Origin of the sequence: Sphingobium sp. BHU LFT2, assembly GCF_018604485.1 — a bacterium.
GTDB lineage: Bacteria > Pseudomonadota > Alphaproteobacteria > Sphingomonadales > Sphingomonadaceae > Sphingobium > Sphingobium yanoikuyae_A.
On the sequence record NZ_JAFCGW010000015.1, the window covers coordinates 1 to 57671 of the forward strand.

The window sequence follows — 57671 nt, forward strand, 5'->3', positions numbered from 1 at the left end:
CGCGAAGGATGAACATGACAGCAGCGCTCCGCCGATGATCCAAACTGTGTCATCTCTATCTAGCGGGGGTGTGTCATTTCTAAATGGCGCTTACACATTGGCAGTGCGATAATATATCTTATGTTAAATCGATCCACTTGTGCACCTTAAGGATCCAAACGCCGACATCGGTGCCTCGACACCCAGACTTCATTTGCCCGATGCAACGAAACGCGGCTCGTTGAATGTGCACGACAGGAAGCCGCGGCCAGTGTCGATCGACTTCAGCGCGGCAAGTTCGCGGTAGCGGGCCTCGGCCTCTTCATCGCTGTCACCGACGATCGCGGCGATGCTCGGCAGGATGAACAACTGGTCGGCATCGCGACCAAAGCGCTTCGCCCGTGCCTTCATATCGGAATAATAGGCCTCCCCCGCCTCGATCGTCTCGGCCTGGGTGACGATCACCGCGGCCCGTCGCGCGGCGAAGCGCTTTTATAAGAACCAGAGAGGCAATTCAGGTCAACATAACGGACTGCAGCGGATTGCGCGCGATCGACCAAGCGCGATGTCTCGGAAGCTGGCACAAATATCCGGATATTTTCGGCTGCTGGTAGGCCCGGCAGCGACCGAATTCTATGGTTAAACTCATGATTTACGGGTATATTTTCTGCTGGCTTTTCCGTTTTACCCCCAATTTTACCCCCAAAATCTTGAGGCTAGCTTCAGGGGAAATATTTCCTTTCTTATCAAATCGTTACTGGCTTCGCTTGTCGTCCATACGCTTCATTGCAACCAACGCCTGCTGGGTTGCGAATTCGGCTGGGCGTCGCCATGGGATGTTCCGGGCATGTTCGAGTTTTGGAGACACCTGCCAAAGCCCCTGCACGATAGGCTATCTGCACCAAGCCACCAAGAATTTTCACTAACTTTTCCGCATGCGAGTTCAGCGTGAAAACACGGAATTGACGCGGATGGCAGCATTGCTCTATCTTGATTTTAAGCCGAAAATATGCTAACCGCAGGCGAACAGCGCGCGCAGATTCGTTCCTTTCTTTTTACGGCGATGACATCGGCGTTCATTGACCGGAAACCCTTGCGGACCTATCTGAAGAAACATGATGCAGGCAGGCCATTATGATGTTCTGGAACGGCAGCGCGAAAAACAGCGCATGCGTGACCAGGATGATCGCGATCTGCGCAATGGCGTAGTGTCGATGGATGAGCTTGCCCAGCAAAATGGATTCTTCGATAGCCTGCCTATTCGTAGCGCTCGCATCGGCCGCCGCGGATCCGTCGCTATTTGACGAACGGTCATCTACCGCCCCGCGCGGTTATCGACATAGCCAAAATTCTGGGTGACGATGAGCGCGCCTTTGTGGTGGGCGGCCAGGCGCTCAACCTGTGGGCTGAATATTATTCGGAACGAGCGGCAGAGCTGCTAGAATTTCGACCCTATACGTCGAAGGACATCGACTATTTCGGCCAACGAGCTGTCGCGGAAAAGCTGGCTGCGGGCCTGGGTGGGAGTATAGACGTCCCCTCCCCTGATGATACCACATTCCAGACCGCGGTCGTCCATGCGACGGTACAAGGCATCGATATCGACATCGATGGCGCGCCAACCTCTCGTGCCAGCATATCCGCACTGGTCAATTTCGTCAGTTGATCCGGGCGCCGTCGTTGAGAAACCTCGAGCCGCTTTAGTTTTCCCCCACGCCGCCGGGATTTTCCCGGCCTGCTCCCTCTCTACCGGACATATGACCACGACAAGGGTCTTCGGACCATTGCCCAGAAGGCGCGCAAGGGTCTCTCGTTCGTCTGGAGTCAGACGATCGCCCCCATAGACCGCCACCACCGCGGTCGATCCTGCGGGAAGAGGCCGTGCTGCTCGGGCGTGACCACCTGACCCAAGCGAAGGGGAATGGACTGGATTGCCAGTTCCTCCGATATGCTTCTGAGCTGCACGCCTGGGTCGGTGCCCAAAGGAACCAGCCTGACGACGGGCTTTTGCTTTTCGCTTTCATTCCAGGATGCCGTAAGGCGCGCACCCAGATCTGATGAGGCGGGAGCGACGTGCATGATGGACTTTCGCAGGAATGGGGTGGGGCAATGGGTCCCAGCCTTCCGCCAGGTCAAGCCGCTGTTTTCGCCCAAGCCGCGCCGCAGCCGCCAAGCGCCTTGATCATTTGAAGTTACGGCTTTTAACCAGCGCCCGATCTCGCGCCGTATCGATATGCAGATCGGGGATCAGGATATCGCGCAGTTGTGGCATCGCTCGCGGATCTGGTCGGCCGCCGTTATTGGCGCCGTCCCCATGCCCGTAGCTTATCCGAAATGGCGTTGCCCTTTCAATGAGGGAACTCAGAAGGGCTGACAGGTCGACAAGCTTCTTGACGATGACGTGGACCACCTCGCCCTCACGCTGTACCTGATCATAGAGGCCAAGCATGCGCGCGCCCATCACAATCCTGCGGTTCTGCTCGAACATGCTCGGCCAGACGATGAGGTCGCTATGCCGGTTTGGTCCTTGATCATGCTGAACATGACGCCCTTTGCCGATCCGGGGCGCTGACGCACCAGCACCAGCCCGGCCAGCCAGACGTAGCGACCGTCTTTCACGCTATCGAGGTTGCTGCACGGGACCATCTTTTGCCTCAGCAATTCCTCGCGCAGGAATGAGACCGGATGTTGCCGAAGGGTAAAGCCGACATGGCCATAATCTTCCACCACCTCCCTGCCCTCGCTCATGGGCCCGAGGTGGGATGATCTCCGCATCCAGGAGGAGGCAGGGACAAGCAAATTTCCATTGCGTCTTTGCGCAGGCACTGGGCGTCACGTCAGCCGAGAATGCATGCGCATATCGATCGGATGGCAGGGGTTCCATGAAGCACTTAACGCTGATCTCGCCTCACCGTTCACGATCGCGAGAAGAAGTGTCTGTTGTGGGAACGACTAACCCGCCGAACGGATTATTCAGCGATCAACAAGGACGTCTCGATGCCCCACAAAGCGCCAACGACCGAAGTCACATCGCTTGAAGGCCTGGCGCGGTATCGCTCCAAGCGCGACTTCAAAAAGACGTCCGAACCTTCGGCCAGCACTTCGACCACCAACGGAAACGGTTTCGTCGTCCAGAAGCATGATGCAACCCGCCTCCACTATGATTTTCGACTCGAACTTGACGGCACGCTGAAAAGCTGGGCCGTGACGCGAGGGCCAAGCCTGAATCCCGACGACAAGCGGCTCGCGGTTCGCACAGAGGACCATCCGCTCGATTATGCACGCTTTGAGGGCACGATACCCAAAGGCCAATATGGCGGCGGAACCGTCATGCTATGGGACAACGGAACCTGGGAGCCGGTCCCAGGCAAAGATCCGGTCAAGACGCTTGCCGAAGGTCACCTGCACTTTTTCCTACACGGCCACCGGATGAAGGGGGAGTGGCTGATGATCCGACTGAAGCCCCGCGGAAAGGAAAAGGGTGAGAATTGGCTGCTCCGGAAGATTGCAGATGACTATGCCGGCGGCTCCGACGATCTGGTCGGCACCCATCTTACCAGCATCACAAGCGGCCGTACCATGGCGGAAATCGCGACTGGTGCCGCCGCTAAGGCTGCAAAGGCTGCAAAAGCTACAAAGGCCATCGCGACCAATGCGGAAATGCCCGTTGCAAAGCCACGTAAGAGGACGGCTCGCGGGTCTCGTGGGTTGAACGCCCCCCCTCCCTTCCAGCCCGTACAGCTCGCGACCTTGGTCGATCACGTCCCCCCCGGTGACCGGTGGGTGCATGAGATGAAATTTGATGGCTATCGGACGCTGATCGCGGTCGGGGGCGGCGAAGGCCGTGCCTATACCCGGTCTGGCCTCGACTGGTCGGATCGCTTTGCGTCGATCATCGGCGACGCAGTGGACCTGAAGGCCGGCTCGGCCCTCATTGATGGTGAGGCGGTGGTCGTCGATGCCCAAGGCAAGACGAGCTTCCAGGCGCTGCAGGCAGCTCTCAAAGGAGATCCCGGGCAGATTCTCTATTATGCGTTCGATCTTCTCGCCCTCGATGGTGAGGACCTGACCAGCAAACCGCTTCTCGAACGCAAGGATCGGCTCGCGGCGCTCATCGGTGAAGGAACGGCCCATATCCGTTATTCGGACCATATCGTCGGGCGCGGCGAGGAGTTGTTCGATAGCTTCTGCGGGGCTGGGCTCGAAGGCGTGATCTCCAAGCGCACCGATGCCAGATATAGCGGGGCGCGCAGTGGCACCTGGCTCAAAACCAAATGCATTCGTCGTCAGGAGTTCATCATCGTCGGTTGGACGCCCTCTGACAAACAGCGCGGTTTTCGCTCCCTGCTCCTTGGCGTCAACGAAAACGGCAAGCTGCGCTACGCAGGCAAGGCCGGCACTGGCTTTACCGGCGACGAGATCGAGCGGCTCATGACCTTGATGGCGCCACTCGAAGTGAAGGCTCCGACCGTCGAAGCGCCACGCGCAGCGGTTCGCGGCGCCCACTGGATCAAGCCCAAGCTCGTCGCCGAGATAGCCTACATCGAATTCACGGACGAAGGTGTCCTTCGTCATCCAAGCTATCTTGGGCTGCGCCAGGATAAGAAGCCCGAAGCGGTTGTGATCGAGACAGAGCAACCGGTAGAGACGGTCGCTCTAAAAACGCCCGCGGCGTCAGGCGTGAAGATCAGCAATCGCGAACGGGTGATCTTCCCTGAAGGAAAGCTCACTAAAGGCCAGCTCGCCGACTATTATGAGATTGTGGCCCCCATCATGCTGCCTTGGGCTGGCAGCCGGCCAATCAGTCTCGTTCGCTGTCCGCAGGGTCGCTCCAAGAAGTGCTTCTTTCAGAAGCATGATGCCGGGAGCTTCGGCGAAGACGTGAAGCATGTCGCAATCCGGGAAAAGGACGGCCATGACGAACCCTATCTCTTCGTTGATTCCCCGGCCGGTCTCTTGACCTGCGTGCAAATGGGCACGATCGAATTTCATGGCTGGGGCGCGCGCATCGAGGATGTCGAGAAGGCCGACCGGCTCGTCTTCGATCTTGATCCCGATGAAGGCCTGGATTTCAAGGACGTGGTCTCCGCCGCGTTCCACGTTCAGGATCTTCTTGGGCAAATGGGTCTTGCCACGTTCCCGATGGTGACAGGCGGCAAAGGCGTTCATGTCATCGCGCCGCTGACGCCTCAGGCCGAATGGCCGCAGGTCAAGGATTTTGCGCACCGGTTCGCACTGGCCCTGGCGCAAAGCCAGCCCGATCGTTTTACGGCAGCGCTCGCCAAGGCGCGACGGTCAGACAAGATTTTCGTCGATTATCTGCGCAACCAGCGCGGGGCCACGGCTGTGATGCCCTATAGCGCCCGATCGCGCGAATTCGCGCCCGTGGCTGTCCCGCTCAGCTGGGAAGAGCTTCGCGATCTCGACACGCCTTCACACTGGCATATCGGCGACGGCGCCGCGTTAGTGAAACGCGCGGGCTCCAAAGATCTCAAAAACTGGGGTCGTGCCGATCAGGTGCTGCCCGATCTATGATCCGTCACGCTTCGGCAAGCACCCTGTAGACCGCCATCAGATGCCGCGAGGCGCTGGCACGCGCGCGAGGTGATGGGATCGTTTGCTCATTGGTTTCGTGCAGCATCGTCAGCATTTCGAGCACCTCGTCTCGTGGCGTGCCACCATCGAGCATGTGCGTCCCCATCAGCGTAAGGAAGTTGGCCCAAAGCGTGATCGCGCCCTCGGCGAAGGCGGCGTCGCTATCTTCGGGGCTCGACACGTCATTCGCTGGTCCCGCCACTGCTAGGCCCGCTTGCGCGCTGGCGCTTTCGCTGCCGTCTTCTTTGCAGGCGCCTTTTTGGCAGGCGCCTTAGCTCCGGTTTTCGAGCCACCACTCCGGCTGCCGCCGGCCTTTCCACCAGTGCCAAGCGAATTTTTGAGGGCTGCCATGAGATCGACGACATTGCTGCCGCGCGGATCGCCGGTTCCCTTATCCTCATCGTCAATATTGAGCGTCTTCCCCTTCTTTTTGCGCTCGATGAGATCTTTCAACGCATCGACGTAGCGGTCATGAAACTCGCTGGCGTCGAACTTGCCGGTTTTTTTGTCGATCAACGTCGTGGCGAGATCGAGCAATTCCTCGTCGGGATCGCTGTCGCCGATATCGCGGAAATAGCTCGCCGCTTTGTTGACTTCATCGGCGTAGCGCAGCGTTTCCATCACCATTCCGCGACCGCACGCCTTGACCGAGACGACATATTCGCGGCCCCGCATGGCGAGCTGCCCCAGCCCGATCTTGCGGCTGCGGCGAAGCGCCTCGCGCAACACGATAAAAGCCTCTTCGGCAAGATCGTCGGCTGGCACGACATAATAGGGTTTTTCAAAGTAGATCATGTCGACGTCCTGCGCATCGACGAACTGGGTAAGTTCAAGCGTCTTCTTGCTCTCCAGCTTGACCCCTTCGATCTCCTTCTCGTCGAGAAGGACATATTCACCCTTGGAATATTCGAAGCCCTTGACGATCTCGTCGAGATCAACTGGGCCAATGCCCGGCACGACCTTCTCGTATTTTATACGCTTGCCCGATGGCTCATGGATCTGATTGAAGGCGATTGTCGCGCCGCTCTTGGTTGCCGAATAGACTTCCACGGGGATCGAGACGAGGGCCAGACGTATCTGGCCCTTCCAATAGGGGCGTGCTGCCATCACAGACTTCCTCTTATGTTCTTGCCAGAAATACCCGGCGAGCGCCTACGTTCCATTCAGTGTCGTCGATCGCGTGAAACGATAGCTGGTCTGCACAAAGTCGAGACTGCGGAAGAAACCATGAGCGTTGCGAATGTCGATATCGCTCATCGCCTCGATCTCTTCGCAACCGGCATGTGCAAGTGCCCCCAGCGCTTCTGCAACGAGCTTGCGACCGATGCCTTTGCGCCGCTGCTTGGCGCTTACAATGAGAGTGGTTATCCGTCCGATTGCGCTACGGTGCATCACGGGCACAGTCACCCAGGCGATGCAGCCAACCAGGCCGCCTTGATCAGCGACCAGCAAACCACCTCCCGCCTTGCGGGCAGCCGCGATACCATCAGCAACGTCCTGCGCTGTTCGATCGACGCCGGGTAATTCTCCAAGCAAGCGAGCGATGGCAGTGACCTCCTCCTTCCTGTGTTTTCTGATCGTGAGCGTCGTCGGCGGTTGCGGCACAGGCTCGGCGGACTGTGCGCGCTTTTCCTTCGCGACTGGAGGACTGAACTTTTCAGACGGCTCGTCGGTCGTGGCGGCACTGCGCGGACGGTCGGCTTGCTCTTTTTTCCCCGTTCGGCGCGCCTTCCGACCGGCGGCGAGGTTCGAGCCGGCAGCTGCTGCTCCGGTCTCGCCCTTCCTCTTGCTGTCATCGGCGAGGGAAGCTGCCCTGGTCTTTCTCGGCGCGTCGGGCGTTGCCTTGGCGGAGGCTTTCCAGCTGTCGAGCGCGCCGGTGCGAAGATAGGCTTCAACTTCGTCCGGCAGAGCGGTCAGGCCATCTGGCCCGACACCCATAACCGGTTTGCCCGCAGCGTCGCTGAGCCCAAACCGCCCGAAATCTCCGACGCCAGGCTTGCGTCGGCGGGATTTCAGCAGCTTGAAACCGCGATGTTGCGCCATTTCGCGCAAAGCATCGCTGCGGTCCGGTTCCTCACTCACGGGGCCGTCAGGCCGCTATCGCGGTTCAGCTACTTTTGAGATGCTGTTCGACGGCATCCGCACTGTTACCCACAGCATCGACGGCGCGTTGCAGCGCTTCGCGCGACACGCCGAATTTCGCCGTCCAATAGTCGACTTCATAATCTTCGCCCATGGCGATCCGGGTCCGGTCCTGCGGTCCACGCACATCTTTATTATCTGCCATCTCGTCTCTCCTTCAGCATAGATAGAACGCGATATTGCGTGTCGCGTTGCAGATACGAGCCTGCATGCGCGACTTGGTCATATGCAAGGCAGTTCAGCTCCCGGGCATGAACCCATCCTCGCGATCGGTGGGGTCAGGATCGCTGACACGCTTGCAAATCTCCCGAAGTGCAGGTTGCAGGCCCTCCTCATATGTCGGATGGTAGAAGGGCATATCGAGCAGCTCGCTTGCGGTGAGCTTTTGTTGAATGGCGTGCGCCAGGAGGTGCGCGCCGTGCTCGACAGCCGGACCAATCATCACCGCCGAAAGAAGACGGCCTTTTTCAGCCTGCGCATAGATATGGACGCGACCAATGTTCGTTGCGAACATCTTGGCCCGTCCTTGATCGTCATAACTTGCGGTGCCGCACAAGACGGGATCCTCTTCGCCCGGGGGCGTGCCGACGATCGCCATATTCGGATCTGTGAACATGATGGAAAGAGGCGTCATCCGCATGGAAGGTTCCACATCGGGATAACGAGCCGCGTTGCGTCCCGCGATAGTCCCCTCCGCTTGCGCCTCGTGCAGCACAGGGCGTTCATGATCGGCATCGCCCGCCATGAAAATCGCCGCATGCCCACATTGCAGGCTTTCGGGGTCGATATCCGGTATGCCGTGTTCGTCGAAAGTCAGCCCGGTCCGATCAAGGTCGAGCCCAGTTAGATTGGGCGGTCTTCCCGCTGCGGCGAGCAGATAGTCGAAGCGCCCTTCGCCTTCGCTCGCACCCGACCAGCGCAAGCGGACCGCCTCACCATCGAGTTCGGCCTCGACCTTGACCCCGAGATGAATCGGAAATTCCCCCTCGAGCGCGGTTCGCAGGCTCTGCGCGACAGGGTCATCGTCGAGACCCGCCAACTTGTCGCCTTCATCAAACACCATCACATCGACCCCGAGGCGCGAAAGCGCCTGCGCAAGTTCCAGACCCAGCGGGGCGGCGCCGACCACGCCAACCGAGTGGGGCAGGTCAGGCAGGTCGAACAATGTCTCGTTGGTCAGCACGCGATCACCCAGCGCGCGCAGCGGATCGGGGATTGATGGCTTCGCGCCGGTGGCGATGACGACTGCTTTAGCCCGGACGATCGTTCCGTCGTCGAGCCGGAGCGTCGTAGGCCCGTCGAACGCGGCGCGCGCCTCCACTTTGTTGGCATTCGGGATCTCATTCATTGACTGCTTCACTGCAGCAATGAATTCGTCGCGCATTTCTCGCAGACGGCTCATCACCGCCGTTCCGCGCACCAGCGGCTCCGCATCGATACCGAATGTCGAGGCATGGCGAACAGCATGAGCCGCATTGCCGCCAGCGATCAGGAGCTTCGAGGGCATGCAGCCAACCGTCGTACAGGTGGTTCCGGCGAACGCCTGATCGATGAGCAGTGTGATCGCGCCATGTCGTCTCGCGCTACGCTCCGCCGCAAGGCCCGCCGTCCCCGCGCCAATGATAGCGACGTCGCATTCGCGCGCGGTCATGCTTCACCTCTGCGCAGGCTGCGCCATGCCTCGCGCACTTTGGCAATACCGAAGCGGGCTACCTGCGCCGGCTCGATATGAGGCATGGTCGGAAGCTCGTCCGGATCGACATGCGCATGAAGGATGGCTGGCCCGGGTGCTGAAAGAAAGCGGGCGATTGTCTCGTCCAGCATCGCCGGATCGCGAACCGTAAAGCCCTCTGCTCCGCAAGCCCGCGCAAAGGCCGCGAAATCGATGTTGGGAAACGTTGTACCGCTCGCCGCCGGCAGGCCGGCAGACTCCATCTCGATGTGGACGAGGCCCCAGGCGGCGTTGTCATAGACCACAATCTTGACCGGCAGGCGATGCTCGACACTCGTCATGAACTCGCCCAGTAGCATCGTCATGCCGCCGTCACCGATATGCGCGATGACCTGCCGGTTACGGTTCAGCAGCTGCGCGCCGTTTGCAAGGCCAAGCCCCGTGCCCACAGCCGCATTGTTGAACGAGCCGGTCCCAAGCTGGCGCCCGGTCTGACGCCACCAGTTTGCGGCCCAGAGCGTAACCTCGCCGGTGTCCGTCACAATGATGGCGTCGTCAGCGGCATGATCGCTTATCGCACGCGCAAGCGCGGGCGGGTGAAGTTTGCCCGGCGTGCGCGAGCGGTCCGCACGCTGGTCCAGCATGGCGTTCCATTCGGCGCGGGCCGATTGCGCCTTTGCCAGAAAGGAATTGTCCATTCGGGCAGGCAGATGCTCAAGCAGTTGCCTGAGCGCCGGACGCACCGAACCGATTATGCCCAGGCTCACCGGCGCGCGCCGGCCAAGGGCTAGCGCCCGCTCGTCAATCTGGATCACATGGCCGTGCTTGGGGAGAAACTCCGAATAGGGATAATCGGTGCCGAGCATGAGGAGCAGGTCGGCATCGTTGATCGCATCGACGCCCGCCTTCGACCCGATGAGGCCAACACCGCCGATCCAGTTCGGATGATCGAACGGAAGAATAGGCTTGCCGCGATAGGTGTGCATCAGCGGCGCCTTCAGCCGCTCTGCCAGTTGCTCGAGCTCCGATGCGGCACCTAGACAACCATGGCCACAGAAGATCGCCACGGTATCTGCCTCGCCGATCAGCCGGGCGGCTTCCTCTATATCTGCCAGGTCTGGCGCCACTTCGGGCCTTGGACGCAGTACCGGAAGGCTTGGCACCTCTTCCCTGATCGTGGCCGAAAATACATCCGGCGGCACGTTGATGTGCGCCACGCCGCGCTCTGCATAAGCGGCAGCGATTGCTTCGCGAATGACCCCGGGCGCTTGTTCGGGCGCTGCGATGACCTGGCTATAGACCGCCACGTCGCGGAACAGCAGGGCGACATCATCCTCCTGCAAATGGTCCGTGCCGCGTTTTGCGGCCGGCACGCCCCCTGTGATCGCGAGGACCGGCGCATGGTCTTTCCTCGCTTCATATAGGCCGGCGACGAGATGATTGCCCCCGGGCCCGGTGGTGCCGCAACAGACGCCGAGGCGCCCGGTCAGCTTTGCCTGGCCGGCGGCTGCCAGTGCCCCTCCCTCTTCGTGCCGAACGCCGATCCATTCGATCCGGTCATCGCCATCAAGCGCATGGGTGAAGGGATTAAGCGCGTCGCCGACTACCCCGAAGACATGCTCGACGCCGAGGCGTGCCAGTGTATCGACCAATAGTTCAGCGACGGTTCGCGACATGCACAAAAGCTCCTATCCAATATTCTTTGCGAACGCCTTGGCGGCCAATCCGCTCCGGAATCAATCTCCGCACCAGGAAATAAGCTGCGCTGTATTATCGCGAGCAACGTCAATGACATCTGACGTGGCGAAGCGCGTTATCTTTGCGCCGACGTCGAACCTTATCGGCTTTTCCGCATTCCTTAGGCTTAGCCAATGCGGGCGGGCGTTTCTCCGGTCTGCTCCACCGGAAAGGCCGCTCAATGCGATCAATAGTTGTGACTGGCGCGAGCGCGGGTATCGGCCTCGCTACTGCCGAGCGTTTCGCGAAGGGCGGCTGGCAGGTCGGCATCCTGGCCCGCGAGCCTGGCCGTCTTGAGCAAGCCAGGCGTCTTCTGATGTCGCACGGCGCGAAGGTGATTGCGTTGTCGGTCGATGTTGCTGATCCGGTCGCTGTCGATGCGGCAGCCGATCGCGTTGCGACCGAATTGGGTGGCATCGACGCCTGGGTCAACAATGCGATGTCGACAGTGGTTGCCCGCGCTGGCGAAATTACGCCGGAGGAATATCAGCGCGTCACCGCGACGACCTATCTGTCGCAGGTCTACGGAACATTGGCGGCGCTGCGGCATATGCGCAACGCAGGGCACGGGACGATCGTCCAGATCTCCTCGGGCCTTGCCATCCGCTCTGCCCCGCTCCAGGCCGCCTATTGCGGCGCCAAGGCTGCCGTCACCGGCTTTACCGATTCCCTGCGGTCAGAATTGATCGACGAAGCATCGCCGATCGTGCTGAGCGTCGTTTATCTTCCCGGCGTGAACACGCCGCAGCCCGGATGGTCGCGTAACCGCTCGGGCCACGAGCAGGTCATTCCCGACCCGCTGTTTGACCCCCGGCTTTGCGCCGAGGCGGTCTGGGCGACCGTTAAGAATCCACAGCGCGAAGTCTGGGTCGGACGCACAACCGCTAAAATGGCGCTGGGGCAGCGCATCGCCCCCGCTTTTTCCGACCGCAAGGCGGCCGAAATGGTCGCAGCACAGCAAGGCGCACCGATGGCCGCGCGGGACGGCAATCTCGACCAGAGCGTTGCGGGGCCCGCTTCGATTGATGGCGACGCCAAGGATCGGGTCATTGATACGCGCACCGAGTATTTTACGTCCCGCCATCGCGACCTCTTCAAGATAACCGCGACTGGCGGACTGATCGGCCTTGGCGTGCTCGCCGGCTTTGGCTTGTCGCGCGGCCTTGCGAGGGTCCTGCGTTGAGGGCGCTGCTGGATAGTTTGCTTGCAAAACCCAATGAGCCGGCACCTCTTTGTCAGCGCACCGACGGGTATCTGCCCCTGGAGCAATATGCGGCCCTTGGCGACGGGCGTTCTGTGGCCTTGTCCGGCATCGACGGCTCGATCGACTGGTGGTGTGTCCCCAACATGGACTCGCCCCCTCTCTTCGACCGTTTGCTCGACAGCGAGAATGGCGGTGTGTTCACCGTCGAACCTAACGAGCCCTACACGGTCGAGCGCCGATACCGCGAGGACAGCAATGTCCTCGAAACGATCTTCACGACGCAGCGCGGGCGCGCGAAGCTCACCGAATCCTTGAACAGCGGTCATGCTGGCCGCCTGCCATGGGCCGAGCTGGCGCGCCGCCTGGACGGGCTGGACGGAAACGTCACCTTCGCGCTGACGATGCGCCCTGGCCGGCGCGGCGATACTGTTAATCCGTATCACTCGAAGATCGGCGACCACACCGTCTTCCACGTCGATCGTGTCCTGGGCCTCTTCATCCAGAGCGACGAGATCAGTTGTAAATGGTCTGACGAAGGGATTACCGGCACGATCGTCATTGCCGCCGGCGAGCGGCAAACGGTTGCGATCATCGCGGGTGCCGATGAACCTCTCGTCGCCCCTGACATCGCGCAGGTCGACGAGCGCATCGATATCGCGGACAAGGAATGGCGCGACTGGTGCGGCTCGGTTTCCTATGACGGTTCCGATCGTGCGGCCTTTCTGCGCAGCGCCCTTGCGCTGAAGCTGCTACTCTACTCGCCCTCGGGCGCGATCGCGGCCGCCGCTACGACCTCGCTTCCCGAGGGCATCGGCGGAACCAAGAACTGGGACTATCGCTACGCCTGGATCCGCGACGCAGGCTACACGATCGAGGCATTCCTTGCTGCCAATGCAGAAGCAGAGGCCAAAGCGGCCTTCACCTGGCTCCTAAATCAGCTTCGTGCTCATGGGCCCCGTGTCTGCTATACGCTTGATGGCGAAGCAGTGCCGCAAGAGCGGCGCTGGCACATGCCGGGATATCGAGGGTCGACGCCCGTCGTCACGGGCAATCGCGCCTCCGGTCAACGCCAGCACGGCGTGTACGGCGACATCTTTGAGACGGCGAGCCGTTTTGTCGGCTGTGGCAACATCCTCGACAGCGCCAGTGCCGAACTCCTGTCCCACCTCGCTGACGAGTGCGCCGATAGCTGGCGCATGCCTGATGCGGGAATGTGGGAGCTGGAGGACGAACAGCATTACACGATGTCCAAGATCAGTTGCTGGCAGGCACTGGCGCGCGCGGTCGAGCTGGCCGACGGCGGACAGCTGCCGACCACCTGCCGCGAACGCTGGACACGCGAGCGTGACCGGATCTATCAATGGGTGGGGGAGCATTGCTGGTCGGAAGCCAGACAGTCCTTCACCATGTATCCCGGCAGCGACAAGCTCGATGCATCCGTTGCGCTGGCGGTGCGCTTTGGCTTCGACGGTCATGACCGCCTGCGCGCGACACTGACTGCAATCGACCGCGAGTTGGGCGCTGGCGAGTTTCACTATCGCTACACCGGCATGGACAAGGAGGAAGGGTGTTTCCTCGCCTGTTCGTTCTGGATGGCCGAGGCCTGGGCGCTTCTGGGTGAGCGCGATGAAGCGCGGACGCGCATGGAGCGGCTGAAAGCCGCACTGGCTCATGGACACGGCATCCTCTCTGAGATGATTGATCCCAAGTCCGGCGCGTTCCTGGGTAATATGCCGCAAGGCCTCAGCCATCTTGCACACATCATGGCCGCTGCGGTCCTAACGGATGAAGCAGCCTGCGATCAGAAACCCCCAACCCAAGGAGTTCGACAATGAGCGATCGTCTGACGATGCAGGATCCCCGCGAGCAATATCCCCAGCCGCCCTTTCCCCGGCAGCCCCAGCCGGCACCTGGCGAAGCCGGCAAGATGGACCCCGTGCCCGATCATGGCGAGACGAGCTATCAGGGGTCGCGCAAGCTCACTGGCCGCAAAGCGCTCGTCACGGGCGGCGACAGCGGCATCGGCCGCGCGGCCGCTATCGCCTATGCGCGTGAGGGTGCCGATGTCGCCATCTCCTATTTGCCGAGCGAGGCGGCCGACGCTGCGGAGGTGATCAAGCTCATCGAGGCGGAGGGTCGCAAGGCAATCGACCTGCCCGGCGATGTCACGGACGAGAGCTGGTGCCGCGACCTGGTCGCTCAGGCAGTCGAGAAGCTCGGCGGCCTCGACATCCTTGTCATCAATGCTGGAAGGCAGCAGTATCGCGAGGATATCTCGCAGGTGTCGTCGGAGGATTTCGACAAAACGCTCAAGACCAATCTCTACGCGATGCACTGGATCGCGCAGGCCGCGGTGCCTCACCTGCCTGCCGGTGCGTCCGTCATCACGACCGCGTCAATCCAGGCCTATGATCCGTCAGCCATCCTGCTGGACTATGCAACGACCAAGGCCGGGATCGTGGCATACACCAAGGCGCTGTCCAAGCAGCTCATGGAGAAGGGCATCCGGGCCAATGTCGTGGCGCCAGGTCCGTTCTGGACCGTCCTGCAATCCTCAGGCGGACAACCACAGGAAGCGGTGACGAAGTTCGGTGAACAGACCCCGTTTGGCCGTCCCGGCCAACCTGTCGAGATCGCCCCTGTCTACGTGCTGTTGGCCAGCCAGGAGGGCAGTTACATGACCGGCGAAGTGTTCGGCGTCACGGGCGGTGCAGGCGTCGCCTGATCGCCACTGCAAGGGCGCAGGCGCTTTCCTGCGCCCTTGTCCATCGACCGCCATGCTTCTGGGAGTATGGCAGTGTCACAAGCCAAAAACCTGCGTGAATGCGCCAGGCGACCGAGATTGCGCTGTCCAAGGTTCAGATCTCACCACGTCACCCTTGGGCTGCGTGATTGTGATGGAGGGCAAAATCATCGCCGGCGAGCGCAACCAGACCGAGGAATTGCCCTATTCCTTCGCGCATGCCGGGATGATGCGGTCAGATATTCGCGTTACGCCTATGTTTCTTGGTCGGGTCACAGCGGTTCCCGGTCGATGCTGACCGAATCTGCGCTCAGTGTCGATCGAGCAATTCGCGAACCTTGGCTGCGAGGGATTTGAGCGTGAACGGCTTTGTTAGCAAATCAACGCCCGGCTCGAGGCGTCCGTCCTTCAAGATCGCCTCGCGCGTGTAGCCCGAGGTGTAGAGGATCGGCAGGGCCGGCTTCACCCTTCGAACGGCCGCGGCAAGGTCGCTGCCGGACATCTGTGGCATCACCACATCGGTCAGCAGCAGACGCAGCTTCTCGCCCTGCCGATCAAGCAGCGCGAGTGCGGAGGCGCCGTCATGCGCCTCTACGACACGATAACCGAGTTCCCGGAGCGACCCGACAGTATAGGCGCGCACGTCGTCATCGTCCTCAACCACAAGGATCGTCTCGCTCGGCAATCCGTATTCGGTCGCCTCTCTTTCGGCCTCCACTTCCTTGACGGTCCCGGTGCCATCGCTCCGGGCAAGAAGGATGGTCACCGTCGTCCCTTGCCCTAGGCGCGACCGGATATCGACCGCGCCGCCCGATTGATGGGCGAACCCATAGACCATTGAGAGACCGAGCCCGGTGCCCTTGCCGACTTCCTTGGTGGTGAAGAACGGATCGAATACCTTAGCCAGCGTCTCGGCGTCCATGCCGATCCCGCTGTCGCGAACCGCTATGGCGACATAATCGCCGGCAGGCAGGTCTCCCTGTCCCGCAACCAGAACGTGATTAGACGCGCTAATCGTCAGATCGCCGCCTTCGGGCATCGCATCTCGTGCATTGACCGCGAGGTTAAGGATCGCGTTCTCAAGTTGATTGGGATCGGCCTCTACCGTCCAGACATCGTCAGGCGCCTCGATCGCGATAGCGATCGACTCGGAGATAGTGCGTGTCAGGAGATCGGACATGCCCGAAATCAGCCGCGGGACATCAACGGCCCGGGGGGAGAGCGGCTGTTGGCGCGAAAAGGCGAGCAGGCGCTGGGTCAGCGCGGCGGCGCGCTCGGCGCCTTTCATCGCATGGTCAAGCGAACGGCGAACCCGGCTGTCCGCTCCTGCGTCAAGCCTGCGCGCTGCTGCATCCACGCTGCCGATGATGATCGTCAGCAGATTGTTGAAGTCGTGAGCGATACCGCCAGTCAGCTGACCCACCGCCTCCATTTTCTGCGACTGGCGCAGCGCTTCCTCGGTCCTGAGGCGATCCTCGATCTCGCTCGCAACTCTTTGTTCGAGCGTGTCGTTGAGGCTGCGCAGCTCGGTTTCGAGGCCCTTCGCTACGCTGATGTCGTAAATCACGCCAAGCAGCCTGAACCCTTTGCCGTTTGCCTCGCGCAGGACTTCGCCGCGTCGCGCGACCCAGCGCTTTTGCGACCCATCAGCCGGGTAGATGCAGAACTCACCGTCGAGATTGAGCGGCAGGTCCGCCGCGTCACCTTCAGGAATAAGTGCCATGTCCCCTTCGCACAGCACCGAGTTGATGGTGCGCACCGGCAGCCGGTTCGTCGGATGAAGGCCGAGCAGTCGACAGAACTCGCTCGACACCGAAACGGTCGAGAAGCCGTCCTGATATTCGAACGTGCCAACACCGCCAGCACTTTGGGCGATGCGCAGCCGCTCTTCGGTGCGCTTTCTTTCGGTGATGTCGACCAGCAGACCAGTGAACCGGACCGGCTCGTCATTGGCGTCGAGGTGGCTCTGACCTCGCCCTTGCATCCACAGCACCGCACCGCCGGGTGTGACGATGCGGAATTCCTTGGAGAACAGTTCCGCTCCGGCGAGCAATCCGGCGACCGCGATGCGGATGCGAGCACGGTCTTCGGGATGGATCGCCTTAAAAAAGACTGACGTCGGCAGCGGTTTGCCCGCTGCATCATCGCCAAGGCCGTAAAGTTCGGCGAACCGGCTATCGACCGTCAGACTGTCGGACGCGATATCCCAGTCCCAGGAACCGCTGGCGCCCGCGGCAGCAAGCACAGCCCGCAATTGGTCCGACTTCGTCAAAGGCGCATCGTTAGCCATCCTCACCGACAACGCGGACGATGAACTCGTCCAGCAATTCCTTGAGAACGGTCAGCGAAGGGATATCCATCAGCATCGCGATATAACCGCGAATGTCGCGCTGCCGGACTGCGAAGTCGATATAAAGGAAAAGGACGAGCCCCTCAGTCTCATTGGTCTCGTCAACCTCGAACAGAAGAGCGCCATTACCGCGCAGCACCTCGGGGATCGTCATGATGAGCGAGCGCTTGAGCATGTTCGCCATGGTCGCGAGGCAGCCATTGAGGATCACATTGCCGGTCTCGGCAAGGGCCTCATGCTCCATCTCGAGCACTTCCTCGGAGGACAGCTCGCCACCGGTGACAGCGCGGACAAGCTCAAGGCTGTTTGTCTCTGGGAAGATCAAGAGCGCGCGACCGGAAAATGGCCCATTGAAGTCTTGGCGGACCGCGACGAGATCGGAGACCTCGCGTTCGGAAATGAGCCTGGCGGCGCGGCGTTGACTGACCACCTCGATCGACGGCACAGAGAGTAGCACTTGATCGCCGATCATCTTGCGCAGCGCCGACGCTGCCCGGCTGACGCCGATATTGACAATTTCGGTGAGGGCGTCGCGTTCCAGCTCGGTGAGCGCAATCAATTCAGGTGTCATACCTTCCCCGACCGAAGCTTGAGCGCAGCGCCGGACAGAAAGCCGGCGAGGCCCTCGCTGGTGACGGGCTTGGGAATGAATGCGGCGCCGATCTCTCTCGCGCGCGCGATGATCTCATCCTGGATATTGGCGGTGATGATCGCGATCGGCATGTCAGCTCTGGATGCGCGTATCTCGGTGGCGAGTTCTAGTCCGTCCTGTTCGGTCATATTGAAATCGATGAGCGCGACGTCGGCACCGTCCCTAGCGAGGATTTCCAGCGCCTGCGCGCCGCTACCCGCTTCGAGCTTCTGCCAATCGGGCTGCAGCTCGGCGAGCGCCTTTCCCGCAACAATGCGTGCGAGCTTGCTGTCATCCACGATTAACACGGTTACCGGCATTCACGACTCCGACTGGTTTCTCTGTAAGATCCGGCTCCGCTATAGAGAGTAACACCGCATCCCGGTATCGAATTATGCGTCCTTAATCTGGTTCAGGCTAGCGAGCGCCATGTTAGCTCGAAAGCCATCCACCTCTACGCCGGTGAGGGGACGGCCCGCCGCGTGCAGGAGCTGGACGACGGCGAGATGCGCACGGATGAGCCCCGAGACATTGATCCGATGGTTGGGAAACTGGCTGAGTGCCTCTAGTAACGGCTCAGCATCCTCGACCAAGGCATGGCCCGAGATCAGAATGTAGTCGCTCTCGACAGTGACACTCATGAGATCAGCTCCACCAGGTCGAGCACCAGCAATACGCTCCCGTCGGCCATCATGGTGGTGCCCGATATCGCCGGCAGGCGGGCGAGCAGACCGGCATCGGGCTTCACCATAGCATCGATGCGATCACCGAAGCGGCTGACCCGAAGCGCCGTATTGCCGTTGCCGGCGTTGACGATGATCAGGCGCGCCTGGTCTCCCTGCGCGTCGCCGAGGCCGAGCCTGCCGGCAAGGTCGAGCACCGGAACCGTCGCATCGCGCAAGATGCAGGCCTTGCCGTGCCCAACAGGTTGGATCGCGTTTGCGGCGACACGCGCCGTCTCCACAACTTGATCGAGACGCAGGCCGAGTTTCTGCCCGCCCGCCTCGACGACCAGCAGTGGCGTGGTCATCGCGTTGGCGGGAAGCAGCAGCGTGAAGCATGTGCCTTCGTCCACCGCGCTGTCGATCAGGATCGAGCCGCCGAGCCGGTTGATACTGGCTCGCACCGCATCCATCCCGACGCCGCGTCCTGACAGGCTGGTCGCGGTGGGCGCGGTCGAGAAGCCAGGTGCGAAAATGAGCTGGCGCGCATCGTCATCGGCGAGTGCCGCCGCGGCCTCGCGCGAAACCAAGCCTGTGGCTATCGCGACCTCCCTGATGCGAGCTGCGTCGATGCCTCGGCCATCGTCCTCCAGCGCGACCTCAATCATGTCACTGCGATGCGTGATCGACAGCCTGATGTGACCTTCGGCCGGCTTGCCTGCGGACAATCGCTCGGCCGTTGTCTCGATACCATGGTCGACAGCGTTGCGCACAAGGTGGAGCAGCGGCTCGAAAAGCTGATCGGCGATCTGCTTGTCGACCGGCGTCGTCTCGCCGGTGAGCGTCATCCGTATGGATTTATCCGAACTCCTCGCGGCTTCGCGTGCCAGACGCGGCAAGCGGCGAAGCGTGGATTCAAGCGATACCAGACGCACTTGCGCTACGCTGCGCTGAATGGCGCCGGCCGCCCTTTCTATTTCTTCACGTGCCGCGCGCAGCTCGGCGGCGAACATAGGATTAATCGCGCGCAGCCGCTCGGCGAGCGGTTCCAGCGCGCGGATGGCCACACCAAGTTCTCCGCTGCGGTCAGCAAGCTGGTCGAGCTTCTCCGTGTCCACCCGCACGGTCGCCGCCGTCTCTCGGGGATGAGCGGCTGATACATCGGTCATGGCCCGAGATGCTTGTCTGAGGACGGGAGCAATGTGGATCTGATCGGGAACTAACCGGAACGCGGTGCGCACGTTGGCTGGGTCGGCGGCGCTCAATCCCTCGATCGCGCTCATGCAACGGAATGGTTCGCACTCCGACAGCGCCGGCCACGTATCTCCGATTGGAAGCACGGCCAAGGCGAGAAGGCCGGGAACAGTGCTCGCCAAGGCGAGCGGGTCTTCGCCGCGGAAGAAACAATCGGGATCGGGCACGTAGCGAAACGCGGTCAGCGCCTGCTCACGATCGATCTCCGCAAAACGCGGTCGCGACAGTAATGTCGTAAGCCAGGCGACTTCGGTTCTGCCTTGATCGGTTTCAGAGCTAGCGGCCGGTACTGCGGATACCTGTTCTTCGCCCAGCATGACCAAGAGCCGCTCGGCGGTAGCGGGCGCGCCAACATCGAGACAGCCGGCTTGCTCCATCGCGTCGATCCAACGGTCGGTCTGATCAATCACGGCGACGAGGGCGGCGAGTATCGCCGTGTCGAGCTTGGCCTCCCCTTTCCGCGCCGCTTCCAATCGACTCTCTGCGGCGTGGAGCAGTCGCTCGGCCGGTGCCATGTCGAAGACGGCGACTGAGCCTTTGAGCGTATGGGTTGCGCGAAAGAGACCGTCTAGCGAAGCGCGATCTCCCGGAGCGCGTCCAAGGGCGAGAAGCGCGCGGTGCGCTTCCGCCACGAGATCGCGGCCTTCAATCAGAAACTGTTCGAGTAGTTCGTCCATCAGCTGCGACGATAGACGATCGCGTGAGGGAAACGAACTTGTTCGAACCGCTCATCGATCCGCGCCATGGATTCGCTGTGACCGAGCAACAGATAGCCGCCCGGTAGCAACGCGTCGTGGAGGTGGCTGGCCGCGCGCTCGCGTGACGCTTCATCGAAATAGATGAGCAGGTTGCGGCACAGCACGATATCGAACTTGCCTTGGCTCGCGACGGATAGCGGATCGTTAAGGTTGACCTGGGTGAAGAGTACGGACTCGCGCAGATCCTCGACGATCCGGCGGCGATGCCCCTCTTCCGGCTCGAAATAGCCCGCAAGCACCGCCTCGGGCAACCGCGAGAGTGCCCGCGCGCCATAGTGACCGTCGCGCGCGGCATCGAGGGCATGCGTATCGATGTCTGAGCCGACTATCTCGACATTATAGGCGTCTACCAGGGGCCAGTGTTCGAGCAGCCAGAGGGCGATCGAATAGGGTTCCTCGCCAGTCGAACAGGGCATCGACCAAATGCGCACCAGATCGCCCGGACGCTTACTGGCAACGACCACCGGCAGGATGTCGGCGACCAGCGCTGTAAGCTGATGATCCTCGCGATAGAAATATGTTTCGTTGATCGTCACCGCGTTGACGAGCAGCTGGCGCTCATGGGGATCGCGATCGAGCAGTAGGAGATAGCGTGTGACGTCGGTGATCGAGGTTCGCTTCATCCTCTCGGCGACGCGGCGCTCCAGATAATAGCGCTTCTTCTCGCCGAAGGTCATGCCTGTCGCTCGGTAGAGGAGCTCGGTCAGCCGGATGAGCGCCATGTCGGTCAGCACGCCGTCGGCGGACATGCCATCACCCGGCGCGCTCAAGGACGCGCCCAGAGGTTGAGCTGGGCGGAGAGCTGATCGAGCGGGAGAACGAGGTCCGCGCCCTGTTGGGCAACTAGCGCTCCGGGCATTCCCCAGACCACCGAGCTGTCCTTATCCTGCGCGAGCACATGACCGCCATCGCGTTGCAGCTGCGCCATCGACGAGGCGCCGTCATAGCCCATGCCGGTCATCAGCAGGCCCACGATCGCATCTGCCGGAAAGACGGCGCGCGCGCTTTCTACCAGACGGTCGGCGCTCGGGTGCCAGGTGCGCTCGGGCTGAATAGGTGCGGCCATCACGTGAGCCCGGCCGCCCCGGCGAGCAATGATGAGGTCGGTGTCCCCCCGACCGATATAGATGGTGCCCGGTTCAAGCGGGACGGGGCGGCTCACTTCGACCACGTTCAGCGAACAAGCCTTATCGAGACGCCTTGCCAGCGGCCCGGTGAAGCTTGCCGGCATGTGCTGAGCAATTACTATCGGCCACGGAAAATCTCCCGGCAGGGAAGGCAGCAGCGCATCGAGCGCAGGTGGCCCACCCGTCGAAATGCCGACCAGCACTACCTCAATCCCGGTGAGCTTTTCGGTGTCGAGATTGCTCCGCTTAGCCCGAGCGGGCTTCACCAAACCGGGTTTCGTCGCCCGCTCGGCGGAAGCCGGCTTGCGGCCCCCCTTGACCGTCGCATCTTGCGCGCGTTGGCGCACCCGCTCGGTCAGGCGGACGCTGCGCGACATGCGTGCGCTTGCAGCGCCGCGGACCTTTTCGACCAAGTCGGAAACGATGCCCTCGATCTCGAGCGAGATGGCGCCGCGCGGTTTGGTGATGAAATCGACCGCGCCGAGCGCGAGCGCCTCCAGGGTTTCATCGGCGCCGGCTGCGGTAAGTGAGGACAGCATGACGACCGGTGTCGGGCGCTCGACCATGATCCGGTCGAGGCAGGCAAGTCCGTCCATGCCGGGCATATGGATGTCGAGCGTGATCACGTCGGGCATGAAACGCCCGAGGCTCGCAAGCGCTTCCTCTGCATTTCGCGCGATCTCGATTTCGAAATCGCCCGCCTCCTCGAAAATTTCAGTGAGCAGGCGGCGCATGAGCGGGGAATCATCGACGATGAGTAAACGGGTCATGCTGCGGCCACGGCCCCGTGATCGGCGACAGCGCGGACGAGATCCTGTTCGGCCGACGACATCATCGCCGCAGGGTCGAGGAGCAGCAGTGTGTCACCGTCCTCGCCGATGGCCAACGCTTCACCGAAGACACCGCCGGCGAGCGCCTGCGGGAGCGGTGCGGGCGCCAGCGCAGCACGATCGACATGGAGGATCGTTGGCGCTTCATCGACCAGGAAGCCGACACGCTCGTCGTCGGCACGAACGATGACCAGCCGCCGGCGCGCGCTTGTGGTCGCACGCCCGGTGAGCCGTAGAACCTGGTCGATAATCACCAGCGGCGCACCGCCGATGTGCGCCAAGCCGGAGAGCCAATCGGGCGCATTGGGAAGTCGCGTCATCTCACCGGGCGCCAGCACCACCTGCTCGACCGTCGCCACCGGGAGCGCCAGGCGATGGTTGCCTATCACGAGCAGAAGAAGGGCGACCGCGTTGACCCGGTCGGCATCGCCTACCGCTGCCCTTTCGCTCTTGGCCGCAAGCTGGCGCGCCGATGCCTCGCCAAGCAGATGTTCAGCCGCCAGAACCGACACCAGACCGCCCCCGTTTTCGCGCCGGCAGATTGCCGCAATGCAAGACCCGCTTGCACCCAGCTGGAGCGATGGCGGAACGGGATCGATCCGGTCCGGCGCGATCCGCAACAGGCCCTCCAGCCGATCAACCAGCAGTCCGGATATATGCCCCCCGACCGTGACGATGACGACGCGGCGCGCGGGTCCGCCGAGCGCCCCCGATGGAACCGCGCCCGGGCCGAAACCGAGAAGCGCCGCGGGTGACAGGAGCCCGATCGTTCGATCGCGCCAGAGCATGGTCCCGATGACCGCGTCGTCGGCGCCGGGAAGCGTCGCGATAGCCTGCGGAACGCCGATAACCTCGACGACATGCTCGAGCGGGAGCGCCAGGTTCTGGTCGCCGAGCTGGAAGTGCAGCAGCACCAATCTTTCTTCCTGCTGGCGCGCTTGCGTCTGCCGTGGGCCTGCAGCGCGTTTCGCTGCCTCGCGGACCGGAAAAGCGTCCCCAATCCAGCTGTCGATCGGCAGCGCCCGCACACGGGCACTGCCTGCGGCGCGGCGCTCGACCTTTTCGACCACATCGACCGCGATGCCGATCCGGTCGGGTCCTTCGAGAACGAGCAGCTGGCGGGGTCGGCCGGCTTTTGCGCTTGCCTCTCGCGCCGGTCCCAAAATAGCGAGCGTCTCGCCCCTGACATTGCCGAGCCCGTGCAGCATCGGTGGTCCGAGCGGCACAGGAGTGATCCGCGGCAGCCTGACAATCTCGCGCACCCGCGCAGCGGCTATCCCATAACGCGCGTTGCCTGCCCGGACGATGAGCCGGGCGTCGTCGGCTATGGCCCGCCGAGCCAGACCGGTCATGTGGCGGCCTGCTCACCGGTCACATTGAGGGACGCGGCGAGCGATGCGATATCTTCGATCGCTGCTGCGAGGCTTTCGGCGCCCTGTGCCTGCTGCGCGGCAGCGGCACCCGCTTCGCGCGCCGCGTCCGACGCAAGCTCGGCTGCCTTGGCGATCTGGTCGCACCCGCTTTTCACCTCGCGCGCGGCCCGCTGGATGGCCTCCGCCCCCTCGAGGATCGCCCCATTGTCCTTGCGGGTCGCGCCGAGTTCCTCGGTCATCGCCGCGAAGCGGTCGAGCACGGCCCGATTTCGGACGGCCTCGGCTTCACCGGCGGCCGCGATCTGATCGAGGTCGCGGCGAATGACAGCAAGCTGGTCCTGAATGGCGCGGATGACATCCTTACCGTCATCGGCATTCGCGGCGAGTGCACGAGCGAGCTTGCGGATATCGCCGGTCACGGTTGCGAAACCATGTCCGGCCTCACCCGCGCGCGTCGCCTCGACCGCGCCGCTGACACCGAGCATGTTGGACTGGAGCGCGCCCAGCGCCAGCGCGTCGGTGATTTTTTCCGCCCGCCGGGCGGTATCGCCCAGAGCCGAGAGAAGATCGAGGACCGCGCGGGTTTCGCCGACTGCCGCGCCCATCCCGGCGACGAGGCCGTCGAGCTTCGCACTGCCGTCCGCGATCCCCCCGACAATCCCATCGAGCCGCTCGACCGCCTGTGTCGCGCGCTCCCGTGCCAAGCCCGCGCCGGCCTCGATCTGTCCCATCGCGGTCGTCGACTCGATCGTGGCCGCGCTTTGCAGCTGGGCACCACGGGCGATCTGTTCGATCGCGATCTGGATTTGGTTCGACGCGCCGGAAAGCTCCTGGACCGTGGCCGACAACTCCTCGGCGGCAGTGGCGACCTGCTCGATCGCGGTCGTATCACGAGCTCCGTCGCAGAGCACGCCACTCAGTTCGCCAAGCGCCTCGGCGGTCTGCTGGCTTTCTTCGAGCGATGCCGCTTGTTGTTCGATCGCCTGCTGGGCTTCGCTCGCGGCAGCGGACTGCTCCTCGGCAGCGCTCGCTACCTGCTCGGCGCCGCGCTCGGCTTCGGTCGCCGCCACCTCGGCTTGGGCGGCGGCTGCCGCGATATCCTGCGCCCCGCTCATCACGATGGCGAGATCCTCGCGCGCGCTCGCCAAGGCCGCAGAGATCATCCGGCCTGTCTGCGCCTCCTGTTCGGCAAGCGTGCTCGCCGCGCGGATGCGATCCGCAATGACGCTGATCTGCGTGACGATTCCTTGCGCGATTGCCTCGATGTCGATCGCGTTGGTCTCGGCGCCGTCGGCGAGTTCGCGCACCTCGTCGGCGATGATCGCGAACCCCTTGCCGCTGTCGCCCGCGCGAGTTGCCTCGATCGCGGCGTTGAGCGCCAGCATCCCGGTTTGTTCGGCGAGATCACCCACTGTTTCGCCAACCGCGCTGATGCGTCCTGCCGCGTCCTCGAGCCGCTCGATGATCGCGACCGAGCCAAGTTGCCGCTGGGCATTAAGGGTGATCGCCGCGACCGAGGCATCGATCTGGCCCGCGGTCTCGGCCAGCGATTCCTGCAGCCGCTCGGTCTGGCCCTGCGAAGCCGCGGCGCGAGCATTGGCCTCCCGAAAGTTGCTCCGTAGATGACCAATGAGGCCGACCGATTCCTGGGCGGCGCCCGCTGCTTCCTCGGCCCCACCGGACATCGTCTCGACATTGCGCTGCAGCTGTGCGGCAGCGGCAGCGGATTGGCCAAGGCCGCTCGCCAGTTCCTGGGTGGCCTGATCCAGCCGTTCGAGAGCACTCATGCCGCGTCGGGAGCGGGTCGATCTTACGCCTGCACGTTTGGCATCTGTGGCCGGTTTTTCCACCATTGCGCCGGCAACGGCCGAGGTCGGGCTTGCGGTGGGCGGCTTGCTGCGCCCGCGCTTTCCCAACGCGGATTTCTTGACCAGGGCCATAAACGATTCTTTCTTGTCTCGCGATACTTTACCCTGGGAATAAGCCAGTGAGGATCCTGACGCCATCATTGCTTGGGGTCAAAATGGTAAGCGACCAAAGATGACCGCAGCGAGGCACATCATCCTGCAGATGTAATCTCGAATATAAACGTCAACCACTGCAATTTTGCCGAGGGAAAGCAGAACCAGCAGCGCAATGATGCCGTCTCGCCCGGGATCTAGCTTTCAATCATCGTTCGGATCCTTGTTGCGAGCGCTTCCATGGCGAACGGCTTAGTGATCATCTCCATGCCATGCTCCAGGAAACCGGAGGCTAGCGCAGCATTTTCAGCATAGCCCGTCATGAAGAGAATCTTCAGTCCAGGGCGCAGTTCGCGCGCTGCATCCGCGACTTGTCGACCATTCAGTCCGGGCAGTCCGATGTCCGTGACCAGCAGGTCGATGCGCCGTTTGGATTGCAGGATTTCGAGACCGTTCGGGCCATCGACCGCCTCAAGTGCCTGGTAGCCAAGCTCCTTGAGTTCCTCGACGATCAGGCCCCTCACGATGGGCTCATCTTCGACGACCAACACCACCTCGCCAGCGTCCGCCATGTGCGCTTCGGTCAGCTCATGGACCGGTTCGTCCGTCTCTTCCGTGCCCCGGAACCGCGGCAGGTAAAGCTTGAACGTCGTTCCTTTGGCTACCTCGCTGTAGATTTTCGCATAGCCTTCCGATTGCTGAGCAAAGCCATAGATCATCGAGAGCCCCAACCCGGTTCCTTGACCGATTGGCTTTGTGGTGAAGAAGGGCTCGAACGCCTTGGCGATCGTGTCGGCATCCATGCCCACGCCGGTATCCGTCACGCAAATGCAGACATATTGGCCCGGCTTCACGCCCCGCTGGCGTGCCGCATAGGCGCTGTCGAGATGGGCATTGCACGTCTCGATCGTGAGTTTCCCGCCCTCGGGCATGGCATCTCTCGCGTTGATCGCCAGGTTGAGGATCGCGCTTTCGAGCTGGTTGGGATCGCATTTCGTGATCCACAGGCCGCCCGCGAGGGCGAGCTCGAGTTCGATACGCTCTCCAAGCGTCCGGCGAAGCAGATCGTCCATTGAGGAGACGAGCGTGTTCGCCCTGACAGGCTTTGGGTCGAGCGGCTGCCGGCGCGAAAATGCAAGGAGCCGGTGAGTAAGCCCCGCGGCCCTGTTCGCCGCGTTCGACGCGCCCGCGATATAGCGGTCGAGTTCGGTGAACCGTCCTTGGGTCACCCGCCTTTGGACGATTTCCAGACTGCCGGTGATGCCCTGAAGCAGATTGTTGAAATCATGGGCGATGCCGCCCGTCAGCTGACCCACCGCTTCCATCTTCTGCGACTGGCGCAGTGCCGCTTCGGCATCGGCCAGTGCAGCGGCGGCCTCGGTCTCGGCGGTCACGTCGCGGCCAAAGCCGTAAAAGGTGCCGCCTTCCGGCACCGTGGTCCACTTGATCAGGCGCTCATGGCCGTCCTTGGCCCGCAGCCGGGTCTGATATTCCAGCATGGGCTGCCCGGCGGACAGCGTGCGCACGCGCTCGCTCCAGAAGCTTTCGTCGTCGATCATGAAGTCGGTGCTACGCTTGCCGAGCGTTTCCCGACGGCTCCAGCCGAGCGCCTTGGTCCAAGATGGGTTGACGTCGGTGATCGTACCCTGGCTGTCGGTGACGACCTTCAAAATGGGTGACAAGCTCCAAGTCCGGTCGCGATCCTGCAAGAGTTGGCGCTCGTCGGTGATATCGCGGCCGACGGCGTGGATGCGATCGGCGTCGGGGACGGCCGTCCAGGCGAGGAGCCGATAGTCCCCGTTGCTGGTGCGATAGCGGTTCTCGAACGCCAATGTGGTCACGCCTTGCGAGAGCTTTTCCACCTCGGCGTAGGTGCTGGGTATGTCGTCGGGATGGATGAAATCCCCCAATTGCTTTCCCACCATCTCGTCTTCGGCCCATCCCAGGAGCCGCCGCGCAGACGGGTTGACGGCGGTGATGACGCCATCGAACGTGCAGACCAGCATGAGATCGCGCGAGATTGACCATAGACGGTCGCGATCGGCCGAACTCTGCGCCTGACTGAGCTTCTGCTCGTGAATATCGGTGTTCGTTCCGATCCATCTGATGATCTCGTCCGCATCATCGCGGATCGGCACTGCGCGCACCAGATGCCAACGATAGCTCCCGTCGGCAGCCCGGATACGAAATTCGGTTTCATAAGGCTGGCCCAATCCCAGTGCGGACTGCCATCGCTCGGCTGCCTCTGCGAGATCGTCGGGGTGAACGATCGACGTCCAGCCATCGCCTGTAAGGTCCGCCTCGGTGGCGCCGCTATATTTGAACGTCCGGTCATTAAACCAGTCGAGCTTTCCATCCGGCGGGGCGGTCCAGATATGGCTCGGCAGGGCCTGCGCGAAGGTTCGGAACTGGGCCTCACTGGCGCTGATGGCCGCTTCGGCCCGCATGCGGTCGGTGACATCGACACCCGATACGAAGATGCCGGTGACCTCTCCCTCTTCGTTCCTGAGCGGTTGATAGACAAAGTCCAGACGGCGCTCGTGCGAGTGGTTGTCTGCCGACCCCTGAAGCTGGAAGGAGGCCCCCGAAGCCTGGAAGACCTCTCCTGAAGCGTAAACCTGGTCGAGCAGCGCTAGGAAATCTTGCTCCTGCGCTTCCGGCAAGACGTCGCCGATCGGCTGGCCGATGACTTCCCGACCGCCCACGAGCGCCTGATAGGCCGGATTGGTCATCAGAAACCGATGCTCGGGTCCTTCGAGCAATGCCATGAAGCTGGGGCTATGCTCGGCCATCTGCAGGAGCTTGCGCCGTTCGTCGGCGATGCGCTCGTTCGCAAGCACGGCTTGCGTCGTCTCGAGGACGATGGCGATGACGCCCAGAACGGAGCCGTCATCGTCGAAAGCCGGGGAATATTCGATGTCGGTCCACAGGCGGCGGGGCGTGCCGTCGCGGATGAGCGTGAGTTCCTGATCCTTGTAGGACAGGGTTCCGCCGCCATGATAAACCTGGCGCATGACGTTGGCGTTGAAATCCGCGACCTCGTGCCAGCCCTCAAGGACATCGGATCCCAGCAGGCCCGGGTGTCGGTCACCGGCGAACGTGCGATAGGCGTCGTTATAGATCATCACGCCCTTGGGTCCCCAAAGCGTCACGATGGGTGCCTGCGAGCGCAGAACAAATGCCAGCGATGTGCGCATTGCGGCGGGCCACGCCGTGATCGGGCCGATACTTGTCGCTGACCAATCGAAGCCGGCGATGAGTGTGCCCATTTCGCCGGCGTTGACGAGGAATGCCCAAGGCTGTTGCTTGCTGCCGGCGTTCATTCGATCTGACTCGCGTCTCCTGCCTCGTTCATCACGACCTTATGCCGTTTGGTTGCCGTGCCGTTCGCAGCGCGCGCGCGAGCCCCTCTGCGGTATAGGGCTTTTGCAGCAGCTCGAAACCATGCGTCCCCTCGGCCGCAAGAACATGACTATAGCCGCTGGTGAGAACCACGGGCAGCTTCGGAAATCTCGAGCGAAGGGTTTCCGCAAGTTCGACGCCCGAGATGCCCGGCATGACGACATCGGTGAAGACAATATCGAAGCGCTCCGGCTCGGCCTCGACGAGGGCCAGGGCATCCTGAGCGCTCGATACCCAGATATTGCCGTAGCCAAGGTCGCTAACAAGTTGCGACGCGAATTCGCCGACGAGCTGGTTGTCTTCGACCAGCAGCACACAGCGCGCCTCGTCCGCGTGTAGATCGGTTGGCGGAGAGACATCGGTCAATTGGTTAAGTGGCTTAGCCTCGGCGTGCGGAAGATAGAGGATGAAGGTCGCTCCCGCACCGGCCTTGCTCTCGATATTGATTTCGCCCCCCGACTGCTTGGCGAAACCAAATACCTGGCTGAGGCCAAGCCCGGTGCCGTGGCCGACATCCTTTGTCGTGAAGAAGGGCTCGAAAATCCGCGGCAGGTCGGCCTCCGAGATACCTGCCCCCGTGTCAGTGACCATGACAGCGATGAACTTGCCTTGGACCGCTGCGTGGCCGCGGGTCGCCGGTATGCCGTCCCGCTCTTCGACGACAATCCGCAGTTGCCCTTCTCCGCCCATGGCGTCCCGGGCATTGACCGCCATGTTCAGCATCGCAGTGTCGAACTGGGTCGGATCGGCCTCCACTATGCAAGGCTCGCAGCGGATATCCAACTCCAGCTTTACACGCGAGCCCGACACGCTGCGCAGCATCTCCTCGTCCTTGCGCAGTCGCTCGGCGACATCGAAGGCCTCGGCTTGCAACGGCTGACGCCGGGCGAATGCCAGGAGCTGATTAGTCAGCTTGGCCGCACGCTGCGCCGTCTCGGCGATGGCATGCACATATCGCTCGCGCTTTTCTTCCGAGAGGTTGGGACGCTTCAGAAGATCGATACTGCCTAGGATGACGGTAAGAAGATTGTTGAAGTCGTGCGCCACGCCACCCGTCAGCTGGCCGATGGCTTCCATCTTCTGGCTTTGCCGTAAGGTTTCTTCGATGCGCTCGCGCTCGGCGACCTCGGCCTGTAGAATTTTGAAGGATTCGGCGAGCGCCTCGCCCTGGTCTGTCACCGCATGCTCAAGCGAGAGGTTCAGCTTCTCCAGTGTCGCACGCGCCTGAGCTTCATTCTCGACGTCGATGCATGTGGCGATCCATCGCAGAATGCGCCCGTCGTCGTCGGTCTGCGGCAAACCGCGGCACGAAAAGCAGCGGTAGGAACCATCCCGCCCCGCAACGGAGAAAGTATGGTTGAAGGCGGTGCCCGAGCTGACGGCTTCTGCCCAGGCTTCCTGCGTCCGCTCGCGATGGTCTGGATGGATTGTTTCGAGCCAGCGATCACCGAGCAGATCCTCGTCGGCTCGCCCCGTATATTCGCGATATCGCTCATTGATCTGGACAATGTGGCCGTCCGTGTCCGCCTGGAACACAAAGCCAGGCAGCGCGTCGGTCAGGGTGGCAAGGCTGCGTTCCGCTTCGCGCTCCCGCGTGCGATCGCGAACGATCTTTACGAACCCTGATCGGTCCTGAAGCGGCATCATGAGACCGGAGCCCCAGAACCGCGAGCCATCGGTGCGCATGTGGAAACGTTCATCGAGGGCGCGGCCTTCCTGCGCCGCGCGGCTCATCTCATCTTCTGGTGATCCTGCTGCCTGATCTTCGGGCGTGAAGAAGAGGCGGCCGTGCTGACCGATCGCTTGTGCGGGCGACCAACCCAGCAGGTTGACGGCGCCTGGGTTCCAGCTCGTAATGCGTCCGTCTACGTCGAGGGTGATGATGGCAAAATCTGTCGCGCTTTCGACAATGCACTGAGCAAGGTTGGAATCGATCATCGTTCGGTCTGGTTCACTCGATGTGGCGCAGGGGCTGGCTGCGCTGCGAGCGAACGGAGGCCCGCGCGAACAACTTCGCTTGCGTTGGAATAATATCCGGAGGCGACCTGTTCAGAGATGAACCGATCCAATTCTCGACTGAGCGAGATCGTGCGTACCTGGCGGCCCGACATGCATCCCCCGACATTGTGTGACAATGCAATACACCCCAGGTGCCCCCGGGTTCCTTAGCGTAGGGCTTATATCGCTTGGGAGCTCGTCGCGACGCTGTCCGCAAACGACCTCGTGCCCCTCATGGAGCCCGTCGATCATCACGGTACGGGTTAAATTCGAAACGAATGCATGCTTTCGATGAAGGCCGGCAAATAGCCGCCGGGCTGCCGTTTCAGAACTTTCGACTGATCCCGATCGCCAGACGTACATCCGGGGTGTCGGAATTTAGGCCAGCCACATATTGCACATCGAGCTGGGTCATCTCCTTGATCCGCCATGCTAGCGATAGGGCAGCACTGGCTAAGGTCGCCACGTCAGCAGGATCGCGATCTCGCATGATCTCGACCTCGGGCGACATTCTGATTTTGTCGGACAGGCTGATTTGAATTCCCGCAGCCGCGCCGTAAGCAAAGTGACGGCCTGATCGATCCTCATCGACCGCCGCCTCGGCGCGTGGCGACACAGCCAAAAGCAGCGTATCATTGAACTTGTAGCTGAGCGGCACGACGAGCCCTGCGCTCCAGTCCCCATCACCACCCTGATTGGTGCCGGTGGGCAGGGTGATATAGGGCAGCATTCCTGCAGCAAGGCCGTTGGCCTTTTCCTGCGGATGTTTCAGATTCTGCTTCAGGCCAATCGTCAAATCACCGATCCCATGGGCGCGTTCGAGAACGTTCGCTTGATAATCGCGGGTTACCGTGCGCACATAGGCGCTCCACGAAATCTGCACTTCGGTCTGCGCCGCCAGCCCATAACGCAGCTGGATGTCACCCAGCTTCAGTGTGTCCTTTCGCTCGTCGGGGTCCTTGTCCCGCTCCCAATCTGCCAGTCCAACTTCCAGTTGCAGATGACCGGGATCGACGGTGCAGGCCGCCGTGGTAAGGCCCGGCCGCTCGGTGCATAATTCCCGCAGTTCCGATGCCGATGGCGATCCGCTATCCTGAGCATAAGCGCCCTGTGGGGTGTAGAGCAGAAGCAGACCTAGGGCCGGGCAAAGTTTCCGCATGATGTCCCTGTTGTATCGTTGTGTTGACGAAACCGCACAGGCACTTGAACGTTCCACCAAGGATGATCGAGAAACCCCGCCTCAACGTAAATTGGCTTGTCCTCGGAGCCACTCTTTTGCTGCCAGCCTGCGAGGCTTTGCCAGTCGATCCAGAAAACACGTCACAGAAAATCGTGCGCGACAGACAGTTCACCGTGGGACTGGTCGCCGGTACCACCCAGCAGAGCATGGTCGAGCAACTGCTCGGCGAGGTTGCCAAGCGTACACATGCGCGGCCACGCGTTGTGAGCGGCGCTACGGAAATCCTCCTTCAGGAAGTTTCAAAGGGAAAGCTTGATCTCGTCATAGGCGAGTTCACGAAAAACAGCCCCTGGCAGACAGATGTAGCTTTCGGGCCACCCCTGCGCTCTTCGGGTTTGAAAAGCGATCCGCTCGAACTAAAGGCGGCGATGCGAAACGGCGAGAACCGCTGGATCATGCTTGTGGAACGTGCATCGCGCGCGGTTTCTGCGGAAGCGAGGAGCCAATGAGCAACAGTTTGCCGGACGAATTGCGCGATACGATGCGCGCCGCGATCAGGCTGGAATATTGGAACTTGTTCTGGACGTCGACCATCATTGTGGTGATGGGCCTCGTGCTCGGCCAGAGCCAGACCATGAAGACGGCCTGGGTCGAGGATACGCTGGGTGTCGTGCCGCCGATCATGTTCCTGATTGCCGCCCACATGGAATTGAAGGGCGGCAGGTCCAGGAAGTTCCCCTTCGGCTTCGAGCGAGTTAACGGCCTTGGATTCTTTGTCGCCGCCGTGGCGCTTACGGCCGTCGGCCTGCTTTTATTCTACAACGCAGTTGTCGCCCTCGTGACTGCCGAACATGCGACCGTCGGATCAATCGTGCTGTTCGGAGACGACTTCTGGCTCGGGTGGCTGATGATCGCAGCGCAGCTCTATTCCCTCATCCCGCCGATGCTGATCGGTCGTAAGGAATTACCGCTCGCTGAGAAGCTCAATGACAAGCTGCTGCACACCGATGCGCTGATGAACAAGGCAAATTGGCTGACGGGCGCGGCGGGCCTGGCCGGTATCATTGGCCTTGGGCTGGGTTGGTGGTGGGCTGACTCCGTAGCTGCGGCGGTCATTTCAATCGATGTGATCAGCGATGGGATGAAGGCGCTGCGCTCTTCGACAGCCGAACTGATCGACGGATCCCCACGTGCCCTCTCGAGCCCAGAGCTTTCCGAAGATGCCCTCAAGCTTGAAAACCGCCTGCGCGACGAATTTCCGCAGGCTACAATCCGCCTGCGGGAAACCGGTCGTTTGATCCGCGCCGAAGTTCATGGTGTGCACCCCCCGGCGGAATGTCGCCATCCTCGTGCTTATTGGCCGAAAGAAAAGGACCGTGCATGGCGGCTTGCGCAAGTCAGTTTCATCCCTCCGGTAGAGAATTAGCCGGTAAATCGCAGCGGGCCATCATGCCGCTATCGCCCGCCTGATCGACCACACCCACATTCGCTCGGGAACGGCGCGAGCTGGTCCGGCAGCCGCCGGCTCCTGAAGACAGCTATCTCTTACCCCGGCCCTGAATTCGACGATCGCTTGCCGACGATTTCGGGAAGTGCCGGACGGCACTGCGCCCATCCAAACGAGCCTAGTCAATCCAGCTTGCGGGCAAGCCGACCCACAGCGCCCGCCTCGGCGGCCAGGTTGCGATCATAGGGCAATGGGCTCTGTCTGATTGGATATTCCAAATTTCCCGCGAAGTTGAAAGTCCTGCAATTTCATTCAAGTTTAAGACGCTCCCACTCAGCAATTAAAGACTTGTACCGGCCATGGAACACCTCCTCTTCGTCACCTCTCAAAGGTGTCGTTTGCGGAGAGAAAAACACCCGACGAAGGGGATCGATAATGCGCATGTCGCTCGGATCCAGTTTTGTCAGAGCCTGCTGCATGGCCCATAAACCAAGCCTTCCCCCCTCATCCGGAAGTGCGGGATCCTCACTGAAGTAAGGGTAGACGACGCGCGTATATTTTCCCCTGACGCGTGCATGAAGAGCGTCGCGTATGCGGATTGTGCCGCCCACCCCTTCAATTCGCAGTTTGCCGTGAACGCTCTGGGGGATGATCTCAACCGGTTCGTTCGACCAACGCAACTTCGCGCTAAGTAGCTCGAGGACACCGTCCTTCAGAAGCGGATATAATCGCTTGTAGTTATTATTCGAAGCGACACGCAGATTGGTCATATCAGGGAGGTCACCATCGCCCGAAATATGCTTCTTAACGTCTGTCCAGAACGGCAAATAGAAATCCCCTCCCTGGCTACGCGTCCCTCCTGCCTCCTTTTTGCGATCAAGCCGAATATCATTCTTCAAGATGGACTGCCGCAGGGCTTGTCTTGCATAGAATAGCTGCAAGGCTTTCCGGAGGGGGATGTCGAGTACGGACATAAGAAATACTCTTCGTCAGTGCCAAATTTACTAGAACGGTGAATCTTCCAGCGACAATTTGTCAGCGCAGAAATCTATTCGGATCATTCGCAGCCGATCCCATCACCATCTCGATCCAGGTGACGGCCATAGCCGGGGTCGCCGGCACGAACCGGCGCAGCGCCCGCTGCTCGCGCTGCAGCGCAGTTCGGGTACGCCCCGCGAGTTGATGAGGACAGAGGCTGGGGCCGGGATGGTGCCGATGAAGAACGATGGCAATGATAGCCGCCGTTCTTCCGATCATTATGACAGCCCTCAGCATTCAAGCCCCCGGGATGCCCCGATGCTGCCGCACCCCACCCCGTGATGATGAGCCCAAGGGTAGCACGCAAAGGCCAATATCGAACAACCGGGGCCATGGGCCTACAGCTTCAGCGTGGCAGCAAGCTTCCTGAACTTGTCCACATCCTTGTCGAAATAATAGAGTTTTGGCGCTTCGTAGATCACCAGGTAGAGCTGGCCATTGACGATAGCGCCTATGCCCTCCCCTTTGCGTTGAACTTCATCGTCAGCCCGCGTGAAAGCGTAGGTGAAGCGAATACCCTTGTTGCCTGCAAGCATGGCCGGTTCCTGGTCCGCAATCTCCATCTGGTTCACGGAGAACTGGCTGCGATAGGTGGTTTCGAGCAAAGCCGGGATATCGGTGATCAGCATATTGGCTGTCACTTTGGGCAAAGGCCGGTTCTTCTTGTCGATTTCGCGAAGCAATGGCTCGCCGACTGGAACGCCACCGAAGAAACTCACCTTGTTCAGGGAATCCCCGTCGAGCGTCCACAGCTCGACATTCTTTCCATCCTTGCGACTGAGCTGGTTCCATTCGCCATCTGGCGTTGCCGAGAGCCTGGACTTTGCGATGCCGGCACGTGGCCCCGGCGAAATCAAGGCATTCGCCAATGCGGAAGAGGCGGTCAACATCAGCATGGCTGTGGCGATAATCAGGCGCATGACGTCAATTCCTCAATTCGCAAGAAGGGCTGTTATGGCTTTTGCGTCCGAGGCATCCGGACGCGCAGCGAGATAGGCGGAGAGAGCTATGCGCGCCTCATCACTCTGGCCGTTTCGCAACAGGGAAAGGCCCAGATTGCGGTCGAGCTCCGGAGCGGCATACCCAGCAAGCTTGGCCTGGCGGTAGAACTCGCTCGCCTGTTGGAGGTCACGCGGATTGGCGCGGGTGCGATAGAGTTCGCCGCGCGCAAACAGCAGATCACCGGTCCAGCCGGATCGTTCCGCAATATTGCCCAGAATATATTCGCTCCCCCCAAAATCATTGAGTTTCATCTGGGCGGCGAGAAAGCGGGAGATATAAGGAGCGATGGCATCATTATATTCCTTCGCGCGCGCGTCACCGCCGGGCGGGAGCTTGCCCGCTTCGGTGGCAAGGTAGGAGGCACGCGCCAGGGAGGCAGGATGCGTGTCGAAGAAGCCCGCCGAATATTTTGCTTTCACCTTCTGCTTGCGGCCAAGCGCACTGGCATCCGCCTCGGCCATCAGCGCCTGCCAGACTTCGGAGGCCGATTGTGCTGGATAGCCTGATTGCGCGAGATATTTCAGGCCTAAGAGATCAGCCTCCGTCTCCTGCGCGCGGTTGAATTGATAGATGGATCCCAGAAGCGAGAAATTCGTGTCGGCGACCGGTGTGTTACTGATCCCGCCCAGAACCGTGAGCCACGCCATTGCGTCGGTCGCGCCGCGGCGATTCTTGAAGCCGTAAAGAGAATGCCGCAGTTCAAAATGCGCAAACTCATGGCCCAGCACGGCAGCGAGTTCCGCCTCGTTGCGGGCTCGCAGCAATAGCCCGGAATGGACCTGCATGGCTCCGTTAGGCATCATCGAGGCGTTGAAGGTCGGGACTTCGACTGCGTAGACGCGAATGCCAGTGCAGCGATCACTGCCGACCTCCCTGCACAGGACGTTGCGCAGATAGGTTTCGAGACCGCCGTCCCGTATCCGCAAGGGACTGTCGCGAAGCTGGCGCTCGCCTTCATCGGCAAGCATCCACACGCCGCGCTCGTCAACGGTGGAAGGCTCATAGGCCGCCACATAGGGCGCAAGCGTGAAATCATCCTTGGCCACGGCCGGCCGGGAAAAGGCCAGCTCCGCCAAGAGAGCAAAAGCCATAGCATATCCACGCATATCAGGGCTGCGCAGTGGTGAGGGCGACAGGCTTCCCTGGAAAGCCTTCAAGCAATTGCCTGACCCGTTTCTGCGCGCCTTCGGGCGTACGGACATCGCCACCCATCTGCCGGTCGGCATTCAGCCACACCAGTTCTCCGGTCTTGAGGTCCACAAGGCCGGCATATCCCTGATGTACCCCCGATGTGACACCGATGCCGCCCAGCATGCCTACGATCTGCAACATCTTGCGGCCGGTCGAACCATATTCATCATGGGTTGAAATGAAGAGGGCATAGTCCGCGCCCTAAAGGGACTTGAGTTCAGCGATGCCAGGGCCGACGGCCCATTTAAAGCCCTTGTCCCGCTTCTTGGTCGGGAGACGATTGCCTGGAAAGAACTGATATTCGATCACAGAGTCCGCGACAGCGTTGAACAGCTGGGAATATTGCGTCACCAGCGGACCTTCTGCGCCGGCGTTTTCCTCATATGGCATGACCTGATTTCCCAATTGCGTCTGGGCCTCGCTCAGCGCCGTCCCTAGATGGCCGCGTGCCTGCGTGGTCCAGTCTGCATTGGGTTCATAAAGGCCGCCGGTCGACTGCTCGCCCACTCCAATCACAGGGCGCATGAGGATTATTTTCACTGTCCCGGGCTTGAGGGCGAAACCCTCCTTGTTGCCGGTTTTCTCCTGGCCGATCGCCGTTGCCGACATACAGCATGCAAGCGCCAGCAGACATGCTCGTGCAAAATTGTTGATCCGCACCTTTCCCCCGCTCCCCATCAAAGTCGCGAACCGCCGATTGGAACGTGCCCCTCACGTCCCAATCGCATAGCGATCTTAGAACTTCCGGAATGTGAGTGCGCGTGACGCCCATCACGGTTGTGTCGGCATAAGCGGCAAACTTCTTGCAGGTCCTAGATGAATTAGCCGACCGTCAGAACTCGAGAAGGAGCAAACGGAGGCGGAGTGTCTGGAAAGGCTCGGCCTTGCCAAGCGCCGGTCGTCGAAGTCCCTGCCCCGGTCCGATTTGCGTTTCCGTTCCCGGGATTAGAATATCGCTGTCGAAGTGCAACGATGGGCGCAACGCTACCGTCGTGCATCAAGATTCGAGTGTCGCTATCCCGCTATCATTTCTCCAAACCGGCCCAAGACAAGTATGCATTGGTTGAAATAAATAGGCGCCCTTGCTCGCCCGATAAAAAATGCGCGACGCACCTTGTATCGATTTCATGGATCGAGCTTAAGGCAGCATCTAAGGCGCTGATTGAAATGCGTTAGCGCTGCCCCTCTGATCTGCTCCAAGGAAGAAATGCACTAGAAGCGGATTTGCTGCCAGACGCCGACATAGTCGCTGCTCTTGCCGCCGCCGGCCTTGAACGCCTCGCTCGCAATCCAGCGGGTGAAGAAAAAGCGGTAGCTAAGATTTTTCGTGACGATCCAGTCGGCCTGGAAATTACAGCCGGTCCCCACATAGGACGACCCGACCGGCCGCACGCCGGGATAATTGGTCGGCCCGGCATAGGTCGCGTCCTTCTTGGTTTCGCGCCAGAAGAATTCCGGTCCCGCGACCAGCGTCAACGTCTTGGCCGGCTTGACGGTCAGGTTCGGATAGAGATCGACGATGTTGGAAAAGTTGAGATAGCCTGCATCACCGAACAAGGGCAGGCGCGGTGCAGGCGGCGCGAAGGTGCCCAGTGTGCCATTATTGGGCTTGCCGTCGCCGCTGAACGCATCGAAGCGGAGACCGACGCGCGGGCGCAGCGGCGTCGTTGGTGGCAGACTGTAGCCCAGATCACTGTTGAAGCCCCAGGCGCGGATGCGATCGCCGGCGAAATGGCCCGTCTGGAACGTCCCTTCCGCATCATAGTCCCAGGCGCCGCTTTTGCCGCCGATGCGCATGCCCCAGCTTTCACGATGTTCCTCGCCTGTAAGCAGGGCGAATTTCGCGACCTTGTTAAAGACGTCATAATGATAGACGTCGATCTGGGTGCCAGGCAGCAGCAACCCCTTCGCCGCGGAGATCGTCACACCGCTGAAATGGCGGTCAGGATTGGCCTTGTCGTCGAAGGCGCCGGCCAGCAACTGCATTGGCCGCACCGCGAACGCGTCGATCCGCAGGCGGTTCTTGAGGATGAAGGTGCCGCGCACGCCCTGATAGGTGAACCGCACATTGGTCCCATCACGCAAGCCCACCAGCTTGCCATTGCCCAGTGGCATTTCGAACCGGCCCGGTCGCAGCGTGAAAAGCGCCTGGTCGCCGAACGGCACGGTGATGTCCGCGAAGATTTGCTGGAACTCCAGCTTGTCGCGATTGGGCGGGGTCGCCGTTGTCGCGTCATATTCCTTGTTGTGGCCCAATTCGCTGAAGATGCGCAGATAGGGCGTCATGTGCAGGTCCGCGACGAGGCGGAGCCGCTGGCCCAGATTGTGGTTGGCGTCATTTGCGCTGGCGCCCAGATTCTGGTGCGTCCAGCTCTGATAATAATAGCGCATCTCGCCGCCGATGGAGAGCCGGATATCCGGATCGGCAATGGGCAGGTTGCGCAGGCGCTCCAGCGGATTTTCGCGACGATAGGCGGGATCGGACGCAATGTCCCAATTCTCGGTCCAGCGCAGGCTTTGCGGAACGCCCGATTTTGCCGGAACGCCGCCGGGCACTGGTTCCGGGACCGGCGGCGCCACCGGCTCCGGCGCGGGCCCCACCTGGGCGAGCGCAACGTAATGCGTTGCGACACAAAGCAGCGACGCCGCAGCCAGCAGCGGGCGGCGATCATGATAAGACATGGCAATAGTCTCCCGATCCCGACTGGCCGCAGCCGGGTCTTGATGGTTCCGAAGTCGATCAGCGGGTCAGGCGACGAGGTTCAGGCAATGGCGCTTTCGCGATAATTGAGCGTCAGCAGGATGATCCCGGCGATCAGCGTGCCGCAGGCCAGCATCAGGGCAACCGGCCCCAGCGACCAGCCGGCCGTGAACAGCAGGCCGGCGAGCACCGGCCCCAGCGCAGCGCCGGCGCGCCCTACCCCGATCACCAGCCCGGTCCCCCCCGCGCGCAGCCGTGCCGGGAAGGATTGGGCGATTACGGCATAAAGCCCCGCCGTCGCGCCATTGGTAAATATGCCCCCGACGCATGCCATGATCGACAATTCGGACAGCGTGCGCGGCCAGGCGCCGAAGACGCAGATCGCGACTGCGCCACCGAACATGGCGATCGCGACCAGGCGGCGCACGCTGAACCGCTGGCTGAGCAAACTGATGCCGAGCGATCCCAGCATACCGCCAACATTGGCCCATACCAGCACGCCGCCCGCCGCCGCCGCGGCGAAGCCCATGTCGACGATGATCTTGGGAATCCACTTCACGAAGAAGTAGAAGCTCAGCATGTGGCCGAAATAGACCAGGGTCAGCAGGATGGTGAGCGCGCGGACGTCCGGGTTGAAGAGTTGGGCGATGCCCGGTCCCGCCACTTGCGGATCGGGCGGGGGCAATTCCGCCAAGGGTGCGCGCCCCTGCCGCACCATGGTGCGGTTGATCCGTTCCAGCGCATTCGCCGGCCGCCTGTGCAACAGGAAGGCGATGGTTTCCGGCACCAGCCGCAACACCAGCGGAATGAAGCAGAGCGTCACGAGCGCGCCGAACTCGAAGACCGACTGCCACCGCCCGGTCCATGCCAGCAATAGCGAGGCGATGCTGCCGCCCAGGATCGCGCCGACCGGATAGCCCCCGGCCATAATCGCCACTGCCAGGTTGCGACGGCGGGCATTGGAACATTCCGCGACGATCGCGCCCGTGGCTGCCAGCATGCCGCCAATGCCTAGCCCGGTGAACAGGCGGAACAGCGAGAGCATCATGACATTACCGGCGATCGAAGCCAGCCCCATGCCGCTGCCCATGATGACGAGACAGGTCAGGATCGTGGGACGACGTCCAATCCGGTCGGCCAGATTGCCGAGCAGAAAGGCGCCGATACCCATGCCGATCAGTTCCATCGACAGCACGACGCCCAGCGCCGCCCGGGTAATGCCCCAGTCATGCGCGATGCCCGGCGAGGCAAAACTGATCGAAAGGACATCGAAACCGTCGAGCGCATTGAGCGCCGTCGCGGTCGCGACCGTGAGCATCTGACGATAGTGCATCGGCTCGCGCGCGATGATCGCGCGGGGGTCTTCCATATATTTTCTCCTCTCCGAGGCCGCGCTACCCGTTGGCCCCGAACTGTTTTGTTTTGAATTGCGATAGCCTTCAGTTGCCGACTGGCGCAGCGACCCCGTAGCTGACCTGCTGGTTGCGGGTCTTCTGGAACTCTTCGAGCGACTGCCCGCGCATTGCGGCATAGATCGCCGGATTGGGCACACCGCTCAACGCGGCCAGCTTTTCCAGCAGGAAGAAGATGGCGCCATAGTGAATAAGCCCGCGCCAATCGCGGTTGCGTATCAGGCAACGCTCCTCGTCGCTGAGATCGGCGGCAGCCAGAGCTCCATCCTCGTCGGCCCGGAAGGTCGCACGATGGCCCGCATCGATGAGCGAGTGGAGGAACTTGTTGACCTTCCAGCCGCGCGCACTGCGATCAAGCGTGTAGGGATAGGTCCCCTCCAGCCGGCTGATGCCCGCCAACTGTGAGCCCATCGCATGAAGATGATGCGCCGCATCGCTTTCTGTCATCGGCGCGGCCTCATTCTCGTAGATGGCAGTCGCAATCGCGCACATGGACGGCAGATAATAGCTCTGGTGGATCTTGCGCACGCTCGCAGAGAGCGCGCCGCGCATCACCAGCCACATGATTACTTCGGAGCCCTCCATTCCCCCGAGCCGGGCATAGTCGGCATGGGTCAGGCGGGTCAGAGCTATCGGGTCCTTTTCCAGCAGTTCGAGAAACTCCGCGTCCCAAGGTGTATTGTTGAAACCACAGCGCTCCCCATGGACCTGATGCGACAAGCCGCCGGTGGCGACGATCGCAACCTTGATATCCTCAGGGTAGCTTTCAATCGCGCGCCGCAATGCCTGCCCCAGCTTGTAGCAGCGAAGTGCGGATGGGATCGGGAATTGCAGCACGCCCACCTGCAGGGGCACGATCTTCGTTGGCCAGCGCTGCCCGTCATTTTCCATGAGCACGGACAGTGGCGAGAAAATTCCGTGGTCCAGCCCCTTGTTGCGGAAGGTGCTCATATCGAACTCGTCCGTCATTAGCGACTGGACGATATGGCGGGAGAGCGCCGCATGGCCACCGATCGCCGGCACCGGGCGCGGGCCGCCGCCCTCGTCTGCCACCCGATAGCTTTCATCCACACCGAGGCAGAAGGCAGAATAATGGTCGAAGAAGAAGGAGGTGATATGATCATTATAGATCATCACCAGCACGTCAGGACGCTTTTCCTCCAGCCATTTCCGGATCGGGATATAGGCATCGAAGATCGGCTTCCAGGCAGGATCCTCCTGCTTGTTGGCGTCAAGCGCGAAGCCGATGGTCGGCGTATGCGAACTGGCGATCGCGCCGATGATGGTGGCCATGTCTAGTCCTGTCGATATCTGATCAAAATGCGGAGGCGCCGACCATTGCGGAAAGGTCTGCGCTGATCGTGTCAGCCCTGTTCGGCCATGGCGAGGCGATACATTACGCGTCGCGCCATCAGGCCGGGCTTGTCGGGCGCGAAACTCAGGTCAAACTGTTCCTCACCATCAGTGCGAACCACTTCGTTGATCCATTCCAGCGCTTCCACATCCTCCGAATAGGCCTGGGTGTGGGCTTCCAGCATGAACGTGTCGATGGCGGCATCGCCGGGCAGATAGTCGCGCGAGTTGAACCACCAATAATGGATGGAATCATTCGTTTCCGGGGTGAAGACATGGGTGATGTTGTAGCGATAGAGGCTGGGTTCACCCGGATCGGGATCGGCCACGCTGACGCGGGCATAGGCGGTGTGCAGCGCAGGGGACACGAAGCGCGCTTCCGACGTGCGGTCGACCAGTTTGTGCATGATGTTGGCGGGCTTGCCATAGACGCCGGGCGGTGGCGCGTTGCGCAACTCGCGACGGATCACGACCTGATTATTCTCGGTCGAGGCGGTGAGCTTGGACCGGGCATATTCCGGCGTTCCGACCGTATCGGGATGCAGGAATGGGAAATGGGTCTGGTCGATCAGATTTTCATGCATCGCGACATAGTCGGACTTGATATGGAAATCGCCCGAGACGGTCCCCCAGGCCGGATCGCTGAGCCAGAAGGTGTCGGGAATCAGCGCTTCGTCAGCCAGGTCCGGGGACCCCATCCAGATCCAGGCCAGCGGCCCGCGATCGACGATCGGGAAGGTCTTGACCGAAGCGGTCGCCGGTACATGCGGGAGCGCGGGCATATGCGCGCACACGCCGTCCGATCCGAATTCCATGCCATGATAGCCGCAGACCAGCCGGTCGCCGACCAGCTTGCCGCGCGCCAGCGGGAAGGACCGGTGGGGGCAGCGATTGCGCATCGCGACGGGATCACCATTCTCGGTTCGATAAAGCACCACATCGACGCCCAGGAATTTGCGGGCCAGCGGCGCGCGACAAATCTCGCTCGCGCGGCCAGCGGCGTACCAGCAGTTGCGGATCAAAGGCGTGCGGTTGTTCGCGAAGGAGCCGGCGTCGTGCGGCGCCATGGCGGCGAAGATGTCATGTTCTTTCTGCTGCGGCGATGCGGTCGTGACCATGATGCCTGTCCTTTCCCTGCAATGTCAGATGTCGAGTTCCAGCACGCGACCGGTGATGCGCGAACAGCAGATCGTCACCTGCCGCCCGGCCTCATGGTCCGCGTCGCTGAAGAAATGGTCGCGATGATCGAGCGCGCCGTCGCAGCCGATGACATCGGTGGTGCACAGGCCGCATTCGCCCCGGCGACAGTCGGCAAAGGTTTCGACCCCGGCCGCTTCCAGCGCGTCGAGGATCGTCGTGCCGGCGCCGACCGGGATGGTCGCACCGTCCTTCAACCTCACCTCGAAGGCGGAATCCTCCGGCCTATGGGCGGCGTTGAACACCTCGAAGCGGATACGTGCGGGATCCCAGCCCCGCCGCGCGGCGGCGGCGACCAGAGCATCGATCATAGCGGGCGGGCCGCAGACATAGACCTGCGTGCCTTCCGGCTGCGCAGCGAGCAGTGCGTCCAAATCCGGCAGGCCGGCGGTGCGGGACTCATGCAGCGTCAGACGGTTGCCGCACAGCGCTTCCAGTTCGTCGGCATATGCCATGGCGGTGCGATCCACCCCGGCGTAGAAGACGGAAAATGCTTCATGCCGGGTTAGCAGCGAGCGGGCCATGGCGAAGATCGGCGTGATGCCAATTCCGCCCGCGACCAGCAGTTGATGCGGCCGATGTCGTGACAGGCGGAAGGCGTTGAGCGGGCGCGAAACCCGGACCTGCGATCCGACGATCAGATTGTCATGAATGAAGGCGGAGCCGCGCCCGCGATCCTCCCGTTGCACGGCGATGCGCCAGAAGGGTTCGGGCGCCTGATCGGGCGAAAGCGGGCCGACCACCGAATAATGGCGCAGGAAACGTCCCTGCGCGCCACCGAAGCGCATCTCGACATGGCTGCCGGCCTCGGCAAGCGGCAGGGCTGCACCATCGGCTGCGCCGATCAGAAATTCCGATATCCTGCCAGTCAGATGACGCCGTCCCACGATGACGGCGTCGAGATATTTGTCCTGCATGACCTCTCCCATGCGCAGGCGAGCGGATCGCATCACCGTGGCTAGTGCATCGCATACATCTAACGTCTGGGCCGGCAGTCGGGTTATGCAATTTGCAAAACTATCCTTGCAGAATAGGTATAATGGTGAAAGTGACCAGAACCTATGGCAAGCGACCGCCCCCCCCTTCTACCGATCAAGCAGTTGCGCACGATCGTCGCAATCGCCGAGCAGGCGAGCTTGGCGCGCGCCAGCCAGCAGCTCAACCTCAGCCAGAGCAGCCTGTCGCGGCAAGTGGCGGAAGCCGAGCGGCAACTGGGCCATAGACTATTCCAGCGCGGCTGGAACGGAACCGAACCGACATCGGCCGGCGCCGTCGTGATCGCCCATGCGCGGCGCATGATGACGGCGATCACAGCGGCGCAGAAAGAACTGCAGCCGGCCGGAACGCGCGGCACCGACCTTGGCTATCATCTGAGCTGGTTCCTGCTCGATGCCGTCGATGCCGTGCGAACGACCGGCAGCGCTTCGGGCGCCGCCGCGCGACTTGGTGTATCGCAGCCGACGATCAGTCGGACGCTCGCTCAGGCCAATGCCGCCGTCGGCCATGCTCTCTTCACCCGGAATGCGGCGGGCATGGCGGCAACGCCCTCCGCCGCCATCCTGCGCCGACTGCGCGACCAGTTGCACAATGATGCCGACCGCATCCCCGGAATGCTCGGCGCGCTGACCGGCGAGATGACCGGGCGCATCGCTGTGGGTCTGCTTCCCTTTTCCGAGCAGGATGTCATCGTCCAGGTGTTCGCGCAGATACTGCGCGATCATCCGCATGTCCGGTTGCAGGGCGTGACCGGCAGCTATGCCGCGCTGACCGACGCGTTGCGACGGGGTGAGATCGACTTCATCATCGGACCGCTGCGGGGCAGCGACGCGTCCGCCACGCTCGCCGAACTGCCGCTGCTCGACGAACATCTGACGATCGTCGCGCATCCCGGCCATGCGTTGACCCAAGGTCCGGTCAGCCTGGAGCAACTGGTCGATCATAGCTGGATCGTCGGCCCGCACGGCACCCCGACACGGCAATATTTCGAGGCGGTGCTGTTGGAACATGGCATGACGCCGCCGCTCCAGATTTGCGAGATGGTGACCTTTCCGCTCGCCGAGCGGATGGTGCTGGAAAGCGATGCCATCGGCCTGCTGACCTATTCGGCGCGTCAATTGCGGGCGCTGACGACGCGGCTGGCCGTGATCCCATCCGATTTCCCCGATGCCAAACGGCAGATCGGGGTCATATCATTGAAACGCCATGCGCCGTCTGAGCCGCAGGCGCTGTTTCTGCAAAAGCTGACCGCGGCACTGGCTCAATCGGCCTGATGGGCGGCGCCCCGCGGCGTGCAGATCGCGGGACGCCAAGACATTCACCTGAAAGGCGGTCGTCTTATTCCTGATTTTGCGCGAAAGCAGCGTCGAAGCGGGCAGCGGGCAGATCCCACAGCAGCGAGCGGACAAAGCCGACCGCTTCCTTCGCGCCATGCAACCTGTCCATGCCGGCATCTTCCCACTCGATCGAGATCGGCCCGGCATAGCCGATCGCGCGCAGCGCTCGGAAACTATCCTCCCATGGTACATCGCCATGGCCAGTCGACACGAAATCCCAGCCCCGGCGCGGATCGCCCCAGGGTAGATGCGACCCCATCACACCGGCGCGACCATTGCGCGGGCGCAGCCGCGTATCCTTGCAATCAACATGATAGATGCGGTCCTGAAAGTCCCAGATGAACCCTACAGGATCGATATTCTGCCACATCATATGCGAGGGATCCCAGTTGAAGCCGAACGCCTTGCGATGCTCCAACGCCTCCAGCGTCCGCACGCTCGACCAGTAGTCATAGGCGATTTCGCCCGGATGCACTTCATGCGCGTAGCGCACGCCCTCGCCGTCGAAGACATCGAGGATCGGGTTCCAGCGGTTCGCGAAATCTTCGAACCCCGCCTTGATCACCGCGTCGGGCACCGGCGGGAACATCGCGACATAGGGCCAGATTTTCGACCCGGTAAAGCCGACCACCGTATCGACGCCCAGTTTGCGCGCGACCTTGGCGGTCAGCTTCATCTCCTCAGCGGCCCGCTGTCGCACGCCCTCGGCGTTGCCGTCGCCCCACACTTTCGGACGCACGATCGCCTGATGACGGAAGTCGATCGGGTTATCGCAGATCGCCTGTCCAGTCAGATGATTGGAGATGGCGTAGAGTTTCAGGCCATGGCGATCGAGGATCGCGCGCCGATCGGCGAGATAAGCGTCGTCCTCCGCCGCGCGCCAGACGTCGAGATGCTCCCCCGAACAGGCGACCTCCAGCCCGTCATAACCCCATTCAGAAGCGAGGCGGGCGACCTCTTCCAGGGTCAGGTCGGCCCATTGGCCAGTGAAGAGCGTGACGGGAAGCGCAGCTGTCGACATGATGTTATTCCTTCTCGTCCGTCAATTCTGCGGTTCGGCAGGCACATCGACCCATGCGCCACTTTGCGCCGACGCGATGACCGCATCGATGATCCGCGCCGATCGCAGGCCGTCGGCGAAGGTCGGCAGTCCCGCCGGCCCTTCGCCCAGGACGGCGGCATAGCTGTCCGCCACGAAATTCTCGAAACATTGGGCATAGCCCTGCGCATGGCCGGGGGGCAGGCTGGAGAGGCGACGGGCGTCGGCCGCCCCCTGCTCCGGACTGCGTTGCAGGATCTCGATCGATCCCTCCCTGCCCAGCCAGACTGTCTCGGGCGTTTCCTGATCGAACACGGCCGATTTGCTGGCGCCGTCAAACTCGAACCAAAGCCGATTCTTGCGACCCGCCGACACCTGCGAGATCACCGCGCTGCCCAATACGCCGCGTTGGGTGCGGAACAGGATCGTGGCGGCATCCTCGGTATCGACATTAGCCAGCGGCCCCGCGGTGTTGCCACCGGAAAAGCTGCGATGCGAAGCGGCCGGGCGTTCCGGCACAGTGATGGTCATGGCCGCCATGACCGACGCGATCCGTTCCCCGGTCACAAATTCCATGAGGTCGCACCAGTGCGATCCGATATCGGCAAAGGCCCGCGAAGGACCGCCCGCGCCCGAATCCACGCGCCAACTCGTCGCCTGTGGCGAGAGCAGCCAGTCCTGCAGATAGCTGCCGTGCAGAAGCTGCCACGCGCCGAACTCGCCGGCCTCGCGCCGCGCGCGGATTTCGCGCACTAGCGGGTGGAAGCGGTAAACGAAGGGCACGGTCGCGACCTTGCCTGCATCGGCGGCCAGCGCGTGCAGGCGCAGCGCCTCCTGCGTACCCACGGCCAGCGGCTTTTCGCAGATCACATGCGCGCCTGCGGCGACCGCCGCCTCGACATGGGCGGCATGCAGATTGTTGGGGCTGCAGACATGCACCATGTCCAGCTCGAGCGCAGCAAGATCATCGAGTGAACCGATCGCCTGCACGCCCCATTTGGCGGCGGCCTCGGCCGACCGCTCGGGCGAGGACGCCATCACGCCGACGAGCTCCGCGCCGGCGAGCAGGGCTGCGCGCCGGTGGACCTCGCCGATCATGCCGGCGCCCAGAATTGCGACCCGAAGGGGTCGGCCGGAAACGGTGGTCATGGAATGTCTCCTGAACACGGGGGCGCTGCATCGAGTTCGACGAATGCAATGAAGGCGGGATCGGACAGCGCGATATCCGTCAGTGGCGACAGCGCGCCTGTGTTCGCATCGACCGCATAGGCGCGCACGAGATGCGCCGGGCGATCGGCGACCAGCAGCAACGCGCCCGTCGGATCGAAAGCAAAACTGCGCGCGGCAAGTCCCGGATGGATCGAGGGCGCAAGCGGCACGGCGCCGCGCCGGCTGAGTTTCGCTCCGTCCAAGGCGAACCAGGCAAGACTGTCTTCGCCGCGATTATTGACATAGATGCAGCCGCTTCGCCGATGGATGCGGACATCGGCGGGTTCGTTGACGCGGCCGGGATCGCTCGCGACCGTCGAGACGCGGTCGATCGGCGTAAAGGCGCCCGTCTCCGCGTCGAAGCGCAGTGCCGCCAATTCCGACGCAAACTCCAGCGTTGCGAAGGCATGACCGCCCGTCACGTCGAAGGCGATATGGCGCGGCCCGGTTCCCGGCGCCATCTGCAAGGTCGCGGCCGGCTCCAGCCGGTCGCCGAGGCGGAAACTGTGGATGCAGTCGGTGCCCTTGTCGCAGACGATGACATAGCGGCCTGACGGATCGATCACCGCGCAATGAGCGTGCGAACTGGCCTGCGCATGGCCGCCATTTTGCGGCGAGAAATTGGGGTCCTGGCCATGGCCGTCAAAGACCTGGACGTCGCGCAGCGCGCCGATGCACCCGTCCGCCTCTAGCCCATAGAGCAGCAGGGTGGAATCGTCATAGACATAGTCCGTGCCCCAACCGCCATCGGGCAGGCGCACGACCTTCTCGACATGCTGGAAATCGCCATGATTGGCGCAGACCAGCGACCGGCTGCCGGCATGGTAATCGAGGAAGGTCGGACGCGGTCCGGGCGCATTCTGGCTGTTGAGAAAGCGCAGGGCACCGTTGCTTTCTACAGCGAAGGCGTGGACGGCAGCGGGTGGATCGACCGGGCCGCGCCCATCCGTCTTGCGCTCGTCCACCGCGTAAAGCGTCCGCGTCTCCGGCGCATAGACCAGATAGCCCGCCTCCTTGGGCTCTTCGACACGCGACAACAGGCGCAGGTCGCTGCCATCCGCCGCGACGGCGAGCGCATAGATGCCCCCGCCTGTCGCACCGGGCGCGCAGCCATAGGAGCCGACATAAGCGATCAGGCGGGCGGCATGGCTCATGCGATCAGGCCGCGATCAGGCGGTTCAGCATCTCATGATGGCGGCGGACCTGCTCCACCTCGTCCATCATCTCCGCCCGGCTGCGATCCTGCGAATAGCGCTGCCCTTCATATTCGGTGTTGATGTAGCCGGTATAGCCGCCATCCTTCAGCGCCTTGATCGTGCCTTCATAATCGATCGCCATGTCCTGATATTCACCGGGGCGGCCGGGAATTTCCGACATATTGTTGAATTTGCCATGACAGCTGACGACATGCGGCACCAGCTGGCGCAGCGTATCGAAGGATGTGTGCGATTGCATGATCGCTTCGGCAACGACGATATAGTCGAGCTCGCTGGCCTGCAGCACGCGGGCGTCGGCGAAGGCACGCAGCGCCTCGAACGGCCCCTTGAGCGCCGTAATAGCCTCGCCGCTGGTCAGGAATCGCTTGTATTCGCTGCGCAGATTGCCGGCGGTCTGCTTGGCAATATCGGCAAAGTCGAACGGCCCCTGCCCTGCGCGCAGCAGCGCGGAAAGTTCGACCGAGGCCGCGCTCGCCTCCGGCTTCGCGCCGCGCCGCTCATATTGGGCGAGCAGCACTTCGCTGGGGCGAAAACCGTAAATGCCAAAGTCGGGCACGATGCCGATCGCGTTGGTGCTATGTTTTTCGGCATAGTCGATGATCTCGGTGACCTGCTGCCCTTCCAGCGCCATGGGTTGATGCACTTCCTTGCCCAGCCGCATGCCCAGCCGCTCGATCTCCGGCAACGCCTTCACCATCACGTCCAACGGACAGGTGGAAAGCACGCGGACATTGGCAAAGCCGAGCCGATGCGCCAGCCGGATGTCATGCCGCAGCCGTTCCGCCACCTCGTCATGATCCATCACATGATCGCGGAACTGCAATACGTCGAAGGACACGTCCATGGACACAGGCACCGTGCCGTAACGCTCCATCCAATCGAACCATTGCACCACGAATGCGTCGCCTGGATCGGGGTAGCGCAGCGACATTTCGTCAACGATCTCGATCCCGTCGGCGCCGGGCAGATTTTCACTGACCTCGCGGATCTGGTCCTCCAGCGTCAGTTCCTTGAAGAAATGCGACTGCTGATAGCTGTAGAGCGAAACACCGGTCTTCATGTCAGGCCTCCGCCGTTTCGGTGAGTGTCAGATGATAGGTGATGATCTGCGGCGTCTTGTCCGATCCTGCGCCGGTGCCGGGCGTCGGCGGTTCCTTCACCCAGGCTTCGTCGGTCGGCAGATAGCCATAGGCGGCGATCACGCATTGCTGGAAACGCACGACATGCGCGCCCGCGGACAGTCCACCGGGCGCACGGATGTGCAGGATCGCTTCGTCGTCATAGTCCCAATGTTCTCGGACGGCGGCCTTGATCTCATCAAAGCCGCGCGGCGGCTTGCCGTTCACCTCGAAACTCTGCGCCTCGCGCGGGTAGAGCAGGCCGTCGACTTCCAGAAAATAGCCGGTGTGCAGCGACAGATAGACGCCGCGGTAATTGGCGATGCGCACCGCCATCTGGAAACCGACGATCTCGCCGTCGATGACATCGTTGCGCAAACTGTCGGCGCGGATCAGATAATTATCAAACATGCCTATGATCCTGTCGAAGAAGGATGGAGGGTAGTTCCGTCATGCGGGCTTCGCCTGTTCCGGTCGGTACAGCGTCAGCCACAACAGGCAGGTGATAATCGCCATACCGATCGGCCCCACCCACATGGGGGACCAGGCGGATGCACCCTGACTGGCCATGGCGGGGATGACATAGGCGCCGTAGATGGCGCCGGAACCGGCCGATCCAATCGCCGCGCCAAAGCCCGACACCATCAGGATCAGCCAGCCTTGTGCCTGCGCGGCAAGTTCGGCCGGGGCTATGCGGGCGATGAACATGGCAGCGACGACAATGAAATAATCGTTGCATATGCCGTGCAACGCCACCGCGCCGATCGCATAGGGCATACCGCCTTTCGCCGCGAGCAGCAGCAGCGCAAATCGCACGCTCCACATCAGCATGCCGAAGAACAACGCCCATTTCATGCCGATGCGCGCCAGAACCCAAGGAATGGTGCCGATGAACACCACTTCGGAAATCGGCCCCAGTGCCAGCACGCCAGCGACATTGTCGATGCCCAGCACCGCCAGATAGGGCGACGCGAAACTGTTATAGACGCCCAGCGAGATCGAGGTGAGCAAAGTGCAGATCATCAGCACAGCGAAGATGCGGTTGCGGAACAGTATCAGCGCCTTGACGCCAATCAGGTCACCTAGGGAGAAGCGCGCGCCCTTGGCCGGTGGTGGCGTGCGCGGCAGGGTGAAGGCGGACATGGCGGTGATGACCGCAAAGATCGCCGCGAAATAGAAAAGGCCGGTCGAAGCCGACAGGCCAAGCCAGCCGATCGCCAGTCCCGCTACCACCCAGCCGAGCGGGCCGAACAGCCGGACATAGGGGAAATGCTTCTGGTTCTCGCCCAGCAGCGTCAGCGAGATGGAATTGATGAGGCCCAGCGTCGGCTGAAAGCTGCACATATAAACGAAGATCAATGTCAGCGTCAGCGGGGCGTTATGCGACCCTATTGCATGCGGCAGCAGCGCCAGCAGCACTGCGCCAACGGCATGGGCAATGGCCAGAACGTTGCGCGGCGCAAGATAGCGATCGCCCAGCGCCCCCAGGAAAAGGGGCGAAAGGATCGCCGCGATCGCGCTGATCAGATAGGCGGGACCGATGATGCTATCGAGCCCGTTGCTCGCGAGCACCAGACCCAGCGTTGCGAACCAGGCGCCGAAAACGATGAATTCGACCAGCGTCACCAGGCTGAGCCGGGCCAGCAGGAAGGGCACGCGCCCCCCCATCTCGCCGAACCCGACCGGCCTCAATTCCGTCTGTGCGCCTGCTATGATCCCTGGCATAAATTCTCTCCGTCGCGTCGCAGGATCAGGCCTGTCCCGCCGACAATAGCCTTGTGACACGCGCGCTCGCCCGCAGGCTGAGCGCCATGATGGTCAGGGTCGTCCCGCTGGTGCCGCCGGTCATGAAGCTGCTCGCGTCCGTCACGAACAGGTTCGGCGCGTCCCAGACCTGATTATCCCCGTTCAGCACCGATGTCGCCGGGTCGTTGCCCATGCGCGCGCCGCCGCTTTCGTGGATCGCGGCGCCCATCGCCATGCTCTTGGTAAAGTTCAACCGCACCAGCATCCGGCTGAACCAGTCGGCGTCGGGGAAGATCCCGCGCCCATACTCCTCCAGCCCCAGCCCGTTGCCGACGAACTCCGTTTCCAGACCTGCATTTTCGGCCATCTCGAAGATCGCCTTCGACTGGGCGCGCAGCACTTTGACGTCATTGTCGCCCATCTTGCAGCGGATATGCGGGATGGGGATACCCCATTTGTCCTTGCGCGATCCGTTCAGGCTGATGCGGTTGTCGGCATTGGGCAGCATTTCGCCAAAGCCCATGATGCCGAACTTGGCGGCCTTGCCCTCGGGCGAGAAGAGGCGGCCGATCGTCCCCTGATAGCCATAGCCACGCAGGAAATCGCCATTTGTCTGCGACAGGACATTTTCCCAGCGCGGGATATAGACGCCGCCGCCCACTCCGTAGAAGGGATCGGCCGCCACCGTATCATCGGCTTCCCAGCCGGTCCGCCCCGGCACCGTGCCCATGATCATGGACGGCATCTGGTCCATGAAATAGCGACCAAGCATGTCGTTGTTATTGCCGACGCCGTTGGGATGCTTGCCGCCTGCGGAATTCAGCAGCAGGCGCACCGATTCAATGGCGGAGGCGCAGACCATGACGGCGCCAGCGCGCACGGTTTCGACCTGCCTGCTGCTGGCGTCGACAAATTCGACGCCGGTCGCCGCGCCTGTTGCCGGATCGGTCAGGATGCGGCGGGCGATCGCGTCCGAACGGATCGTGAGCTTTCCCGTCTCCTGCGCCTTCAGGATCGGCACCGGCACGCGCTTGATATTGGGCGGCATATAGCGCCAGGAGGTCGCCTTGCGGCCCGGCCAGTGCTGCTCGGTCGCTTGCTTGAAGTCGCGCTCGGCCGCCGTCAGCTTCGACGGGCCGGCATAATGGCCGTCGGGGATGCTTGGCACGCCTTCCGGGCAACCGCGCACGCCCAGCGTCTCCTCGACGCGCGCATAATATGGGGCAAGATCGGCATAGGCGATCGGCCAGTTTTCGCCAAAACCGTCGCGGCTCGCCGCCTTGAAGTCGCCGTCGGACCAGCGCATCAGCACGCGCCCGAACGTATGCAGCCGGCCGCCCAGCTGCTTGCCCCGGATCCAGAGGAAGGGCGCATCCTTGTCGGTGCTATAGGGGTGATCGCTGTCATTGACGAACAGATGGCGCTGCTGCTGCGCATAGAGCGCCACGCGCGACTGGAGCGGCTGACCCGTCACCGACGCCCGGATGCGGGCCCAGAGCTGAACGCCCTTTTCCTTGGGGCCGGAGAGGTTGACGGGAAAATCATCAGAAGTGATCGTCCGGCCCGCTTCCAGCAGCAGAACATCAAGCCCCTGTTCGGTGAGGCCCATTGCGGCGAAGCTGCCGGCCGCGCCGGAACCCACAATGATCACATCAAACTGCCTGTCCATCGGGTCGTTCAATTCCAGTAGCAAGAGAGGGACGCCCGCCGGCATGACCTGCAGGCGTTCCGGGGAGAGGCTTTGACCCCGATCAGAATTTGAATCCCGCTCGCACTCCATACTGGCGCGGATCGGACAGGGTGAAGGACTGAAGCTCGTAGACGCCCAGCAGCCGCTTATTTTCCACATTCTTGGCGTAAGCCTGGACGTACCAGCGGTCTTCCGGCGCGAAATAGCCAAGCTGCAGGTCGGTACGGGTATAGCTGCCCTGCTTTATCTGGTTCGCAGTATTGTTGTCCGTCACCAAATAGGAGCTGGAGAATTTGAGTGCCGCGCTGCCGGAAATCCGCCCGCCATTGGCCAACGGGAAGTCCTGCGTCACGCCGACGCGACCCGTCCATTTGGGCGAGCGGTCGAGCGGCGTGCCCTTGAAATTGATCGTCGGATCGCTCTCCAGCGGGTGGAAGTCGCCATAGGTCGCGTCCAGATAGGCGAGCGAATAGTCGATCTTCGTGCCGGAGCCGACACGATAATGGCCCTCCAGCTCGATGCCCTTGACCTTCGCCTTGGGCACATTGAGCGTGACCGCGCCGCCGGTGGTCTTGACCAGGCCAAGCTGTAGATCCTGATAGTCGTAATAGAAGCCCGTCAGGCTGAAATAGAGCGCGCGATCGAGCGCCGTGCCCTTGATGCCGGCTTCGTAGGAGATGATCGATTCCGGCTTGTAATAGAAGGGCACCGAGCTGACGTCAGCGGGGCTGCCGTCGTTGAAGCCGCCCGCCTTGTAGCCCGACGTCACGCTGGCATAGGCCAGGATGGACGCGCTGATGTCGCCTTCGACGCTGCCCTTCCAGGTCCAGCGCGATCCGGAAATGCCACCGCCCGGATAATGGCCGTCATAATTGGACGGGAAGGTCAGATCGAGCGCGTTCAGCGTGAAATATTGCGTCCCCGTGCGATCCTTGCTGTCCTTGGTATAGCGCAGGCCGCCGGTCACACGAATGCCCGGCGTCACCTCATAGGTGGCCTGCCCGAAGCCTGCATAGGATTTGGCCGAGGCATTGAGGTCGTAGCTGAGCGTGAAGCCCTGGTTCACGAAGTCCAGGATCGGTGCCGTATAGGTCTTCTCATGGAAATAATAGGCGCCCACGACCCAGGACAGCGGACCGGCCCCCTGTGAGGCAAGACGCAATTCGTGCGAATCCTGCTGGTGATTCTGGTAGGAGATGAAATCGCCATTCGGGACGCTGGCATCCGCCGGAATATCGTTGCGGCTCGCCCGTTCCCGCCAGGTCGACTTGCGCCATCCGAATAGATAGGTCAGCTTGGCAAAGCCGAGGTCCGAATTGAGTTCGGCGGTGACGCCGCCTGAATTGAAGCGGCTATAGGTGTCGACGCCCGGATTCTGGTAGCGCAGGCTGTGATCGTCATCCTGGGCGACAGCGCGCTCCACGGCAATGCGAGCCTGACCATTGGTGTGCGACTGCTCATAATCGCCCGACACGAACAGCGTGGTCGCGCTGCCAATGTCGAACAGCAGGCCGGCGCGCAGGCCGAAATCATTCTGGTCGTCCAGCTTGCCATGACCGTCATGGGTCTCGGTGAAACCGTCATGATTATTGTAGGCGCCTGCCAGGCGGAAGGCGATGCTGTCGGTGATCGGGGCGTTGACCATGCCATTGAGGCGGACGGTGTCGTAATTGCCATATTCGATTGATCCCGACCCCTCGAACTTCTGAGTCGGACGGTTGGTGATCACGTTGATGACGCCGGCGGTGGCGTTCCGGCCATAAAGCGTACCCTGCGGCCCGCGCAGCACCTCGACCCGGCTGACGTCGAACATGGTCAGCGTCTGCTCGGTCGGGCGGGCAATATTTACGCCATCCAGATTATAGGCGGTCGACGGATCGCCTTTTTCCGAGAAGTCCGAACTGGCGACACCGCGAATGGCAAAGCCCGCCGGCCCGAGCTGGACGTTGGGAATGACGTTCTGCAGGTCTTTCGCGCTGGTTACGCCTTCGGACATCAGCTTCTCGCCACCGACGGCGGCAATGGCGACGGGCGCCTTGCTCAGCGCCTGATCCCGGCGCAGCGCAGTAACGACGATCTCACCCGTGTCGGGGGCGGCATCAGCAGCGGCCTGCGAGGCAGCCGTGCTATCCTGCGCCAGAGCCGGCCAAGCGTTGAGCGCGGCGAACCCGAGGGCGATCGCGGAACTGGTGAAGTGGAACGCTTTCATGACTTCCTCCCAAAGAAGCATTTATAAACCGAACGCTTATACTCACCGATAATGTGAGCTGCGCCGGACGGCCGCAAAAAGCGCCGAACATCGGGATTTATCAACTTGAAAAATGTTCGGATTTCGATCGTTTCATGCTGCGATGCACATAAAACACTGCTGAGCCAGCCAGAATGCGGGAAGTTTCGCGCCATTTTTCACCTGCCGCAGCGCACTATCTCGAACAATAACAAGTTGGCTTTTGCATATTTGATCGTATTCCGTACAATCATTGTTGACGATCCACCCGGTAGGACACATCATGCGTTCATGACGGCTCCTTCCAACAATCCCAAGCGCAGCGCACGCGCCGATCGCAGCAGCAATGTGCAGGAAGTGCTGAATTTCCTGCGCGCGACCGGCCCGTCGAGTCAGGCGACGATTTCCCGCGCGACAGGATTATCGCGCGCCACCGTCAATCATATCGCTCAAGCCCTGCGCGATCAGGGCGCGGTCCAATATGAATGGAAGAACAAGCGCGAAGCGCTGGTCTGTCTGGCTTCGACGAAGGAATCGATCGTCACGGTCACTGTGACCGAAAGCGCGGTGCACGCCATTCTGTTCGACTTCAGTGTTCAGGAACGGACCGACCTGCTTTCCACCCATCTGCCAGAATATCGCGACGCAGCCCCCACCCCGTCCATGGCGCTGGACCTCATTCACCGGCTGGCGGCGATCGCCCGGCAGCGTGGTGCGCCGCTGGTCGGCGCGGCGATCGCTATCATGGGCCCGATCGACCGGACGACGGGTGCGATCGCGCCATGGGCCTGGCAACGCCTGCCACATTGGAAACAGATCGAAATCCAGAAATATTTCGTCAAAAATCTGCGCATCCCGGTCGTCGTCGATAATGACGCCAATCTGGCGGCGCTGGCCGAATGGTCCTGGGGGGCCGGACGAGGATGCAGCGACTTCCTCAACATCACCTGCGCTCAGGGCATTGGCGGCGGCTTCGTTATCAACGGCGCCATCTATCATGGCGGCACCGGTCTTGCCGGTGAGATCGGCCATATGGTGATAGAGGATGCCGGTGACCTGTGCTTCTGCGGCAGCCGGGGCTGCCTCACCAGCCTGGCGACCGAACGCGCGATCCTGAATGCCCTTCCCGATCAGGGTGCCCCCAAACGCTCGC

48 protein-coding genes and 2 pseudogenes (1 of these 50 running past the window's edge) are annotated in these 57671 nt (G+C 61.9%); 10 read left to right on the forward strand and 40 right to left on the reverse strand.

Annotated features, from left to right (window positions below; translation table 11 throughout):
• Positions 1–189 precede the first annotated feature (189 nt).
• Positions 190–456: pseudogene (locus JQK15_RS21510) on the reverse strand (LLM class flavin-dependent oxidoreductase); the annotation flags it as partial.
• Between the two features lie 638 nt (positions 457–1094).
• Between JQK15_RS21510 and JQK15_RS21515 the strand changes: the two are divergent.
• Together JQK15_RS21515 and JQK15_RS21520 are read left to right on the forward strand one after the other, a co-directional pair.
• Positions 1095–1283 (forward strand): hypothetical protein, encoded by a 189-nt coding sequence (locus tag JQK15_RS21515; protein ID WP_214867741.1) that lies wholly within the window; start codon positions 1095–1097, stop codon positions 1281–1283.
• The gene (locus JQK15_RS21520) at positions 1280–1645 is read left to right on the forward strand and encodes a hypothetical protein (protein ID WP_214867743.1); all 366 of its coding nucleotides are present in this window, start codon (positions 1280–1282) and stop codon (positions 1643–1645) included. Before JQK15_RS21515 ends, JQK15_RS21520 begins: the two co-directional genes overlap by 4 nt.
• A gap of 516 nt (positions 1646–2161) precedes the next feature.
• Here the strand turns inward: JQK15_RS21520 and JQK15_RS21525 are convergent.
• Both JQK15_RS21525 and JQK15_RS21530 read right to left on the reverse strand, forming a co-directional pair.
• Complete coding sequence (locus JQK15_RS21525; RefSeq protein ID WP_214867745.1) at positions 2162–2467, reverse strand: hypothetical protein; 306 nt, start codon at positions 2465–2467, stop codon at positions 2162–2164.
• On the reverse strand, positions 2440–2706 hold the full coding sequence (locus JQK15_RS21530) for a hypothetical protein (protein ID WP_214867747.1): 267 nt from the start codon (positions 2704–2706) through the stop codon (positions 2440–2442). The genes JQK15_RS21525 and JQK15_RS21530 overlap by 28 nt, the downstream gene beginning before the upstream one ends.
• A gap of 270 nt (positions 2707–2976) precedes the next feature.
• Between JQK15_RS21530 and ligD the strand changes: the two genes are divergently transcribed.
• Positions 2977–5514, forward strand: coding sequence for a DNA ligase D (ligD, locus tag JQK15_RS21535; protein ID WP_214867749.1), 2538 nt, complete (start codon positions 2977–2979; stop codon positions 5512–5514).
• Positions 5515–5518: 4 nt separating this feature from the next.
• Here the strand turns inward: ligD and JQK15_RS21540 are convergent, their stop codons facing one another.
• The 6 genes from JQK15_RS21540 to JQK15_RS21565 all read right to left on the reverse strand — a co-directional run bounded on the left by JQK15_RS21540 (position 5519) and on the right by JQK15_RS21565 (position 11064).
• The gene (locus tag JQK15_RS21540; protein WP_214867752.1) at positions 5519–5776 is read right to left on the reverse strand and encodes a hypothetical protein; all 258 of its coding nucleotides are present in this window, start codon (positions 5774–5776) and stop codon (positions 5519–5521) included.
• A 2-nt stretch (positions 5777–5778) separates the two neighbouring features.
• A complete protein-coding gene (ku, locus tag JQK15_RS21545) occupies positions 5779–6681 on the reverse strand; it encodes a non-homologous end joining protein Ku (RefSeq protein ID WP_214867754.1) in 903 nt (300 codons plus the stop codon).
• Positions 6682–6726: 45 nt separating this feature from the next.
• The gene (locus tag JQK15_RS21550) at positions 6727–7656 is read right to left on the reverse strand and encodes a GNAT family N-acetyltransferase (protein WP_214867756.1); all 930 of its coding nucleotides are present in this window, start codon (positions 7654–7656) and stop codon (positions 6727–6729) included.
• A 25-nt stretch (positions 7657–7681) separates the two neighbouring features.
• Positions 7682–7861, reverse strand: a complete 180-nt coding sequence (locus JQK15_RS21555; RefSeq protein ID WP_214867758.1) for a DUF3606 domain-containing protein — start codon at positions 7859–7861, stop codon at positions 7682–7684.
• Positions 7862–7954: 93 nt separating this feature from the next.
• The gene (locus JQK15_RS21560; RefSeq protein WP_214867760.1) at positions 7955–9367 is read right to left on the reverse strand and encodes a dihydrolipoyl dehydrogenase; all 1413 of its coding nucleotides are present in this window, start codon (positions 9365–9367) and stop codon (positions 7955–7957) included.
• Complete coding sequence (locus JQK15_RS21565; RefSeq protein ID WP_214867762.1) at positions 9364–11064, reverse strand: thiamine pyrophosphate-binding protein; 1701 nt, start codon at positions 11062–11064, stop codon at positions 9364–9366. The genes JQK15_RS21560 and JQK15_RS21565 overlap by 4 nt, the downstream gene beginning before the upstream one ends.
• A gap of 242 nt (positions 11065–11306) precedes the next feature.
• Here JQK15_RS21565 and JQK15_RS21570 point away from each other — a divergent pair, with 242 nt between their 5' ends.
• The 3 genes from JQK15_RS21570 to JQK15_RS21580 are packed head-to-tail and all read left to right on the forward strand — an operon-like array spanning position 11307 to position 15054.
• Positions 11307–12308, forward strand: a complete 1002-nt coding sequence (locus JQK15_RS21570; RefSeq protein ID WP_214867765.1) for an SDR family oxidoreductase — start codon at positions 11307–11309, stop codon at positions 12306–12308.
• 5 nt (positions 12309–12313) lie between these two features.
• The gene (locus JQK15_RS21575) at positions 12314–14164 is read left to right on the forward strand and encodes a glycoside hydrolase family 15 protein (protein WP_251007955.1); all 1851 of its coding nucleotides are present in this window, start codon (positions 12314–12316) and stop codon (positions 14162–14164) included.
• Positions 14161–15054: an SDR family oxidoreductase gene (locus tag JQK15_RS21580; RefSeq protein ID WP_214867767.1), complete on the forward strand. Its 894-nt coding sequence runs from the start codon at positions 14161–14163 to the stop codon at positions 15052–15054. The genes JQK15_RS21575 and JQK15_RS21580 overlap by 4 nt, the downstream gene beginning before the upstream one ends.
• Before the next feature lie 328 nt (positions 15055–15382).
• On the opposite strand, the gene JQK15_RS21585 is transcribed toward JQK15_RS21580, so the two are convergent.
• From JQK15_RS21585 to JQK15_RS21645, 13 genes are all read right to left on the reverse strand, one after another.
• Positions 15383–17344 carry a hybrid sensor histidine kinase/response regulator gene (locus tag JQK15_RS21585; protein WP_251007948.1) on the reverse strand — a complete coding sequence of 654 codons (1962 nt, stop codon included), beginning with the start codon at positions 17342–17344 and terminating at the stop codon, positions 15383–15385.
• Between the two features lie 10 nt (positions 17345–17354).
• Positions 17355–17993: a chemotaxis protein CheX gene (locus JQK15_RS21590; RefSeq protein ID WP_214867772.1), complete on the reverse strand. Its 639-nt coding sequence runs from the start codon at positions 17991–17993 to the stop codon at positions 17355–17357.
• Positions 17990–18373: a response regulator gene (locus JQK15_RS21595; protein WP_214867774.1), complete on the reverse strand. Its 384-nt coding sequence runs from the start codon at positions 18371–18373 to the stop codon at positions 17990–17992. The genes JQK15_RS21590 and JQK15_RS21595 overlap by 4 nt, the downstream gene beginning before the upstream one ends.
• Positions 18374–18445: 72 nt before the next feature.
• Positions 18446–18694 carry a hypothetical protein gene (locus JQK15_RS21600; protein WP_214867776.1) on the reverse strand — a complete coding sequence of 83 codons (249 nt, stop codon included), beginning with the start codon at positions 18692–18694 and terminating at the stop codon, positions 18446–18448.
• Positions 18691–20646, reverse strand: coding sequence for a chemotaxis protein CheA (locus JQK15_RS21605; protein ID WP_214867778.1), 1956 nt, complete (start codon positions 20644–20646; stop codon positions 18691–18693). Before JQK15_RS21605 ends, JQK15_RS21600 begins: the two co-directional genes overlap by 4 nt.
• Complete coding sequence (locus JQK15_RS21610; RefSeq protein WP_251007949.1) at positions 20646–21497, reverse strand: CheR family methyltransferase; 852 nt, start codon at positions 21495–21497, stop codon at positions 20646–20648. The genes JQK15_RS21605 and JQK15_RS21610 overlap by 1 nt, the downstream gene beginning before the upstream one ends.
• Positions 21494–22624: a chemotaxis-specific protein-glutamate methyltransferase CheB gene (gene cheB / locus JQK15_RS21615; protein WP_214867780.1), complete on the reverse strand. Its 1131-nt coding sequence runs from the start codon at positions 22622–22624 to the stop codon at positions 21494–21496. Before cheB ends, JQK15_RS21610 begins: the two co-directional genes overlap by 4 nt.
• Positions 22621–24036, reverse strand: coding sequence for a chemotaxis protein CheW (locus JQK15_RS21620; RefSeq protein ID WP_214867782.1), 1416 nt, complete (start codon positions 24034–24036; stop codon positions 22621–22623). Before JQK15_RS21620 ends, cheB begins: the two co-directional genes overlap by 4 nt.
• Positions 24033–25997, reverse strand: coding sequence for a methyl-accepting chemotaxis protein (locus JQK15_RS21625; protein ID WP_214867784.1), 1965 nt, complete (start codon positions 25995–25997; stop codon positions 24033–24035). The genes JQK15_RS21620 and JQK15_RS21625 overlap by 4 nt, the downstream gene beginning before the upstream one ends.
• A 218-nt stretch (positions 25998–26215) precedes the next feature.
• Complete coding sequence (locus JQK15_RS21630) at positions 26216–29341, reverse strand: PAS domain S-box protein (protein WP_251007950.1); 3126 nt, start codon at positions 29339–29341, stop codon at positions 26216–26218.
• Positions 29342–29372: 31 nt separating this feature from the next.
• Positions 29373–31358, reverse strand: coding sequence for a hybrid sensor histidine kinase/response regulator (locus JQK15_RS21635; protein WP_214867786.1), 1986 nt, complete (start codon positions 31356–31358; stop codon positions 29373–29375).
• Positions 31355–31531, reverse strand: coding sequence for a type II toxin-antitoxin system ParD family antitoxin (locus JQK15_RS27550; protein ID WP_214867788.1), 177 nt, complete (start codon positions 31529–31531; stop codon positions 31355–31357). The genes JQK15_RS21635 and JQK15_RS27550 overlap by 4 nt, the downstream gene beginning before the upstream one ends.
• 212 nt (positions 31532–31743) lie before the next feature.
• Positions 31744–32577 (reverse strand): transporter, encoded by an 834-nt coding sequence (locus tag JQK15_RS21645; protein ID WP_214867790.1) that lies wholly within the window; start codon positions 32575–32577, stop codon positions 31744–31746.
• A gap of 62 nt (positions 32578–32639) precedes the next feature.
• Here JQK15_RS21645 and JQK15_RS21650 point away from each other — a divergent pair, with 62 nt between their 5' ends.
• Positions 32640–33107, forward strand: a complete 468-nt coding sequence (locus tag JQK15_RS21650) for a type 2 periplasmic-binding domain-containing protein (protein WP_214867792.1) — start codon at positions 32640–32642, stop codon at positions 33105–33107.
• Entirely contained in the window at positions 33104–34024 is a 921-nt protein-coding gene (locus JQK15_RS21655) for a cation efflux transmembrane domain-containing protein (RefSeq protein WP_214867794.1), read from the forward strand. Before JQK15_RS21650 ends, JQK15_RS21655 begins: the two co-directional genes overlap by 4 nt.
• A gap of 329 nt (positions 34025–34353) precedes the next feature.
• Here the strand turns inward: JQK15_RS21655 and JQK15_RS21660 are convergent, their stop codons facing one another.
• The 10 genes and pseudogenes from JQK15_RS21660 to JQK15_RS21705 form a co-directional block, all read right to left on the reverse strand.
• Positions 34354–35019 carry a hypothetical protein gene (locus JQK15_RS21660; protein ID WP_214867796.1) on the reverse strand — a complete coding sequence of 222 codons (666 nt, stop codon included), beginning with the start codon at positions 35017–35019 and terminating at the stop codon, positions 34354–34356.
• Positions 35020–35102: 83 nt separating this feature from the next.
• The gene (locus JQK15_RS21665; protein WP_214867798.1) at positions 35103–35417 is read right to left on the reverse strand and encodes an excalibur calcium-binding domain-containing protein; all 315 of its coding nucleotides are present in this window, start codon (positions 35415–35417) and stop codon (positions 35103–35105) included.
• Between the two features lie 4 nt (positions 35418–35421).
• Positions 35422–36003: a hypothetical protein gene (locus tag JQK15_RS21670; RefSeq protein WP_214867800.1), complete on the reverse strand. Its 582-nt coding sequence runs from the start codon at positions 36001–36003 to the stop codon at positions 35422–35424.
• A 12-nt stretch (positions 36004–36015) separates the two neighbouring features.
• A complete protein-coding gene (locus JQK15_RS21675; protein WP_251007951.1) occupies positions 36016–37176 on the reverse strand; it encodes a M48 family metallopeptidase in 1161 nt (386 codons plus the stop codon).
• A 16-nt stretch (positions 37177–37192) separates the two neighbouring features.
• Positions 37193–37885: pseudogene (locus tag JQK15_RS21680) on the reverse strand (hypothetical protein).
• A 603-nt stretch (positions 37886–38488) separates the two neighbouring features.
• Entirely contained in the window at positions 38489–39958 is a 1470-nt protein-coding gene (locus JQK15_RS21685) for an alginate export family protein (protein ID WP_214867802.1), read from the reverse strand.
• An 80-nt stretch (positions 39959–40038) separates the two neighbouring features.
• On the reverse strand, positions 40039–41346 hold the full coding sequence (locus tag JQK15_RS21690; protein ID WP_214867804.1) for an MFS transporter: 1308 nt from the start codon (positions 41344–41346) through the stop codon (positions 40039–40041).
• A 70-nt stretch (positions 41347–41416) separates the two neighbouring features.
• A complete protein-coding gene (locus JQK15_RS21695) occupies positions 41417–42682 on the reverse strand; it encodes a gallate dioxygenase (RefSeq protein WP_214867806.1) in 1266 nt (421 codons plus the stop codon).
• Positions 42683–42753: 71 nt separating this feature from the next.
• Positions 42754–43860 carry a Rieske 2Fe-2S domain-containing protein gene (locus JQK15_RS21700; protein WP_214867808.1) on the reverse strand — a complete coding sequence of 369 codons (1107 nt, stop codon included), beginning with the start codon at positions 43858–43860 and terminating at the stop codon, positions 42754–42756.
• Between the two features lie 24 nt (positions 43861–43884).
• Positions 43885–44856 carry a PDR/VanB family oxidoreductase gene (locus tag JQK15_RS21705; protein ID WP_214867810.1) on the reverse strand — a complete coding sequence of 324 codons (972 nt, stop codon included), beginning with the start codon at positions 44854–44856 and terminating at the stop codon, positions 43885–43887.
• Positions 44857–45000: 144 nt separating this feature from the next.
• Here JQK15_RS21705 and JQK15_RS21710 point away from each other — a divergent pair, with 144 nt between their 5' ends.
• Positions 45001–46209 (forward strand): LysR family transcriptional regulator, encoded by a 1209-nt coding sequence (locus JQK15_RS21710; RefSeq protein ID WP_214867812.1) that lies wholly within the window; start codon positions 45001–45003, stop codon positions 46207–46209.
• A 64-nt stretch (positions 46210–46273) separates the two neighbouring features.
• On the opposite strand, the gene JQK15_RS21715 is transcribed toward JQK15_RS21710, so the two are convergent.
• The 8 genes from JQK15_RS21715 to JQK15_RS21750 all read right to left on the reverse strand — a co-directional run bounded on the left by JQK15_RS21715 (position 46274) and on the right by JQK15_RS21750 (position 56500).
• On the reverse strand, positions 46274–47293 hold the full coding sequence (locus JQK15_RS21715; RefSeq protein WP_214867814.1) for a sugar phosphate isomerase/epimerase family protein: 1020 nt from the start codon (positions 47291–47293) through the stop codon (positions 46274–46276).
• A gap of 21 nt (positions 47294–47314) precedes the next feature.
• Positions 47315–48460, reverse strand: coding sequence for a Gfo/Idh/MocA family protein (locus JQK15_RS21720; RefSeq protein WP_214867816.1), 1146 nt, complete (start codon positions 48458–48460; stop codon positions 47315–47317).
• The gene (locus JQK15_RS21725) at positions 48457–49674 is read right to left on the reverse strand and encodes a lactonase family protein (protein ID WP_214867819.1); all 1218 of its coding nucleotides are present in this window, start codon (positions 49672–49674) and stop codon (positions 48457–48459) included. The genes JQK15_RS21720 and JQK15_RS21725 overlap by 4 nt, the downstream gene beginning before the upstream one ends.
• Before the next feature lie 4 nt (positions 49675–49678).
• Positions 49679–50797: an IolE/MocC family protein gene (locus JQK15_RS21730; RefSeq protein ID WP_214867821.1), complete on the reverse strand. Its 1119-nt coding sequence runs from the start codon at positions 50795–50797 to the stop codon at positions 49679–49681.
• Between the two features lies 1 nt (position 50798).
• Entirely contained in the window at positions 50799–51266 is a 468-nt protein-coding gene (locus JQK15_RS21735; protein ID WP_214867823.1) for a C-glycoside deglycosidase beta subunit domain-containing protein, read from the reverse strand.
• A gap of 39 nt (positions 51267–51305) precedes the next feature.
• Positions 51306–52580, reverse strand: a complete 1275-nt coding sequence (locus JQK15_RS21740; RefSeq protein WP_214867824.1) for an MFS transporter — start codon at positions 52578–52580, stop codon at positions 51306–51308.
• Between the two features lie 25 nt (positions 52581–52605).
• A complete protein-coding gene (locus JQK15_RS21745; protein ID WP_353047249.1) occupies positions 52606–54252 on the reverse strand; it encodes a GMC oxidoreductase in 1647 nt (548 codons plus the stop codon).
• A 100-nt stretch (positions 54253–54352) separates the two neighbouring features.
• The gene (locus JQK15_RS21750) at positions 54353–56500 is read right to left on the reverse strand and encodes a TonB-dependent receptor (RefSeq protein WP_214867828.1); all 2148 of its coding nucleotides are present in this window, start codon (positions 56498–56500) and stop codon (positions 54353–54355) included.
• A 309-nt stretch (positions 56501–56809) separates the two neighbouring features.
• Between JQK15_RS21750 and JQK15_RS21755 the strand changes: the two genes are divergently transcribed.
• Positions 56810–57671, forward strand: partial view of an ROK family transcriptional regulator gene (locus tag JQK15_RS21755; RefSeq protein ID WP_214867830.1) — the 5' portion only. It continues 380 nt past the right edge of the window; 862 of the gene's 1242 nt are visible here — the first part of the coding sequence; the start codon lies at positions 56810–56812; its stop codon lies off the right edge, out of view.

What these genes read in the sequence shown, in the direction of transcription:
- JQK15_RS21645 (WP_214867790.1), bottom strand. Translation starts at nt 32,577, where the DNA reads ATGCGGAAACTTTGCCCGGCCCTAGGTCTGCTTCTGCTCTACACCCCA.
- JQK15_RS21700 (WP_214867808.1), bottom strand. Translation starts at nt 43,860, where the DNA reads ATGGTCACGACCGCATCGCCGCAGCAGAAAGAACATGACATCTTCGCC.
- JQK15_RS21570 (WP_214867765.1), top strand. Translation starts at nt 11,307, where the DNA reads ATGCGATCAATAGTTGTGACTGGCGCGAGCGCGGGTATCGGCCTCGCT.
- JQK15_RS21715 (WP_214867814.1), bottom strand. Translation starts at nt 47,293, where the DNA reads ATGTCGACAGCTGCGCTTCCCGTCACGCTCTTCACTGGCCAATGGGCC.
- JQK15_RS21595 (WP_214867774.1), bottom strand. Translation starts at nt 18,373, where the DNA reads ATGCCGGTAACCGTGTTAATCGTGGATGACAGCAAGCTCGCACGCATT.
- JQK15_RS21720 (WP_214867816.1), bottom strand. Translation starts at nt 48,460, where the DNA reads ATGACCACCGTTTCCGGCCGACCCCTTCGGGTCGCAATTCTGGGCGCC.
- JQK15_RS21665 (WP_214867798.1), bottom strand. Translation starts at nt 35,417, where the DNA reads ATGGCCCCGGTTGTTCGATATTGGCCTTTGCGTGCTACCCTTGGGCTC.
- JQK15_RS21710 (WP_214867812.1), top strand. Translation starts at nt 45,001, where the DNA reads ATGGCAAGCGACCGCCCCCCCCTTCTACCGATCAAGCAGTTGCGCACG.
- JQK15_RS21555 (WP_214867758.1), bottom strand. Translation starts at nt 7,861, where the DNA reads ATGGCAGATAATAAAGATGTGCGTGGACCGCAGGACCGGACCCGGATC.
- JQK15_RS21685 (WP_214867802.1), bottom strand. Translation starts at nt 39,958, where the DNA reads ATGTCTTATCATGATCGCCGCCCGCTGCTGGCTGCGGCGTCGCTGCTT.
- JQK15_RS21515 (WP_214867741.1), top strand. Translation starts at nt 1,095, where the DNA reads ATGATGCAGGCAGGCCATTATGATGTTCTGGAACGGCAGCGCGAAAAA.
- JQK15_RS21590 (WP_214867772.1), bottom strand. Translation starts at nt 17,993, where the DNA reads ATGACACCTGAATTGATTGCGCTCACCGAGCTGGAACGCGACGCCCTC.
- JQK15_RS21635 (WP_214867786.1), bottom strand. Translation starts at nt 31,358, where the DNA reads ATGATCGATTCCAACCTTGCTCAGTGCATTGTCGAAAGCGCGACAGAT.
- JQK15_RS21695 (WP_214867806.1), bottom strand. Translation starts at nt 42,682, where the DNA reads ATGGCCACCATCATCGGCGCGATCGCCAGTTCGCATACGCCGACCATC.
- ligD (WP_214867749.1), top strand. Translation starts at nt 2,977, where the DNA reads ATGCCCCACAAAGCGCCAACGACCGAAGTCACATCGCTTGAAGGCCTG.
- JQK15_RS21525 (WP_214867745.1), bottom strand. Translation starts at nt 2,467, where the DNA reads ATGTTCGAGCAGAACCGCAGGATTGTGATGGGCGCGCGCATGCTTGGC.
- JQK15_RS21620 (WP_214867782.1), bottom strand. Translation starts at nt 24,036, where the DNA reads ATGACCGGTCTGGCTCGGCGGGCCATAGCCGACGACGCCCGGCTCATC.
- JQK15_RS21725 (WP_214867819.1), bottom strand. Translation starts at nt 49,674, where the DNA reads ATGAGCCATGCCGCCCGCCTGATCGCTTATGTCGGCTCCTATGGCTGC.
- JQK15_RS21580 (WP_214867767.1), top strand. Translation starts at nt 14,161, where the DNA reads ATGAGCGATCGTCTGACGATGCAGGATCCCCGCGAGCAATATCCCCAG.
- JQK15_RS21655 (WP_214867794.1), top strand. Translation starts at nt 33,104, where the DNA reads ATGAGCAACAGTTTGCCGGACGAATTGCGCGATACGATGCGCGCCGCG.
- JQK15_RS21675 (WP_251007951.1), bottom strand. Translation starts at nt 37,176, where the DNA reads ATGGCTTTTGCTCTCTTGGCGGAGCTGGCCTTTTCCCGGCCGGCCGTG.
- JQK15_RS21630 (WP_251007950.1), bottom strand. Translation starts at nt 29,341, where the DNA reads ATGAACGCCGGCAGCAAGCAACAGCCTTGGGCATTCCTCGTCAACGCC.
- JQK15_RS21690 (WP_214867804.1), bottom strand. Translation starts at nt 41,346, where the DNA reads ATGGAAGACCCCCGCGCGATCATCGCGCGCGAGCCGATGCACTATCGT.
- JQK15_RS21735 (WP_214867823.1), bottom strand. Translation starts at nt 51,266, where the DNA reads ATGTTTGATAATTATCTGATCCGCGCCGACAGTTTGCGCAACGATGTC.
- JQK15_RS21670 (WP_214867800.1), bottom strand. Translation starts at nt 36,003, where the DNA reads ATGCGCCTGATTATCGCCACAGCCATGCTGATGTTGACCGCCTCTTCC.
- JQK15_RS21560 (WP_214867760.1), bottom strand. Translation starts at nt 9,367, where the DNA reads ATGACCGCGCGCGAATGCGACGTCGCTATCATTGGCGCGGGGACGGCG.
- ku (WP_214867754.1), bottom strand. Translation starts at nt 6,681, where the DNA reads ATGGCAGCACGCCCCTATTGGAAGGGCCAGATACGTCTGGCCCTCGTC.
- JQK15_RS21705 (WP_214867810.1), bottom strand. Translation starts at nt 44,856, where the DNA reads ATGCAGGACAAATATCTCGACGCCGTCATCGTGGGACGGCGTCATCTG.
- JQK15_RS21730 (WP_214867821.1), bottom strand. Translation starts at nt 50,797, where the DNA reads ATGAAGACCGGTGTTTCGCTCTACAGCTATCAGCAGTCGCATTTCTTC.
- JQK15_RS21740 (WP_214867824.1), bottom strand. Translation starts at nt 52,580, where the DNA reads ATGCCAGGGATCATAGCAGGCGCACAGACGGAATTGAGGCCGGTCGGG.
- JQK15_RS21600 (WP_214867776.1), bottom strand. Translation starts at nt 18,694, where the DNA reads ATGAGTGTCACTGTCGAGAGCGACTACATTCTGATCTCGGGCCATGCC.
- JQK15_RS21565 (WP_214867762.1), bottom strand. Translation starts at nt 11,064, where the DNA reads ATGTCGCGAACCGTCGCTGAACTATTGGTCGATACACTGGCACGCCTC.
- JQK15_RS21650 (WP_214867792.1), top strand. Translation starts at nt 32,640, where the DNA reads ATGATCGAGAAACCCCGCCTCAACGTAAATTGGCTTGTCCTCGGAGCC.
- cheB (WP_214867780.1), bottom strand. Translation starts at nt 22,624, where the DNA reads ATGACCCGTTTACTCATCGTCGATGATTCCCCGCTCATGCGCCGCCTG.
- JQK15_RS21750 (WP_214867828.1), bottom strand. Translation starts at nt 56,500, where the DNA reads ATGAAAGCGTTCCACTTCACCAGTTCCGCGATCGCCCTCGGGTTCGCC.
- JQK15_RS21605 (WP_214867778.1), bottom strand. Translation starts at nt 20,646, where the DNA reads ATGGACGAACTACTCGAACAGTTTCTGATTGAAGGCCGCGATCTCGTG.
- JQK15_RS21625 (WP_214867784.1), bottom strand. Translation starts at nt 25,997, where the DNA reads ATGGCCCTGGTCAAGAAATCCGCGTTGGGAAAGCGCGGGCGCAGCAAG.
- JQK15_RS27550 (WP_214867788.1), bottom strand. Translation starts at nt 31,531, where the DNA reads ATGTCGGGCCGCCAGGTACGCACGATCTCGCTCAGTCGAGAATTGGAT.
- JQK15_RS21660 (WP_214867796.1), bottom strand. Translation starts at nt 35,019, where the DNA reads ATGTCCGTACTCGACATCCCCCTCCGGAAAGCCTTGCAGCTATTCTAT.